This window comes from bacterium, from assembly GCA_016716565.1.
Classification (GTDB): Bacteria; Bacteroidota; Ignavibacteria; order Ignavibacteriales; family Ignavibacteriaceae; genus IGN2.
Genome location: JADJWC010000001.1, coordinates 115,343 through 173,013, shown reverse-complemented (window position 1 = coordinate 173,013; position 57,671 = coordinate 115,343). Strand labels below are relative to the sequence as shown.

Sequence of the window (57,671 nt, the reverse complement as noted above, 5' to 3'; positions counted from 1 at the left end):
TAGCTTTATAAATTTGCTGAACGACTGCTGTAGTAACTCTTAAATCACGCAAATTAGCACCAAACCCAAGAGCCAAACTGAATCTCTCTGTATTTTGAGAAGGAAGCACAAAGGGGCCGGAAGCAAACAAGAAACCGATATTGTAATTAAGTGCTAGAGGTGCACCGAATGCACTATCAGGATCCGTAAAAATATTCCACAATCTTTTCGGCCATTGTTTACCATCATCAAAGAAAACAATCTGATCAACTTCAGAAGATGGATTACCAACACCGGGACGAATCCTGTTAAGTTTAAAGCCTGTTAAACCAATCATATCAGATTCGTCGATATCTGTTTTGTCAAAATTGGTTTCACCATTCGTTGGCATGCCATCATTTTCACCAGTATCATTGGTTCCAAAGACTCCATCTGCGCCGGTATCATAATATTCTGCAACCCAATCAAGATCTTCATCACCCGTCCACCAAACGCCAGCTATATATGCCGGTCTGCTTGTAACTGGTCCATGATAGATTTCAAATTTAGCCACATCGTAATTAGCATTTATGTAACCCAGTATAGCATCCTGCCCAATAATTTCCATACCTGGACCACTGTCTCTTTTCTCATTCAGAATACCATCTTCATCGTTATCAACCGCATCCAGAGCATTACCGGGAGTTTCCAAATATGAATAACCCAGATAACCGGTTTGTCCCTTTACTCCATTCCCATTTTTATCCCAGGTATATACCAGGTTTAATCCAATCTCTTTATCGTAATATGCATTATCATCATCTGATTCAGGTATACCATCTAAACCTATTGCAGAACCGCCGACTCCCGAATCCATGTATAAACCAAAGATTACATTATTATCATAAGTAGTAGTTCCTTCATTGGTGATATCATAATGAAAGAAGATAACATATCCTGCCTGGGGATTTGACCATTGAAATCCCCTTTGTTCTACTCTTAATCCCAAACCCCGTCTTGTGTCATCACGTGAGTCAGGATAGAAACTCCACGCATCATAAAAATTATCATCATAAACCGTAAAACTTTCCTGATCGGCTTTTGCAATTTTACCAAAGTATCCATTCCACGAACCGCTCCATCCTGGATCATCCGGATCGAGAAGTTTATCATACCATTGAGCAGGCCAGGTTCTTGGATCTGTACTTATTGCGGGTGCTTCTGCAAGATTGATTGCATTACTTGGTTCAAAATAACCGAAACGTGGTTCGAACCGCATGGTCTTATTTGTAATTGGACTGGTTCCCTGACGCTCCCGATAACCCGTTTCCATTATATACGCGGGATTACCATTTGTCTGAATTACTTCTGATAGCACGAAAGGTGTTGTTCCATCACTATAATTTTCCCCCGAGCCTTTAGGTATTTCTACAGAATGAAAAATTGAAAGATCTACATTAATTGGATCATCCGGATAATCTCCAACCATTCCGTAGCTTCTGTATCTTGTGCGGATGAGGTTTGCGTCGTGATGGCCGATTCTTTCTGCATCAATATTACCGCGCCACTCAGGCGGAACGGGAGTTATTACCTGTGCTTTTATATCGAGATCGATTAATGCAAAAAGCGTTATGATTAAACACAACCCAAAACCAGCATTTAACGAATAAAAATGTTTCCGATTTTTTTTATTCTTAGTCATAATTATAAACTCCTCAATGAAATACCAAATTCAATTCTTCTTGGTTCATAAAACCTTGAAGGATCGTAAAGTTGAGCAGCAACAGTTTCGGGATAAAGTGTATAATCAGGACTTCCGGTATCACTGAATACAAACCCATTTACGTAATATTCATTCAGTAGATTGAAAACCCTGACATAGACACTTAGATTTACAATATCCAGATTGAAATACTTTTCACCTCTTAGATCAAGTAAAAAATAACTTTCCTTTCTTCCGGAATTTGGATCTTGGTCTGCACCGAAGCCTGTTCCAATAACCGGAGTATAGGGTTGTCCACTTCCAAACTTAAAAATAGCACTTACAGAAAAATCATCTGGTAACGAGTAAATAGCCGTGAGATTTAGTGTATGTCTTTGATCCCAGTTGAAAGGAACATATTTAGGACGAGGATCCTGACCAGCAGCAGCTCTATTTGTTGTTTCTCTCGGATCGCTTGAATTTCCTTCAGCGAATTGTAAGGTATAATTCAATGAAGAACTTATGTTACTAAAGTTCTGCTGAAAAAGAGAAACTGTTAATCCATATACACTTCCGAAATCAACATTAGTAAATCTCCAATATTCTGCTGAGTTATATGTTTCTATAACTTCCGTTCCCAACAGATCACTTATATCTTTATAGAAGAATGATAATTGAAGACCAAGAATGTTTGAAATTGCCTGCTTGAATCCGAATTCATATTGAACAGTAAATTCAGGATTTAGATCAGGGTTACCCATTATACCATAACTAATACTGTTTGCGGCTAGATCACTAAGTATCGAATAATCTGCATTGCCGTACAGCAAACTCAATGCTGGCATCTGGTAGAAATGTCCGTAAGAAAAATAAACTGATGAAGATGCTGACATAGGAAAATTAATTCCTAATCTTGGTGCGAAAACCGTTTTAATTTTTGTATCAACAAGTTGAGATTGTGGAGCCCCATCAATTGAGTTAGCGGGATTTCTTAAATCAGATGGAATTTGAGCATTGGGATCATAATACTCAGCACGAAGCCCAGCTCTTATTACGATATCCGACAGTTCAATTCTGTCTTGCAGATAAGCAGCTAATTGTGTCGGGTAGTAAGATTGCAGACCAGGCATATTCGGAAATTCATAAACAGGTTTAAGAATCTGGACACCATTTTCGGTTGTGGAAACGAAAAAACCCGGAGGACCAAATAATATATCCGAATACTGGAACTCAATTCCCGACTCAAAAAAATTAAATCTGTCTATCTGCCAAACAATTTCAGCTTTAGTTACTAATGAATTTGTATTTTGTTTATACCTGCCCAAATCAACACCCTGTACTATAGCACCATCTTCATAGTTTGCATCACTCTTTGGTTCGCCCGCTTCAAGATAGCTTGGGTCAAACAGATCTTCATATCTGTAGCTTTCATAGTCAAAGTAGTTTTGACGAGCGTTCAATTGGTAAAAAAGTTCAGGAGAAAGAGTATGAGTGAATGCAAGTCCGTGAGATAAAGAGGTTGAATAATTTTCCGGAATACCGTCCGGATTCAGTCTAAACCCATGATTATAAAATTTTCTTTCAGCATAATTGTAAGTCAGCTGATAGTTAAACTGCATAGAAGAAATTGAAGAGTTACTAAGTTTAAATTGACCGCCCCATTCATCATTTGTTGACATTGGGACCAATTCACCATCTCCTGTTGGATTAAAAATTCCTTGCTCAAAATCAGCACTATCTGTTGGATTAAATCTTCTCTCACCAAAAAAGTAACCATCGTTATAATATTTTAATCCACTCGCAAGAAATGTTGTCTGCGGCAGACCGGTCGGACCGCTCAAAGATAATTGATAGTATTGTATTGTAAGCGGATCATAAGAATCATTATGTGGATACCTTTCGGTGTCAGTTGTAAAATAATCGCCCAGATAACTTTCAGCAGAGAAACTAAATTTTTCTCCACCCGATTTTAAAACAGTATTAACAACACCGGACATTGCCTGTCCGTATTTTGCATCAAAAGTTCCGCTTATAACCTGGACTTCTTCTATAATTGAGCGATCTACTTCCTGGATCGGCGCATTTGTAAAAGGATTATTTACCGTTACACCGTCAAGCTGATACTGAACTTCACCCAGTCTTCCCCCTCTGAAGTGGCCATCAACAACACCTGCTTGCAGGTTAACAATTTCATCGAGAGTCTGAACTGGTAAACTTTTTATCTCCTCTTTATTTATTGAAGAAATAGTACTGGTCTGATTAAACTCGACTAAAGGTTTTTGTGCAACGATTACTACTGCTTCACCCTCAATAACTTCAGGTGTAAGTGTAGCATCAAGAGTGGTCGTTTTATCAGGTGATATGCGAACGTTTTCAAAAATTTGAGGTTTAAAACCCAGATAAGCTACTCTGACTTTGTAAGTTCCTGCCCGAACATTAATTATTACATAGTAACCATCAAAGTCAGTTGCGGCACCCATCGTTGTTTCTTCCAGAAGAATGTTCGCCCCAACTAATGGGTTTCCCTCATTATCCAAAACTCTTCCGCTTATTTTTCCGGAAGTCTGTGCATACAAATTCTCAGAGAAAATATACGCTAAAAGAAAAATTAATATGCTGGTTATTAGAACTGAAGCTGATGTAAAATGTAAAGTTAACTTCATAGTTCATCCCATCATTTATGAATTAAAAAATTGAGGAGAACTTCCTGCCTGTTCTGGAAATCCTCCTCTTGAATAAGTTACTTCATCAAGATCATCTTTCCGGATTTATTTTGAAAATTATTTCCGGAAGTCAAGTTATCTAAAGAGATTGTGTAAAAGTAAGCTCCCGTTGAAAGATCAGAAGCATTAAAACTATATTCATTTAATCCTGCATTGTTGAACAGACTTGCTGTCTGTACAAGTTCACCTAAAACATTGAACACCGAAATTGTTACAGTACCGGACACTGGAATTGAATATTTTATTAAAGTTGATGGATTAAATGGATTAGGATAGTTGCCATAGATCTCAATTGAGTTTGGAACAATGCCAACAACTTCATTTTCAACACCAACTGGCTTATTCGGATCCAGATAAGCCCATACAAGTGCAGGTCCGCCATCGTGCTCTCTGAACCACCAGGTGCGTGAACCATAATCATTCAGCGGGTCATCGAATGAGTCACCATCAAACAAATCTGCACCAAGAAATATTAATTTATCTCCAAGTCCTGAAGCATAACCTAAACCTGTGAGATCTATTTTCAGTTCTATCTGATAACCTTCATCAACATCTGTATTATTATTTACAGTGGTTGAGCCTTTTAATCCTACAGCAAATTCGGCTTTATTTGAATCTATTAATGTTTGCAAGAATTCATACGCTGCTGGCTGACCTGTCAAATCAAAATTGATTCGCATTTGTCTCACAACCATATTATGGTCATCGTTATTTGTTGCTCTATCGCCAATCATCAGTCTCAACCCATCAATTTTATCATATTCCTCTAAACCCTGCACTCTTCCATCATTAATATCAGCAGCTAAATAGAGATAGTTATCTTTGAAGAACATATGAATCTTTCCGTAAGATGGGTCAAGCACAGGCGGTCTTGGATTACCACCTATTTCAGGTTGAAAATGACCACTAACAAATGGACCAATGCCAGGATAACTGTATTTAATATTGTTATCGTCCCAAGCCATTTCAAATTTATAAGAACCCAACCATACTTCTTCATTTATTACTCCATCTATCACTGGATCTGAAAAAGTAGTATTGTTTGGCAGAACGACATCGGGGTCCACACCAGGAAGTGTCCCACTTGTAGTAGTGACATCAGGCCGAGCATGGATTCTTGCGCAGTTGTTCGCGTTTGTATTTCCCCATGGAGACTGGAAATGTGTTCTTGTTGTGTTGATCTTTGCCGGATCGCCTTCAAAAAGGTAATCGCAATCCCAAATGCTAAAGTTTAACATCACAATATCTCCAGCAGGTTGTGTAACATCATATCCAACTACAGCCAGATCCATTCGCATCTCAACGGTCCAGCCCTCATCTCTTCCGGCATCATTTGATGTTCCGTTTACAATTGTCTTAGCATTCCATGCAGCAACTTGTTCCGGGGTTCTTGTTGTATCATCAAAGTTGCCGTATCTACCAATAAATCTTGGTGGAGCGCCGGGAACGACGTACGTTGGTATATTTATATACCACCACGTATAAAAATATTCTACGGCCGGGGCATTATTGATCAATGGATCTAAAGTTAACTTGTCTTTTATACACATTAATATTCCGTCCCATCTCGCCCAGTCCTGATTCCCACCAACTGATGAATCGGGAATATCAAATCCCAGCCATAATTGGTTATCAGAGGTTACAAGAAATTTGATTGTAGCGTGAGTCGAGTCTGTTATTGCATCTTCCTGAAATTCAGAACGCCAACCACTGGTTGGAAGCAATCCCATCTCACCATAGTTAAGTGGAATTGATTCTGCAGTTGCCCACTCCGGTTCATTCAGAACACCATCCATGGTTATAGAACCAGCAGGTGCAGTCCTCGCCCACACCACGTCTTCTCTTACAGGATATTGAGCCAGCAATATTCCTTGTAACAGAAGAATTAAAAGGACACTTAAAAAAACAGTGTTATGAGTTTTCATTTTACTCTCCTTCTATTAATTAGAGATTATGTTAATTAGATTGATTATAGATAAACTTTAACTTCTACGGTCTTATTATTCTTAACATTTAAAATGTTTTCATCTATTCTTTTTCCATCTACCACCATATACTTCACATTTTTACCTGTACCAGATTCGTTAATAACATTGATATTGTACTTTGTATTTCTGAATGCCCTGGTAACAGTGTATGATTTCCAATCTGCAGGGACACATGGATCAATGATCAAACCATCTTTAGTTGCACGCACTCCCAATATCCAATCAACAATTACTTTTTGAAACCACGCTGCCGAACCTGTGTACCAGGTCCAACCACCCATTCCATAATTTGGTGAATCGGGTCCATCAATGTTCCCGGGTGTGACATAAGGTTCAGCATTGTATTCATCGGGATTCATACCATTATAAACGGGGCATAATCTTTTAAATGCTTCAAAAGAATTATTATTCTGCTTAAGTAAGGAATATGCCCAAATTGACCATGTAGCTGCATGAGTATAAACCCCTCCATTTTCTCTTCTTCCAGGTGCATATCTTGATAAGTAACCAATCATTTCATCAGGTTTTGTATAAGCTGGATAAAGTAAAAGAGTCCCATTTTTTTTCAGCAAATGTTTTGTAACGGATTCCATTGCTTTATTCTGTTTGTCTTCAGAAGCAATTCCACTGATTACTGACCAGGTTTGAGCATTAAGATAAATTTTACCTTCTTTATTTGTCTTACTTCCTATTTTTTCCCCGTTATCTTTTGTTGCGCGGAAGAACCATTGGCCATCCCAGGCGTATTTTTCAAATGTCTTTTGTAATGCGTTTGATTTAGCCAGATATCTGTTCGATAGTTTTTTCTTGCCAATATCATCACACAACGATGAGAAGTCTTTAAGAACGAGATAGAAAAACTCAGCCAACCAGATTGATTCACCCTTCATATCTAAACCGACTGCACTTAATCCGTCATTCCAATCACCAGCACCAATCAATGGTAATCCGCGCTTACTAAATCTTTTTAATACTCTCTCGATGGCAGCAACACAGTGATCAAATATTGATGCTTCTACCTTAGGATCGTCATAGTACGTTCTCTTAATTTCAAAATCCTGTAGTCACCCGTCTCATTTACGTAGTGAAGAACCACAAATGGCAGCCAGAGTAAATCATCAGTCATTTTGGTCGGAAGTCCTGTTTCAGTTAGTGGGTGCCACCAATGCAGTACTGTCCCATCTTTAAATTGATGCGCAGCATGTAACCTGATTTGCTTTTTTGTTTGCGAAGGATCAATTGGAAGAAATACTAAACTATCCTGTAGCTGATCTCTAAAACCGAAAGCACCACTTTGTTGGTAGTATGCAGTTCGGGCCCACAATCTACCACAAATTGCCTGATACTTTAGCCACTTATTGACCATCAAATTCAAAGCATCATCCGGAGTATTAACAACCAATTGACCAAACCTCTCAAGCCAGCTTTTTTTAGCTTCTTCAAGCGATGAACGAATCGCTGATGAGTATTGAAATTTTTTTAATGTTTTTTTAATTTCATTTTGATTTTTCTTTATCCCGATAAAGAAATTTAATTCATCTTTTTGATTGGCATTAATTTCAAGTTGTGTTTTGACAACTGCCGTCGAGTCATTCCATTTACCCAACTTTCTACCAAGCTCATAGGCGTTTAGTTTGCCTGGTTTTTCAACTGAGCCGTATTTACCAACAAATGATTCTTTATCGCCATCATAATCTGTAATTGGTTTTGAACAAGAAATAAATCCTTTGTAAGGATATTGAATATTCCAATGACCTCTTTTACTTAAAGGAATTTCCCATAACCGCTTTGATGCAATCATACAGTTTAGTTCAGGATGGAACTCTGTTTCTAAAAAAGTTTTATGAAATTCTCTGTGGTGATCTGATGAAGAACCGAGGCACCATTCAAAATAAGAATACACCGAAAGTTTAACTTTCGAGTTGTTCTTATTCTGAATCTTAAAATTCCAGATTTCAATTTGTTCATTCAATGGAACAAAAACCGTAAGCAAAATTCGAATGCCTTTAAACTCACTTTCAAATTGTGTATAGCCAAAACCATATTTAACCTGGTAGAAATCAAGCTCTGTTTTGACAGGCATCCAGGTCGGTGACCAAATTTCTCCAGATTCGTCACTCTTGAAGTAAAAATATTTTCCCCAATCATCCTTTACTAAATCCTGATGCCATCTGTTAAGTCGATTAAATTCTGAATGCGTTAGCCAGCTGAATCCCCCTCCTGATTGCGAGATTACTAAACCATAATCACCGTTTGATATTACATTTATCCAGGGTTTGGGAGTTAAATGATTCGTGATGATGTATTCATTGCCATCATCAGAAAAGTGTCCATATTTAGTTTTGAAGTTTGACATTGCTTTAATAGTTAACAAGATTCTCTTATTACTAATTCTGTAGGAATATTGATTACCGAAGATTGTATTCCATTAGTGCTTTGCATTTTCCTAAGTAAAAGCTCAGCAGCTTTTTTACCAACCTCTTCAATATTTACTTTAACCGTAGTGAGCGGTGGCGTGAGATACTGTGAGACAAAAATATCATCGAATCCAACAACACCCACTTCCCGGGGAATTTGAATATTACTTTGCTTCAGATAGTCATAACAACCAATTGCCATCATATCATTTGCTGCGAATATAACTTTTGGAGGTTTTGAACGATCGAGCAAATTTTTACAAGCAGCAAATCCACCCTCTCTGGAAAAATCGCCCTCTTCAATAATATATTTCATCTTGTATTTTTTACAAGCATCTATAAAACCACTTCTTCTCAATTGAGCATCATCATTATCCAGAGGTCCTGTTATATGTGCAAGAAAGTCATAATGTTTTTTATTAATCAGGTATGTCGTCATAGAATAAGAGCCCTGGTAGTTGTCTATGCCAACCCGATCAAACTTTTTAAACCTGTTATTAGAATTAATTACAACTACAGGTAAATGACTTTTTGATAGTATTGAAAACAATTTTTCATCGAGGTTGGAAACCAGAAGAATTAATCCTGAAATAAGACTATTCTTTATTAGGGTAATTATTTCATTCTCAAGACTTTTATACTTATGTGAACTTGCAACTAAAGTAAAAAGGTTTTGAGAGAATACAGTTTCATCAACTCCTTTAATAATTTCAGTAAAATATTCATCGGAGATTTCAGGAAGGATTAATCCAACCAAGTTAGATTTTTTCCGTGCGAAGTTACGTGCCAGCAGGTTGGGTCTGTATTCTAACCTTTTAGCGATTCTTGATATCTGCGAGCGTCTCTCTTTAGTAACCCTTGGATCATTATTTAGGGCTCTTGATACAGTAGCAATCGATACCTTTGCTTCCGCCGCAATTTCCTTAATAGTTGCTGCCATAGAATCATAACCTACTCTTAATTAAAAGGCACAGCCCGAAAAGTATCAAACTGTGCCTCTCAACGTCAATAAGCTAGTTACTTAAGCAAAGTCATTTTTCTGCTAAGAGTAGAACTATTACCATCCTGACCAACTGCACTTAATACAGATACGTAAATACCCGAGGGAAGATTCGAAGCATCAAAAGTATAATTATAATTTCCCGCAGCCAATTGACCTCCATACAACGATGCAACTCTTTCACCAACAATGTTATAAATATCCAGAGTTACATTGGACTGAACTGGTAAGCCAATACTAATTGTTGTCGATGGATTAAATGGATTCGGATAGTTCTGTGCAAGTTCAAAATTTACAGGATTGGACTCACCCAAATTAACAACTTCTGAAAAATGATAGTTACCATTATAGTCAATTTGCTTTAACCTGTAAGAATAGTTTGTATTTGGTAAAGTAGTTTTATCTACGTAAGTATAATTCTGTATTTCAGTCGTTGTTCCTTTACCGAAAACAAAATCGATCATTACAAAGTCACTACCATTTGTACTTCTCTCAATGTCAAAGCCTAAATTGTTTAATTCGGTAGCAGTTGTCCAATTTAGCTGGGTTGTATTTCCTATATATTGCGCAGTAAATGATGTTAGTTCAACTGGAACATTAGCACTAAAACTAATTTGATCAAAATAGCTTGTGCTGGTATATGGTCTTGGGGGACCTGTAGAGAAATCTGGAATAACTACTAACGTAGCTGCTTGACTACCAATATACGCTGAATAATCAAACCATATTTCTTCCCATTGATTAATAAGGGTATTTGGTATATTGTAATCTGAGGTACGTGCAGGTTCTATTTTTAAGCCAACATTTGATATATGATCCTTATAAACCAAAATTCTAACATAACAATTGGTGGCATCAAAAGTAAAATCAGGAAAATCAGCGCTAAAAACACCAGACCAAGGGTCTGCGGTGATATCAGTAATTTGAAGCATAGCACAGCTATCCGTTGTGTTTAAACCACCAACACTTGGATTTGCAACGACATCAAAAGTTGCTTTATCAGGTTGGAAAAGAATCCACTCCCAATTATTCCCGTTAGTTTCAAAATTAACAGTGGCCTGAGCAAACAACGAAACAGGAATGGATAAAAACAAGAAAAGAAGAAAGAATTTCATATGACCTCCGATGGTTAATGGATAATAAATTAATTATAGAACATTAAGAGAAAGATCAAAATCTTGATTCATCTTTAATAGTTAACCAACGATTCTATACTGAAAAAGAAAATACCCACATGTAAACGTTTACATTGCAACTTTATAATAGTAAATAATAATCAAATTGTCAAGAAGTTTTTAACGGAAACTGAAAAAAAATAAAAATCAATCTGTATGGCTATTTTATTGAATGAATTGTGATTTGAAAATATTAAAAAGATTCCATTGAATATGAGATTTAAGCGATAGTATGTATAGGAAGTAATAAGCCTACTACAAAAAGCTCATTTCAGAAACTAGCCTGTATTTCCCATTCCTCTGGATCAGCACATCATTGAAAGTCTGTCAGGCTGGTTTGCAAGTTGCGTGAAATTTACACCCAAACATTTCACTTGAAAAATGATCAACTTACGATCATCTTTATTCATATAATTAATTACTAATTCAAGGTTAGATTAAATTGAAAAATATTTTGATGTTCATTTTAATATTAGCAGTTTCAATTTTTGGATGTCAGCATAAATTTGAGGATGTAAAAGCGAATAAAATAAAAGTCAAAGGAGAATTAATGGACTCAACAAAATTTCAGAAAGCAACATTCGGTTCCGGTTGCTTCTGGTGTACTGAAGCACTATTCGAAAATTTAAACGGTGTTCAATCGGTAGTTTCAGGATATGCAGGCGGCCATGTTCTTAATCCAACTTATGAAGAAGTTTGCACTGGAACAACAGGTCATGCAGAAGTAACACAGATAACTTATGATCCTTCTTTAATCAGCTATGATGAATTACTGGAAGTTTTCTGGAAGACCCACGATCCGACAACCCTAAACCGTCAGGGAAACGATGTTGGTCCGCAGTACCGTTCAGTTATCTTTTATCATAATGAAGAGCAAAAACAACTTGCTGAAAAATATAAAGAAGAGTTAGATAAATCAGGGGCATGGGACAAACCACTCGTTACAGAAATAGCTCCGTTGTCAAATTACTTCCCAGCGGAAAATTATCATCAGGATTATTATAACAATAATCCAAATCAGGGTTACTGTGCGTTTGTAATCGCACCAAAACTTGAGAAATTTAGAAAGGTTTTTAAAGATAAATTAAAGAAATGAAGAATGATCAAAAATAAAACCCCTGTTCTGAACAGGGGCTTTTAGTTTTAAACTGAAGTCTTACTTTTCTTCGTCACGAACTAATGGTGTTGAAGACATTCGAACCAAGTCTACCAAGGCAGAAACTCTGTTATCGAGCTGGAAAAATTTTCCAACAACCGGAGCGGGCAGCTGTTCAAACATTTTATCCATATATTTTTTTCTCAAATCCAATAAGTCCTGATTCGACTTGATAGCTTTACTTATAAGATCTTTTGCTGTTGCATCATCCATTGCATAATAGTTCATCATATATTCCTCAGTAAGGCTCACTCTTTCCTCAAATATAGGGTTGCGGGCAGCCATATACTCTTCATATAAGGGCCAGAATGCCTTTGCCTCATCATCACTTAATTTCAGATTCTGTTTCACAATCTCCGTAAACGTTCCCTTAACATCTTTTTTTATTCCGTCAATATATGTTTGATCAAAACTCTCTATTTGTGCAAAACTGATGGAACAAGCAAAGAATACAAAAAGCAATAATGTTTTTTTCATAAAGAATCTCCCAGATAAAATTTTTGTGATAGTTTAGTTATAAAAAATGCCTGGTCAAAAATATTGAATGGAAGACTATTTACAAAAATCATCATGCAAGGACGCCCTTTAAAGGGACGGAATAAATTTGTTCCTCTTTTAATCCTTCTTTATTTAATATTGAATTTGCCGCAACTATTGCAGATGTTGTTGCAGCTTCCATCAGCATTGCCGGACTTTCAAGCTTCACCCAGTCACCAGCAAGAAATAAATTATCAACTTCGGTTTTTACGGCAGGGCGAGTTTTGTAAAGGTTTGTGTGAAATGCTGTGAAGTCATCTTTCACCTGCAAGTATTCGTATTTTACTTTGTAACCTTTTATCTCCGGGAAATATTCTTCAAACTCTTTGAGGAATTGATTTCTTATATCTTCTTTTGGAAAATCATCCGGCACAGCATAGGAATGAAGTTCGAAAATTCCACCACCGTTTTTCTTCTCCCATTCTTCGCTTGACTTTTCCATTCGATGATAGATTGTAACTGAGTCAAGAATTTTTAATGCGTCTGTGAAAATGAAGAACGGTACCCCCTGTCGTATATCTTTATCAATCCAGACTCTCAAAACAGAATATCTTTGTGACTGCTTAAGGTTTGTCATTTGATTGTAGAAGTTCGGATGTCCGTTTTTGAAATAATCAGAATATCGAATGATGCTCTTTGTTCCTTTAACGTCCGATGCGATGATCGCATAATCAAATCGCTCATCATTGATTATAAATTGATCTCCATCTTTTTTAAATGAAGTAATTCTCGAATCAAGCGATATTGTTGATTTGTATTTGCTCAAATAATTTTTTGCTGGTTTCCAGAGCGTGTCCTCAAAATCATCATTTAGAACATCGTACAATAAACCGAGATCGTTACTAAGAAAATATGAATGAAAACTTTTTATCAGCTCTGCCATTGAGATGTATTGCGGTTCAGCAAAAAACGCACGGGAGAAGGTGGTAAACATCAATCTCATTTCCGGCGGAAGTTTCACATCATCAGCAAAATCTTTGAACGAAACATTATCAAACTTTGAAAACGTTTTTTCGCGGCTATAATTCAGCAGCGAAGTCATCTTTCTGAAACCTGGATTCAGCATAGCATCTTTGTAGGAGTAAATTCCCGTTTTTGCCATACTTAGAATATTCAGCACAGGAACTGTGTCGAGATTCTTAAATCCGTAATTGCCGTGATCTTTTGTTAGAATTAAATAATCATCAATCGGGATGAGATATTTGTAAGAATCAATTTTCTTCAAAAGATTGCGAAGGTTGTAATACTGTCTGAAGAATGCGTGAAAGCCGTGTTCAACTTGTGTTGAATAACCATCGTCAAACTTTACCGGCCATGAACCAACTTTCCCGCCGAGATATTTTTCTTTTTCAAAAATCTTAACTTTGAATCCTCTTTCTGCGAGAAAGATTGCAGCAGAAACACCCGCCAGTCCTCCGCCAATAATTCCAACACTTTTCTCGTGAGAAAGTTTTTCCGGAAGAGAAGAATCAATTTTATTTAGCTGGATTTTGTATCCGCCGAGTTTTTTCTCGATTCGTTTTGCTATTATGGATTTTATGCTCATAGTTATTGAGATGGTTTTTGTGCTATAAATGTATATAACACAGGTTTCCGCCAGCTTCCGAGAGGAGTATGTTTTATGTTTTCAAATCCTGCTTTCTTCAGTAGGTATATAAATTCATTTGGAGAAAGAAATGTCTCAACACTTTTAATCAGATAACGGAAAATTTTTGTTGAACCCGTTGTTAATCCCGCAAAAGGAATTATCAAAAAGTATCCTAAAAATTTCCAGTAAAGTTTTGATGCGAAAGATTTGCTGATTGCATATTCGTGAAAACAGATTTTTCCTCCTGGCTTTAAAATACTATGAAGGTTTTTGATACACATTTCAAAGTCTGTCATATTGCGAATTCCGTAAGCCATAAAAATTGCATCGAGACTGTTATCCGCCAGATTGAGATTCATTACATCCTGCTGAGCGAAAGAAACTTTATCTTTGCCGAATTTTGGAATTAGTTTTTCTCTCGCGGCTTCAAGCATTCCCTCCGAGTTGTCAATACCGATGACCTTTCCGTTTGGAAGATTATTCAGACAGGCGATTGTTGACTTCCCCGTTCCACAGCAGAGATCGGCAAGATATTCGTTCCCATTCAGATTCATCCTGTCAACACTTGTTTGCAGATCTTTCTGGTAACCCTGGCTCAAGAAAGTTGCAATGTCGTATCGCTTCGCAATCCTGTTAAACTCGGATGGAACTTCTTTCTTATTCTGGATCAATGAATCGGGTGTGGATTGAATCATCATTCCCCTTGAAGTTTCTTTCTCCAGAATCTTCTGAAACTCAATGATACTTCGTCGCCCTTTACACTTACTTCGTGAAGGTTGTCCCCCGCACGTTTTAATATTTTCTGATTCGATGCGAGGAAATCAATATCCTCCGTTACAATCTTCTCCGATTTTCTTCCCATAAACCATTTTGCAAACGCGGGAAATTTCGGGAAAATATTTTTCCACAATGTTATCTGCATCATATTTACGTGATCGTCATCGACCTGGTAGACATGTTCGAGGATTAATAAAATTCTTTGCTTGAAACGAATTTCGAGACGGGAAATATTTGGATAATAAAACCTGATTCTCGTCCCGATGTTTTCTTCATTTCCGAAATAAGTTTTCTCAGCAACCGTTCCGACGTTGGCACGTTTGTAAAATCCTTCAACGCCGTCATCAAGAATTTTAAGGTTGAAGTCTGCAGGATGTTCCTGTATTTGTCCCATAAAAGATTTTATCGAGTTGCGATGAACATAAGCGATATGATAAGGGTCAATCAAACTTTCAGCAGTTGTTTCAAGATCAGCTTTGATTGTGTAAGCTTTATATGTGAACGGCCACTCGTTCATTTCGGGAATGTTTGTTGGTTTAACTTCACTTGCTTTTTCTGCCTCGCCAATAAAAATCCACACCCACTTGTTAAAATCCTGAACGGGATAAGTTTTTATTTTAGCTGTCGGTGGAATTTTATCTCCGGGAAGCTGCGAAGGAATTTTTACACAAGATCCTGTTTTATCGTACTCCCATCCATGGTAACCGCAGACAACTCTTTCTTTATCCAGATAACCCAAAGAAAGGTTTACGTTTCTGTGACAGCATCTGTCTTCAAGTGCAGTGATTGTGTTATCGGGATTTCGAAAAAGAATTATTTCCTGTCCGAGAATTTTATATTGTTTGACTTCATTCTTCAGTTCATCGGAAGGACAAACCAGATACCATTTATTTGTTAACATTTATAATACCGTTTTTTCTTAGTAAATATTTATAAAGACTCGTGTTCATCCACAGCAAAGATATTCCATAGAAAAAATCTTCAACCGGAATAGTGATAATTCTGAAATCAAGCTGATACTCAACTCCGTATGTAACAACCGGACGCCACGTTAAATAGCCGTTAAAGATCAATGTAAAAATAACGATAAGCAGAAGGTAAAAATAGAATCGTTTATCGAAAAGCAGATTTGTTTTCAGAAACTGATCAACAAGGTTCGCAAGAAATATGAAAGATAGAGTTAATCCTGTGTACTGTTTTCCTATTGAGAAGAAATAAATTCCAGCAGGCAGAGCAAGATAAAGAAGCAGTCTAAGCCATTGCAGATCAATTTGTTTTTCTTTAGCTCTTCTGATTATCATTTCCCACGTGAACAGGCAGGCGAACGGAACGGTAATGAAGAATAAAATTTCTTCAATGGGAAGATTTATAATTTTTATTCCCGATACATATTCAGAGTTAAAATGCCAGTGAGTGCCGGCAACAAGTGCATCCCAAATAAGAAAGGGAATTGCAGGGATGACAATTGCAATTAACATTGTCTTCAGATGATTCCAGACATAACAGCACTTTAGCGAGCCGAAAAATGCCGGACCGCTGATAACGATAGCGTTAAATATTAGATACTCGATGCTCAACTAAGTGGACTTTAAAACCTTTACTTCAAAATAAGATTTTATCAGCAGGTAAAATTTATACAGGTTAGAAATTCTTACACGCTTTCTTCTTAACTGCTCAACATCCAGCCGCTTAATTTTTTTGAAGAGCATCAGGTAATAAAGATAAGCCGAATAAACTCCGAGCTTTACTGCAATCGGGAGATGGATTATTCCGTGGAATGCTTCTTTAAATTCAGCTTCAACTTCCTTTTCAAGCATGGCTTTGTTGTGGTCATCAATGTAATCAATGTGATGAACGCCGGGCAGATAAATTCTTCCCCTGTCATTAATATCACTCTGGATATCTCTCAGGAAGTTCACTTTCTGAAATGCAGCGCCAAGCATTCGCGCTGAATGTTCAAGCTCTTTGTATTTCTTTTCATCGCCGTCAACAAAAACTTTAAGACACATCAAGCCAACAACTTCCGCTGAGCCGTAAATGTATTCATCATAATTTTCCCTGTTGTATGAAGAGCGAGAAAGATCCATCTCCATGCTTTTCAGGAAAGCAGAAATCAGCTTGCGGTCAACTCTATAGTCGTTAACAACCTTCTGGAATGAATGTAAAACAGGGTTTGTGGAAACACCGGTGTTTATTGCTTCCCATGTATCGTTTGTAAATTTTTCAAGCAGATATTCTTTGTCGTATGAATGAAAAGTATCAACAATTTCATCGGCAACACGGACGAATCCGTAGATAGCAAAAATGGGATCTCGATATTCCGGTTTAAAAACCTTTATCCCGAGACTGAAAGAAGTGCTGTAAGCAGTAGTTAATTTTTTACTCAGCTTGTAGCTGGTATTAGTGTAATGTTGAAAAGTCATTTTCTATCCTCTCCGTTACTAATTTTGAACTAATGATAACCATTGGTAAACCAGTCCCGGGCGTTGTCGATGCGCCAACATAATATAAGTTTGAAAGTTTTTCGTCTTTATTTTTTGGTCTGAACGCACCAACCTGATTTATGTCGTGTGCAAGACCGAGTCCCGATCCTTTATAAAGATTGAGCATTTTTGCCCAGTCATCGGGAGCTAATATTTTTTTAGTTATGATGTTGCTCTGAATATCAAAGCCAACTCTGTTTGAAAGATCGTCGATAATATTTTGTGCAAGCTCTTCTTTGTCTTCCCACGATTTTTTGTAGCGAAGATCAGGAACCGGACAAAGAATGAATAGGTTTTCGCATCCTTCCGGTGCACAGCTCGCTTCTGATTTTGAAAGCGCATTTACATAGTAATACGGTTTCTGCGGACTAATCGAAGAAGTGAAAATCGTATCAGCATATCCTCTGAAATTGCTTCCGAGAAAATAATTGTGATGAGTAAGCTTGTCTATCTTTCCTTTCACACCGAGATATATTGTGAAAGGCGCAAGTGTCCAATGCATCTGGTCAAGTTTTTCTTCACTGAATTTTTCGCGATTCAATATTTTTCCTCTGAAAGAAGCCGCATCAGAATTTGAAATGAAAATATCAGCGCTCCATTTCTTCCCATTCTGATCAATCAATTCATACAGCTTGCCGTTATTGTCGCCAACACTTACTATCTCTGTATTATAAACTATCTTCACTCCTTTTTCATTTAATATCTTTACCAGCTCTTCAACAAGACGATACATTCCGCCTTTAACTTTCCAGTATCCGTTGTGTTTCATCTCTGTGTAGTTGAGCAGAGAATAAATTGCCGGCGTCTGAAATGGAGTTGAACCAAGAAAGAAAGCAACAAGCGAGAATATCACCTTAACTTCTTCGGATGTAAAATGTTTTTCGACTTCTACCCACATATTTCTCTGAAGATATGGAAGATGCTTCAAAGGAACACGTGTCAGTTTCAAAACGTAATCAAGCTTGTTTTCAAAATTGGATTTTACAACTTTATCAACCGTATCGTGAAAGAATTGTCCTGCACGTTCAAGATATTTCTTTGCATTCTCTTCAAGGTTTGGTTCAATATCTTTAAACTCTTCACCAAGTTTCGGTAAATCTTTGTAAATGAGTCGTGGTTTTTCTTGTCCTTCAAAAAATACCTGGTATAGCGGTTCGAGCTCTTCAAGCTCAATAGGAACTTTCATATCAACACTTTTAAATAATTCATCAAGCTCATAAGTCATACTCATAAAAGACGGACCCATATCAAAGCGAAAACCATCCTGCTCGATTATGTTTAATCTTCCACCAGGAATTGAATGCTTCTCAAGAATGGTTACGTCGTAACCCTTATGAGAAAGTCTTAAAGCGGTTGACAAACCACCGAGACCGGATCCTATGATAACTACGCTTTTCATTTTATAAATTTTACGACTGATGAGGTTGATATAAGATAATGTTTTCCAAAATTAGATTCTGTTAAATTTATATTAAATGAGGATACTACCTGCGAATTAGTTTCAAAAATGTCTGCGTATAAATTACGTGTCTTGGTTAACATTTGAACATCAGAACTTTTATTACAGGCAGTTATCCTCATTACTTTTTTTATTATTTATTTAAGAAGATTCATTTTTTTGATTTCTCTAAAGCTACCAGCGGTCAACTCGTAGAGATAAACACCGGAAGCCAGGTTCTGCGCTTCAAAGCTAAATCTGTAAGCACCCGCAGTTAAATTTTCATTGACCAAAGTAGCAACTTCGCTTCCAAGTATATTGAATACTTTCAACGTTACAAATTCACTATTCGGAATTGTAAAATTGATGGTTGTGCTCGGGTTAAACGGATTTGGATAATTCTGTGCAAGAGTATAGTTATCCGGAGTTACTCCAGAAATATTTTCTACGCTTGCAACTCCTTCAGGAAATTGACCAACAGTTCCATCAGCAAGCGCAAAGAAAATTCCGAAAGCTTCACCATTCTGGTTAGCTGAAGGATCTAGAAATCCGGAAGCAAATACAACAGCACTTCCGCCACCGAGAGTTCTGAGATCTGCCCAATATGATTGTACTAAAGTTATTCCATCAGCTAAGGTCAAATCTAATGTGTAATTTCCTGGTGGAACAGAAATATAACCAGTGATATCACCATAAGCAGCGTTATCTACTAACGTAGCAACACCTCTTGCAATAACATCAACAGTTGGAGCGTCGGTTGAACCATGAATTACAAAAAAGTCAACGTTTCCACTATTAGCACTTTCACGAGCATCAGTGTTTGCAAAAAGTGTAAATGAAATATTTCTTCCATCAGGGTTAGCCGCGTAAGAGTTAGGGTCCAAAACACCATTAGCAATTAGAACGTAAGTTTCACCGTTAACAAGATTAGCAGTAAAGTTTGCCAAGGTATCATCAACAGAAGTACTGTTAGGTGGAGCAATTCCGATATTTAAATCAACATTTGCAGGTGCATCAATGAAAGGTGTAGCAGTTCTGAAAGCAAAGTCATTCAATAATAAACTGCCATTTAAATATATATCAACATTTTCAGCAGCGACATCAGCAGCATTGTGTATTACCTGCAATCGTGAAAGCTGAACAGAAGGAAATTCAACAACAGTTCCATTTGGTAATGCAACAAATATTCCGAATGCTTCTCCATCCTGATTTTGCATTGGATTCAGGAAACCAGAAGCAAAAACAACTGCAGCACCACCACCCAGGCCGCTTAAGTCAGCTTCGAATGAAGCGACAATTGCCGAATTGTCGTCGCCCGGTGTAACATCTAAAATATAAGATGCAGCAGGAACGGTAATATAATTTGTAATATCTCCATAGCCGGCATTGTCGACGAGAGCAGCAACTCTTCTAGCTAAAACATCAACTGTCGGTGCATCTGTGGATCCATGCAATACAAAAAAGTCGACATCAGAACTTGTTCCATTTTCTCTTGCCATTGCCTTAATGAATAATGTAAAAGCGGTGCTGCGTCCATCCGGATTTGAAGCAAAAGAATTCGGATCTAAAACACCATTTGCAATAGCAACATAGGTTTCATTTGCAGCCAAAGTTACATTGAAGTTTTTAATAGTGTCTGCAGCAGACGTGCTATTTGGACCAGCAACACCTATGTTTATTGGTGTCCCGGCTGGTGCATCGACAAAGGGGGTCGCTTCTCTGAAGCCAAAGTTGTCCAGAAGTATAGAGCCATTTAAATATATGTCAACCGCAACAGCTCCGGGGTCCGCAGCGTTGTGTATAACCTGCAGTCTTGCAGTTTGAGCAAATGTGAAATTTATCCCGATTAATAAAATTGTCGTTAATAGAATTTTGATAGTTTTCATTTTATATCTCCTTGATTTATGGTATTAAATTAGTTTAAGAAGCCTTTGTCTTTAGCGTAGTCCATTAATGTTTCCTGAAGCATGTGCCGCGCACGATGCAATCTTGATCTTACTGTTCCAACCGGACAACCAACAAGTTCAGCTGTTTCTTCATAGCTGTTTCCATCCAGATCACAAAGAAGAAACACTTCCCTCATTTTGGTCGGTAACTGGTCAATTGCCGCAGTAAGTTCATCATCTAAAAGATCATTGTAAAATTCTTTATCCAAATTATTTTCTTCGGCACGATCTGATTTCACGTTCTCGTAAAAGTTTTGTATCTGCTCGTAATCTAATTTGTAAGGCTCGCGCTTGGATTTTCTGTAGTCATTAATAAATGAGTTTTTCAGAATCATGAACATCCAAGCTTTGCTGTTGGTCCCTATCTGGAATTTATCAAAGTGTCTGTAAGCCTTGTAGTAAGTTTCCTGAACCAGGTCCTGTGCATCATCTGAGTTCCCTGCTATTTTGAGTGCATAGTTATATAATGCGTTTTCGTGTGGCATTGCTTCGCGAATAAACTCTTCATCTTTAAAGTTGCTGACAAATATGCTGTCTTCATTATTTTTTAAGTTGTTCATTTTATCCTCTTTTTAGCGTGTTTATAAATTGTCTAAATTTTTTAGACAAATATAATATATTGTCTAATATTTGTCAAGTCTTTTATGTACATAAATTATAAATAGCTAATTTGGAACTAAAAATCGGCAAATTTGTTGAAATGAGTGAATTTAGAAATATTTTATTAATAAATCTGTTAATTTGGACAAAAATTAGACATTTCGTAATTTTGAATATGACAAATAACTATAAATACCCTATAAAGGTGGTCAGTCAAATGACCGGGCTTAGTGTGCATGTTATCAGAGCCTGGGAAAAGAGATATAACGTCGTCGAACCGGACAGAACGGACACCAATCGCCGTCTCTATTCTGAAGAGGACATAGAAAAACTAAAATTGCTCAATGATGCTTTACATCTGGGGCACCACATCGGCGGGATCGCAAATTTGTCTTTGCCGGAGTTGAAGAATCTTCTCTCTAAAGAGGGACTAAGCGTAATAGAAAACCGAAATGGTTTTTCATCTGCAGCAACAGATACAAATATTGATGAAATATTTAATGAGTGTTTAGAGGCAATCAAAAATTACAATGCGAAAAAGCTGGAATCAATTTTATTGAATGCTTCTGCCAGATTAACTCAACCAATATTAATAGAACAGCTTGTAATTCCTCTTGTCTATAAAGTTGGCGATCTCTGGCACGAAGGTGAAATAAGAGTTGCTAACGAACATCTTGCTTCTTCAGTTGTTCGCTCATTCCTTTTTAATTTGCTCGAATCTTATTCTATTGGCAGCTCGGCACCCGTGATTATTTCAGCAACACCTTTAGGCCAGGAACATGAGCTAGGAGCATTAATTGCCGGAGTTGTTGCCGCTTCATCGGGATGGAAAGTTATTTATCTTGGATCTGGTTTACCCGCGGAAGAGATTGCTGCGGTCGTATCTCATCTGGAAGCGAGAGTTGTTGCATTAAGCATTGTTTATCCAAACGACGATCCACATTTAAAAGTTGAACTAAAAAAGCTTTACCAGATTTTACCGCAGGGAGTTAATATGGTTGTTGGCGGCAGAGCTGCTGAAGGTTATCTGGATGTGTTAGATAATATGGGTGCTATTGTAGTGAAGAATACAAAACAGTTGAGAATGGAATTAGAAGCTATCCGCGAAAACAAATACAACTAATTTTCTTATCGGAAAATTTCCTTTCCGAATTTGAAAAACCAGGCAGAGTAATTAAGTCGTTTTGCTTAAGAGTGGAAAACTGATGAGTAAGGATTTACTAATCGTAGTATATACCGATAAAGTCATATTCAGGATGTGAGGCAGTAGTGCTAACACCCCGCGTGTTGAATTTCATCTCCTGACCAGGAGCCAAATCAAAAACGGTTGCACTTGTTTCTTCCCCGGCAATCATATACTTAATAAAAACATTTTTTATCGGCTTGCCGAGATTGTTGCGTATCTTCCCCTCAACTACAGCAAAATAAGATTCGCCCGAACCTTCGGATGCTTGCACATATTTTCCCGGCTGCTGGGAGATCTGAAGCTTACCTGTGACTTTAATGTCCTCCGTCTTTTCCATCGAGAGAAGATAATAAATGCCGCCACCAACACCAGCGATTAGAATTATTATTGCGAGGAATCTTACCATTGTTTATTGATTTTATAAAAATTGTTTATTCTGATTTTCACAAATATTATTCCTTTAATTTTCAATGATATATATCAAAAAGTAGCAATTTCGAGGAATTTATTGGAACGAACAGGTAAAAATGAAAGAGGAAAAAACGGAATCAATTAATAATGGATAACCCTGATGACAAACTTGTCACCCAGAAACCCGCAATTCAGCGATTATTTAACAGATAGCAAGTAACCGGTCAAATTTGTCTACCTGTAAGCAGATTTTCTAATTTCTTCAACACTGTTAAAAGTTCTTGGCGGATTAAGATACTTTTCGATGAATTTATAGATCTTCAATCGGATTGATACTGCCAGTTTTGTATCCTGTCTGTCGAATGAATGTCCGCCGGGCAATTCTTCAAACACTTCATACTGAAAATCTTTGTTTAAAGATTTGAGTGTATCGATCAGCATTTTAACTTCAACTACTCGTACATCTTCATCGTTTGTGTTTGTGTGAATAAGCAGCGGAGTTTGAAGTTTATATGCATTGTGAACCGGAGATCTTCTTTTATATTCTTCAGGATTTTCTTCAACTTTCTGTCCGATGTGGTAATCTGCAGAATATAATTTCCTGTAATCTTCATCCATATAATTTAAACGAGTTATCAAATCGCTTACGGGAACTCCGGCAAAAGCAACTTTATATTTTTCAGGATAATCGAAGATGCTCATCAGCGTGATTAATCCGCCGTGACTCCATCCAACAATGCCGACTCTCTCCGGATCAACAAATTCATAATTATCAAGCATAAACTTTCTGCTCGAATCAACATCTTCAACTTCTCTTCCGCCGTAATCAATTTTTTCAAAATGTGATTTGCCATAGCCGGTGCTTCCGCGGTACTCTGCCGCAACAACTATGTATTGCTGATACATCAGCTCTTTAATTATATGAGTGTGGTAAGTTGTAAAATCAGCGTGCACACCACCATGCGGAAGGACTATCAATGGATATTTTTTATTGTAATCAATATCCTTCGGAATGAAAACATACGACCAGAACTTAACTGGATTACCAAACGCAGGATCAGTTGTATCAGTTTCTTTCCATTTCGGCGGACCGGTCATAAATACTTTATCAATGAATGCAACATCACCCACTCTTTCGAACCACAAAACATCGTCAATATTTTTTTGAAGAACATCGAGCCTGTGCTCAAGAGTTTCGTTATACTTTATAAGCGAATCTATTTTTGATATGATTACCGAATCAATTTGTGAATTCGTGGCTACAGAAAGAAAAACGGTTAGCACTATGGTTAAGATGAAAACAATATTCAGTTTTTTCATTTTATCACCTTTTTTATGAGTGATTGAAAATCTTTATACATAAAAATAGTGAAAAATAAACACCACCCCCTCCCGATAAAGCGGAATACCTTTCCTCTTTTGAAGAGGAGGGGAAAAAGAAAATTGACATTCTGCAAAAAGTTTACTTTGTTTGTAACAAGTTTTATTAACTACAGGGTAGAACAATGCAACTCCTTAAAATATCTCTCCTGGTTTTTATACAACAAACTAAGTTTAGTTTTAAAACATCATTCGTGGTTATCACTGCTTTGTTATCATTTTATCAGACCACATATTCTCAAGTTGGAGAGTGGAAAGTATTTAATACCCAAAACTCCACTGTGCCGCAAAATACTTTTTATTGTATTGGAATTGATAAGGAAGAAAGGCTTTGGCTTGCTCATCACGCCGTTTGTGTTTGGGACCTAAAAAATTCTGCTTGCTATACCTCTAATGATTATCCTGACTTGGGAAGTGATATTGTTGCTATTCATGGTGATTCAGCAGGATATGTCTGGTTATCTCTTGAATCTCCTTGGTTAATAAAAACTAATAGTATTGATTGGGAAACACAATTCTTAGATGGAGCAATGTGGGCAGTCTCAGTGGATAAAAACAATAATTTATGGTGTGGCGGGGGTCTGAGAGAAGGTCAAGGTCTTAACAAATTCGATGGAAACAATTGGACTGTATATGACACATCTAACTCGCCTTTGCCATATAATTATGTAAGACAAATAACCTGTGATTCAAATGGGAAAATCTGGGGGATCTCATCTGGAATTAACGGAAGAGCAATTTTTTGCTTTGATGGTACTAATTGGGAAATATATCCAGCGTACTTACCACCCGAGGGAATATCTACCATGGTAGCGGACAAAAAAGGAAATATTTGGTATGTGACAGGCGTCCCTCAAACAGGATTTGGGGGAATAGTACAAATTAATGACAGCATGTTTGTTTTCCATCCAAATCCAGATTCCATTATTGGTTCTGCTCAAAAGTTGTTAGTAGACTCAAACGATAACCTTTGGGTGTGTTGGTATAATTGTGTGTATGAATATTCAGAAGGTTTATGGTCTGCTTACAGGGATACCATTGACTATAGATTTTCTGATATGATCATAGATAGTAAAGATAATATTTGGTTTAGTACCTGGGGTGACGGAGTAGTTGCTTTTAACAAAAACGGGCTCGTTCTATCAACGGATAAACAAGATAATTCAGTAGTTATTAATGATTTTAGACTAGAACAAAACTACCCGAACCCATTCAACCCAAGTACAAAAATAAAATATAGCATTCCCCCCGTCACTTTTCGACAAGCTCAGAGAGACATATTGGTTACACTAAAAGTTTATGACATTCTCGGCAAAGAAATTGCAAAACTCGTTAACGAAGAAAAACCAGCCGGCGAGTATCAAGTTGAATTTGATGGAAACGGCCTGCCAAGCGGGATCTATTTTTATCAGCTCAAAGCCGGCAGTTATATTGAAACCAGAAAAATGGTTTTGATAAAATAATTATACTTATCCCCTCCTCATTTATGAGGAGGGGTGTCACTTTAGTGACGGGGTGGTGAAAATCTCCCTCCTCCCTTAATCCCCTCCTCTGGCAGGAGGGGAAAAACCTTCAAAAATATTTTTAGTTATTACCTACTTATTTCTACATCACTCATCGTTATCCATTTGACCGGATCAATTACCGGTTCGACTCCATCCGGAATTTTTACCGAGCCGGCACCTTCACGCATTTCTACTTTTACTATTTCATCTCCTAATTGAACCTCAACGGGAACGGAGAACGGAAGATCGTTTTCGATTTTCCATTCGAGATAAAGAAAACCGTTATCAATTTTTGTTTTAAGAACCGGAAGCGATGCCTGTCTAAAGTATACTTCCCAGAACCAATCGAGTTCACGACCGGAAACTTTTTCTGCGATTTCAAGGAAATCATCAGTAGTTGCAAACCTGCACTGAGCGCCGTTTTTTATTTCTTCCATTTTCGGATTTGGATATGCCCATCTTCTTAAAATCTTTTTGAATGTTTCATCACCGACATAGTACCGAAGTGTGTGAAGTACATAAGACCCTTTCGAGTACATATCATTCGTATATGCCTCGTTGCTTGTCATTTCTTTTCTTGGGGCAACCGGTTGTTCATTTTTCCAGAGCTTCCAGTTCATCATAAATGCGGAGGGACTTCTGTCCGGGAGTTTATCTTCAATGTAAAGCGTCTGCATATAACCACAAATTGCTTCGTGAATCCAAAAATCGCTCCAGTCTTTTGCAGTTACCATATTCCCCCACCACTCGTGTCCAAGCTCGTGATGATGCAGCCAGTCAAACCCAAATTGATCATCTCTGTAACCATAACCGTTTGCAATAATAGTTTGATGTTCCATTCCAAGGTAAGGAGTCGCTGCGACACCGTATTTATCTGCACGGAAAGGATAAGGACCAAGAAGCTCTTCATACCATCTTAAGTGAACTAAAAATTCAGGGCAGTGCTCTCTTGCCTTTTCCATATTTTCCGGTAAGACCCAGATAGTTACCGGGATTTCTTCTCCTGTTACACTCGCGTAATTGTATTGAATAGTATCGTACGGTGCAGCGTGAATTGAAATGCCGTAATTATTTATCGGTGTTGAAACAAACCAGCTAAAAGTTTTTGTTCCTTCTTTGTTGTCGAGAATATATCTCAGCTTTCCGTTTGATGCGCAAATCAAATTTCCCGGAACAGTCCAGTTAAGCAAGACAGAATCCGGTTCATCGGAAGGATGATCTTTGCAGGGCCACCACGCATCGGCTCCACCGCCCTGACAGGTTACACCAATCCAGTGTTCTCCGCTTTTTGTTTTTGACCAGACGAATCCATCATCCCATGGAGGATTTTCTGCAACTCTCGGTTTACCGTTGTAGTAAACTTTTACTGTGAATGAATTTCCTTCTGCTATTTCAACCGGCAATTGAATTTTTATTTTTCCGCTTTCGTGTTTGAACGAAAGTTCTTTGTACTCGTTTGGAGAATCGAATACAATTTTTGTAATTCTGTATCTGTCATCGAGATCAAGAACAAACTCTTTCATATTTGTGACAGCTTCTGCAGTTACACCAACCCAACCTTTTATTATTTGTTTATCGGGATTAATATCAAGATTGATATTATAGAATTTAATATCATATGCAGCCCATTCGGGAGTGAGCGGACCGCCCGAATCCTGTGAACCAAATTGTGAGAAAAACTGAGCAGAACAGAAAAGAGAGATAATGAGAGAAACAATTATGTGTTTCATTGTTGATAATTATATTTTTTTTGTTGCATTCAAAAATAAATAATTGATTTGAAAGATGATTGCATTGGTTTTCCTTCATATAAATCGTAAAATGACAGCCAATTTTAAAATTTAAAGGAGCAATAATGGCGTTAGTTGCTAATAAAGTCATAACGTTTAACTATACTCTAAAAGACAAAGAAGGAAATCTGCTTGACTCAACTGATAATGGCGGACCGTTTTCTTTCATAACGGGTAATATGCAGGTTCTGCCCGGACTTGAAGAAGCTCTCGGCAGTATGATTATCGGAAGCAAAAAAAATGTTAAGCTTGCTGCTGCAGATGCTTACGGCGAGTATGATGAGAACGCAATTCAGAAAGTGAACCGCAGCTTATTTCCCGAAGAAGCTGAACTTGAAATCGGGATGACTTACTTTGCACATTCACCTGAAGGTCAGCATATACAGTTTGTGATTACGAAAATTGATGATGAAGATATAACAGTAAACTTTAACCACCCCCTTGCAGGAAAAGATCTCGAGTTTGATGTTCATCTTCTTGATGTGCGAGATGCAACTCCCGAAGAAATTTCACATGGACACGTTCATGGTCCCGGCGGGCATCATCATCACTGATCAGAGTATGTCATTGCGAGTGAAGCGAAGCAATCTCAAAGTGCATTTTAAGATTGCTTCGTCGTCCTTAACTGACTCGTCGCAATGACAAACGAATAATTTGTTTAGACTTTACTTGCAGCAAAAAGCTCATCCAGATTTCCAAGAGCAGATGTAAATCCTTCCTGGAATCCCAACTCCATATACTTCTCTAGGTCAGCAAGCGAGTCGTATGAAATTTCTATTTAAACAATCGTTTTGTTTGATGATTCACTGAACTGACAGTGCCAGTATGCAATTGGAAAATCAGTTGTGATTTTTCCGTTTGGATCGCAGAAACCTTCTGAAACGATAAAACTTTTATTAGGTGAGATAGATTTGAAATCCGCACGGCACCAGTGTTCTTCACCTTCAGGTCCGAGCATTGCATAAAGCCAGTGACCACCGACTTTAAATTCCATTTTCTTTGTTTTTGTTTTCCATGGTTTTGGAGCCCACCACTGGTCGAGCAATTCACTTTGTGTCCACGCTGCCCAAACTTTTGCGAGCGGCGCTGCAAACTCCCTTGTAACACTTACCTTGTTGTTCTGTTTATCAACAACGAAATCCATTATAGCTTCCTTTCGTTTTTATTTTGTGTTTAGGTTATCTAACAATTTATCAAGCTGATCAAATTTATCTTTCCACAATTTTCTGAATTGCTCAATCCACTTATCTACTTCCCACATTTTTACAGGATTGAATTCATAGTAAATCTCCCTGCCGACTTTTTCCTTATCGATCAAATCACACTCGATAAGAATTTTAATATGCTTTGATACTGCCTGCCGACTCGATGGAAATTTTTCTGCGATTGAATTTGGTGTCATCCTTTTAGCAGCTATGAGCGAAAGGATTTCTCTTCTCGTTGGGTCAGCAATTGCCTGGAATATGTCTCTGTTCATTTTATTGATTACCTTTTATGCAACTATTTGGTTGCAAATATATGTGCAACCAACCCGTTTCGCAAATTAATTTAGTTTAGTTCGATTATTGAAAGAAATGAGGGTTTTCAGGATGTCATTGCGTGAGCCAAGCTTGTTTTCTCGATACTTTTTCTGATTTCATCAGAAAAAACTCGAAAACCAAGCACAAGAAAAGGTTCTCGAGTAATGAAATGTATCGAGAGAACCTTTTAAACAATCTCAATCTTCACAAGGATGTCACGGTCGAACCATGACATTACTTTTGCTATCTCGTCACAGCACTGCCGTGATGGCCAAGGTCTTACTTCAAACAGCCGCCGGGCATTGTCCACCACGGATGAATTTCATATGCAAGTCTGCCAGCTTGAATTGCAGGATCATCTTTCAGGAGTTCTCTTACTTCCTCTTCGGTTGCAACATCGAAAATAAAAATTCCTCTCCAGTTGCCGTCGTCGCCGAAAGGACCGGCTATCTGAAGTTTACCTGACTCTGCCATCTTGTTGATGTTTGCCATATGTCCTTCCTGGATTTTAACGAGGCTGAGTGAATCGATATCATCTCTGTGAGGACCTTTTACAAGCATTACGAAGTAGTACTGCTTTAGTTTGGGTGTTTCTGAGTTATTTTCTTCCTGCTGTGCAAATGCACAGACAGATGTTAAAAGAAGAAATGTTAGTAAAAGTATTTTTAGCATTTGGTTACTCCGGGTATAATGTTTTTCAAAAATATCCTTTTAATAAAAAAATGAAGATTACTTGGTTGCATGGTCGTACCGCAATGGCTTGTTTTTTCTTACTATCATAAAAACTTTCTTTATAATTTAAAAAAGTTTGGATGATTCTTCCACCTAAGAGTTGTAACCGCTTTCTTCAGAAGCAACAAACTCAACCCGCCCCCAGACCTCATTTTGAAAGATTCCGTTAAGGATTTTACAGCAATTTGACATCTTCCTGACATACACAAACCCTCACCGTCGTATTATCATATTAGAAATGCAAGAAAATCAAGGAGGAATGAAATGAAAAATCAAATTGTTTTAATATCACTTTTAATATTGCTGGGTAATCTGTCTGCCCAGAACTTAAAACTCGAGGATGCAGAAACAAAGCTGGAAGAAAAATTTGTGTACAATGTAGGCTGGACGTTTCTTCACATCGGAACTATCACCCTCTGCACGGAGCGTTTAATTTCTTATCCTGAATTAATTAAAATCACAATGGATGTTAAGACTGCCTCATTAATTCCTTTCATAAATATAGACGAACATAATGTAGCAATTATGAGAGAATCTAATGGTATGACTTATTACTATTATGGAAAGGAAAATAATGATGGGAAAATTGTTGAAGTAGTCAACAGGTTTTATGAAACTGAAAATTTTACTTTACACCAAGTAAAAGACTGCAGCACTGGTGAACTTATTTGCAAAGATACCATCAGATATAACGGACCATATCTTGTCGGAACTTCTTTAGTAAACTACACCAGGATTATTGCAGCAGCAGGACTAGTTAAAACTGTACCAACGTTACTGGGAGCAAAATTTTATCCCACAACCTTAAACTTTTGCGGTCCGGTTGAATTTATAGAAACTGGAATCTGTGATGAGCCAGTAAGAAGTTTTAAATATACTGGTTCTGCAGAATGGGAGGGCAATGCTACTGCAGGACTTTCCGGTGATTTTACGGGCTGGTTTTCCGATGATAGCGAGAAAGTAGTGATCTATGCCGAAATGGAAATTTTACTTGGCTCGATTGACATAGAACTTAGTGAATGTAATAAATCGGGCTGGACACCGCCAACCAGCAAAAGTTTATTTGTTCAGACAAAAAAGTAAGTGAGCAACAATGTCTAATTCGGCAAGAAATAATGTATTAAAAGTATCGATTGCCTTTCTGGTTGTTCCGATGTTCTACTTTGTTTTTAATCAATACAGTGATTTATTTGATCGGGATTTGATCTTATCGAAGCTTAATACAATTGGATTATCAGCACTCCTAATATTAATACCATACTTCTGCATTATTCTTAGCGATAGCTTTGGGTGGAAACACAGCTTTGGCAAGATTAAAAACCAAATTTCTTCTACTAAATTATTCTTGCTAAGACTTGCTACTGAAACTTTACAAACCTCCCTGCCCGGAGGAGCATTTTACGCTGAAATTGTTAGACCATTTCTGTTGAAAAAATATTTCAAGTTGGATTACTGTGAAAGCATATCCGCCAATATTATAGTGAAGGTTAATATTTTGGTTGCACAAACGCTATTCTTCATTCTCGGAGTTGGGATATTCGCCATTTCTTTAAGAGATAGATTATTCATTGTATCGCTGCCAGTTTATTTACTGTATCCGGCTTTAGTGATTGCCGCTTTCCTTCCGATTCTTGGCACTTACATGCTTTACAGAAAAAATTTATTAATAATACTTCTTGATTTTTTCAATAAGGTCAACTTTCAACCCTTGAAAAATTTTATTTGTAAGATAAATCCGTCTGTAATCAGAATTAGTGAAACTATCTCTCTCTTTTCAAAATCAAACAAAAAAGATCTTTACGTGACTATAATTTTCTTCTTTGCTACCTGGATTCTAATGGCAGTTGAATCACTTGTAATCTTAAAAATTTTAGGAGTCAGTGCCGATATTTTTCAGGTAATCTTAATTGAATCATTAATATCATTTGTCAGAATGATTTTCTTTTTTATTCCAGGGGCAGTTGGTCCGCAAGACATTGTTGTAATAATTTTATTTAATCTGGTTGGTATCTCTGATCCGCAATCAAACGCTATATTATTCGTATTGTTGAAGCGCGTCAAGGAATTTTTCTGGATTGCAGCAGGATATTTTCTTTTGCTCTTGATAGGTGTGCGTCCTTACAAGTTGATACAGACCAAAAAAATTGAGTTAGCTCCCATTAAAGAAACCTTATAAATCCTTTAGCCAGGTAATAGTTTTTTCAAGTGCAGTTTTTAAAGCCGTGATTTTATAATTCAGTTCTCTTATAGCTTTTTCAGAAGAGATCTTTTGACTTTCAAGAACATAGTTGAGCCACTCTTTTGTGATAATCGGATTTTTCCCCAGAAGTTTTGCCATTCGCTCTGCAAACGAAACCAAGGACAGCGCCGTTGATAGCCTTAATTTTATTTTAAGGTGTGATTTGCCTGAAATTTTATTCGCCACTTTATATACATTTAACAGGGTTTCATTCTCGCCGCCAAGGATATATTTCTGGTTAAAAATATCTTTTGTTGCTGCAGATACAATTCCCCTTGCAACATCTTCAACAAAAGACCAGCATGCAAATTGATTTCCCGAATCAATCAGGAATGGAAGTTTATTTTTCAGATACAGCTGAAGTGCTTTTGTTGCACCATTTGCATCATTAAGCGGACCGATGCCAAACATTCTTTGCGGATAAATTATTATATACGGAAGTCCTTCTTCACTAGATTTTATAACAAGATCCTCAGCCTTCCCTTTTGTCTCCGCATACTTGCTAAAATATTTATCGGGATTACGCAGAGATTCCTCATTAATGATATTATCCGGAACTATTGAGTGAGCCGACAGACTGGAAACAAATACAAACTTCTTGACTTTATTCTGCTTAGAAGCCAAAAGCAGGTTCGCCGTTCCCTTAAGATTTGTATCAATAAATTCATCTGCATTATCTGTAAAAGCACGTACCAGTGCTGCAAGATGAATTACAACGTCGCATCCTGAAAGGGAGTTGTTCATTGCATTTAGATTATTAAGATTTCCCTCAAATATTTTTAATGAAGGATGGTTTGCTGTATTTAGTTTCATAGAATTTCTTACAAGAGCATTTACCTGGTGTCCTTCTTCAAGTAAAAAACGCAGCACGTAACTACCAATAAATCCTGTTCCCCCCGTCAGCATAATTTTCATCATTAATTCCTGCGATAGTCTTCCACAATCAGATCTGTCATTCGTTCGGCATTTGCAAGGATTGTCAGATAAGGATTAACTGCAAGCGAAGATGGAATTACTGCCCCATCCGTTATAAATAGGCCGGGATAATTAAACATTTCGCCTTTTGAGTTTACCACACCCTGCTCGATATTGTCAGCCATTCTGCATGAGCTTGTCATGTGAGCCGTTGTGATATGAATGTCGTGGTATTCATTTCCTTCTCCATCAATAAAGTCCAGATTGACAATCTTGGCACCATTTCTTCTGAATATTGAATGGAGTAATTCAACAGTGTTTTTATAGTAATCTCTGAACCGGTCATCGATCTTTAAATATGGTTTGAACCCGCCGTTGCCGTTTCTTATCAGCTCTGCTGAGGATGTTGAAAGTCCCAGAGCATAAAGTACAAAAGCTCTTCTTCTGTAATTTTTCATAAAATCAACGTGTGCGGATCCCCACCAGGAAGGATTTCTTTCATCATCTTCAACCCTGAAGTGAGCTGTTGAAACTGCATCGACAGGTAGTGGCTTAGAGGTTGATATTGTTATTCCTCTTGATTCCAGAAATTCATAGCTAACAACACCCGGATGAGATTGACCAACAAACATATCTCCCATAATAAAATCAGGAGGAAGAAGTCCCAAAGTTTTTACACTACCGTTTACATTAATATTTCTCCCGATATGTTCGCTGGCATTCTCAAAATATTTTTTAGATTTCATTAAAAGTATAGCGGTACCAACTGTGCCGGCCGCAAGAATTAATATTTTGGTGAAAATAGTAATACTCTCTTTATCAGTATCTGAATAAGCATTTACCTGATAACGGTACGGAATATCTTCTATTCTGTATGGATGCTGGTACAGATGTCCATTTGTATTTAAGGGTATGATTTGTTCTGCCTGAATATTTGTCAGTGATCTGAGTCCGTGACTTTCGGCTTTTCGGAAATATGTAGTAATCAAATTCTGTTTTGAACCAAACGAACACCCGGCAACACAATAACTGGCACCCCTGCAATTTTTAACCGAATAATTAACCCGATCAACTGAATAGCCGAGAGTATGCATCAGTTTGCAGAACACCACACCATTTTTAGGAACCTCTTCCTTGGCTATCTGATGAACATTCATATTTCTTTCCGAGATTTCATAGTAAGGATCGAGAATTTTTCTTGTTATTCCGGATGGCCATAGTTTATTTCCCTTTTCATCTTTAAGATCGAAAGCAATCGAGGGAGCTCTGAATGAAACCATTTCATAAAAACCGGAACCCCCGCCCAATCCTTCAGCGAAAGTAAATTGTACTCCATCACCTTTTATACTTTTAATGTATTTAAGGAGGTATTTGGGATCCATTGTTTGCTTAAAATCTTTTTCGGGCACGATGTTATTGCCCTTTTCAATCATTAAAACATCATATCCTCTTTCGGAAAAGTGTAGAGCCGATGGAGCGGCACCAAATCCACTCCCGATAATCAACACTTCTGTCTTTAAAGTTTTCATTTTAGTCTCCTTTTATATTTCTTTTTACCATGGATGACCATCAAAGGAAAGTTCGTTGCGGAAAAAACTTTGTCCGAATGGATATGTGATTTCTCTTTTTTCATATCCATTATTTCTTCCGGGGAAATCAATTAATTTGCAGCCTTTTTCTTCATTATAAACGGCTCCATAAAATGCGACCTGAGCCATTAGAATAGCTCCTTTATATAAACGGGCCGTAAGTTCTCTTCCGGATAAAGCAGATTGTATTACTGTGGTTCTCTCCTCCAGAGAGAGAGAATAAAAATTCCCAACACCAAAAATTTTTTTAGCACGCTTGTTTAAATCGAAAATGAAATAACCACAATAAGTATGAAATGGGTAAAAATTATCTTCATACATCTTTACAAGAAATTTATCATCCTCATCAGCTTCTGGTATTATCGTGGTTACAAAAGCACGCAGCGACTTCTCTTTTAAAATCTGATTTTTACAGTATTTATGAGGAAAAAGTCGCAATACCATTTGTAATGCATGAGGTATTGATAACAAATCGATTTTAAATTTTTGAGTCTGGCGGTTATATCTTTTTAACCTGTTCAACAAATCTGAAATACTCTCATTGCTCATCCCGCCTTCATTACGGGAGTTTTTACTAAATATTTTATTTATAGAAAGCAAGAATAGTTTTTTCATTTTTCTTCCTCATGTGATATTCTTTTCACTTTAATAGTACATATAAAGATGCGTTGAGCTGTCAGAATTATGTCAGTGTATTGTAAAAGTTTTTGTGGATAGAGGGAGAATAGAGAAAATTACTTTACGGTGAAGTTGCAGTTATAGCAGCCTCAGATTCCGGGCTCGTCTTTTGGACTTCGCCGCAAGGACAAGCACATATAAATTTATTTGTTTAGAAAATTCCGTATAACTGTAAAAAGTTTGGATGGTTCTTCCACCTGCGGGTTGTGTCCGCTTTTTTCAAACATAACAAACTCAGCTTGCGGGCAGTACATTTTATATTCAACCATCATTCGCGGAACAGCAACACGGTCGTAACGTCCGCCGTAAATCAGTATCGGCATCTTCAGATCTTTTAACTGTTTCCTGTAATCAAATGTCCCGATATCGCTTGTGAGTTCAAAGTCGCCATCCCTGCCGACCATCTGGTAATACAATTTTGCATTCAAAGGATTCGGATAAGGCTTTCTTCCGCTTGGTTTAAAGTTTTCGGGATTGTATGCATACAAAAATCCGTAAGGTACGCGTCCGTATATTTCCTGGTGAATTGGATCGCTAGAAACGGCACCTTGCTCTCTTATTCTCATCAGCTCTTCCCATACTTCAGGATAGTTTGTTTTTATCTCGTGGTTTGAATTGTCGCAGTTCTCCTGCCACATTAAATAACTGTGGAATGAATTTGCGATTATAAGATGAGAAACATTCTGCGGATATTTAATTGCGTAACCCTGTGCAACAACTCCGCCGTAAGAGTGTCCAAGAATATTTATTTTATCGAAACCCATTGCAACTCGCAATCCCTCAAGGTCTTCAATATCTCTTTCCAGAGTATACTCCGTAACAAATTTTGCAGTATCGGATTTCCCTCTTCCGAAAGCATCGTAATAAACCAAAGTGTTTGTTGTTGAAAGTGAATCGAAATGTCTTAATCCGTAATGTGTATTGCCCGGACCGCCCGCGATAAAAAATAATGGATCACCTTCACCAAAACTGAGTGCCCAGAGTTTTGCTCCGTTTACTTCATAATATTTTCCATCTGTGAAGCTGTCGGGGAATTGTGCGAATATGTTTAAGCTTACTATTAATGTGAAGAGAATTACAATACTGGTTTTCATAGATCACCTTGAAACTTTTAAGTAGAGAAAAGAATTTTATTTGGTAAGATAATGATTTTTGAAAATCCAATCGGGATGACACAAAAAACTAACCAAACTTCCGTCACGTTTAGTTAAGAACAGCAGCATTGGTATTTCATCCTTCATCTGTTGATGGTTAATCAGAATAATTTCCCTCTCATCAAAAATATCCGTTTTAAAACTAGTTACATTATTAAAATTGCATTAGCTTAAAAACAATTATGGGGTTTTCTATGAAACAGATATTACACCTGACAACATTGGTTTATTTGATTTCCAGCAGTGCTGCATTTTTTGCGCAATCTGGTATGCCAGGAGTTACATATGAAATTAATGTATTAAACTACGAGGACGATCTTTTCCATGTAACAGTCTTTACCGAAGGTCTGGGCAAAGAAAACAATATTTACAATCTTCCGGCAACTGTTCCGGGAACATATTCTAACCTGAACTTCGGAAGATTCGTTACCTCTTTCAACGCTTATGATAAAGATGGAACTGAGCTTCCGACCGAAAAGATTTCCATAAATTGCTGGAAGATATCCTATCCCGACAAACTCCACCGGATCGATTATGATGTTGAAGATACTTTCGATGCAGAAGTTGAAAGGGAGTATGTTATACCTATGGCAGGCACCGGGATTTCTGATAAGTTTATTGTACTTAATACATTTGCGACGCTGGGATACTTTGAGGGACTTCAGACTATTCCGGTAAAGTTAAAATTATTTTATCCGAAGGACTGGAAAATCGGGACCTCGCTTCCCTTGATTGACAACTACTACACAGCAGAAAGCTATGACTACCTGGTTGACTCTCCATTTCTTTTAGGTGAACTAACAACAGCCGGTACAACTGTAAACGGTATAAAGGTCGGAGTATATGTTTACTCGCCGGACACTTTGTACAGTGCTGAAAAAATACTGAAAGCTGCAGAAGAGATTCTTCAATCCTCATCAGAATTTATTGGTTATGCTCCTGTTTCAAATTATAATTTTTTAATGTGCTTTTTGGATATGAAATCTTTTATGGAGGTCGGGTTTGCCGGCGCCGGAGCTCTTGAGCACTCATACAGTTCTCTATTTGTTTTTCCTGCTGCAAAAGGAATGTTTCAGGAAGTGCAGGATGACATAGCACATGAATTTCTTCATATTTTAAGTCCGTTAAACCTTCACAGCGATGTACTGCAGCCGTTCAATTTTGAGGTGCCTACTGCTTCACAACATACCTGGTTGTATGAGGGAGTAACAGAATGGGCTTCGGATATAATGCAGCTTCGCGGCGGAATTATATCGGTTGATGAGTATCTCAAAAGACTATCTAAAAAGCTGACAACAAACGAAAAATTCAAACAAGATATCAGCTTAACCGAGCTCAGCAAACAGGTTTACGATGAAGTTATCACAATGCAGTTTATTAATTTCTACAACAAGGGGGCTGCCACTGCAGCAATGCTGGATATTAGACTTCTTGAACTTTCCGGCGGAAAGAAAGGATTAAGAGAATTCTATTTGGAATTATTGAATCTCTACGGCAAAGATAATCCATTCCCGGAATATGAGTTCTTCAATATTTTTATTGATATGACTTATCCTGAAATCGGGCAATTTATAGATGATTACATCAAAGGAATTCAGCCATTACCTTTTGATGAATACATGACAAAGCTCGGATTTAATTATATAGAAGAGAGACCATCGCAGGACACAAGTCCGTCTCTGGGCGTACAGATGGGAATGAATGATAAGCAGCAATTTATAGTTGTCGGATTGAGTGATGTCTGTTTGGAAGCTGGTTTGAAGGAAGGTGATGTTCCAGTTAAAGTTATGGAAACGGTTGTAAGTATGGAAACAGCTAAACAAATATTTACCAGCATTAATCAAATGAAAACCGGCAACATAGTGGACATCACCGTTCAGCGAGGAGAAGAGGAAGTTGTAATAAGAGTTCCCCTTCAACAAAAAATGGATCGACACATTTTTGAAGAGATGGAAAATCCAACCGAAGATCAATTAAAATTGAGAGAAACATGGTTAAAAAATCTTTGAATGTTATTATCTCTTAAGTTTTTCTTACTTCTGCATAAGAATTTTCCTCATTCCTTTTATCGGCAAGTATCCGAAATGAGACGAGGAATCAACTAACTCGTCTCTCGATTTTTTTAAGCCACCGCTGGTTTACAACAAATACAATTCCGGTAAGAGAATAAAGTACGCCAGATAGTATGCTTGCAACCGTAACATTCACAGTCATAAAAACAAGTACAAAACAGATTGAAATGACCGGTATGAAACAAAGGTGCGTAAATAATCTTTTGTAATAATGAGTAAGGTTTGTTTCGTAAGTATTCAATCCAAGATTTTCTCTCATGCTGAATACATGCTTGTAAAAACGTGAAAAGATAAATAAAATTCCCAGCACACCGATTCCGTAATAAACCATCAGCCACGGGACCTGTATCCCTTCAATCATTGTATTGAAAACATTTTCTGTTCCGAAGAAAACATAACTGAAAAATCGTATCAGAAACAACGAAAGAAACTTTAGTGGAAAAATAAAAATCAGAACTATAAAAAGTAGAGATGTGTTCCATACAAGAATTGTTCTGTCATCAAGTCCATATCTTCTGAAGAATAATCGGTGCTGCTGCCAGATCAGGAACAATGGAATAATCGTAATTGCGAATGCGATAAGTTCATCCGTCAGTTCTAATATTCTTGAAAAGGTTTTTGGAACTTCGAGAGAAATCATCAGCAGTGTAATGGAGAAAGCGAACACTGCATCGCTGAAATTCTCGAGCCGTGACGGGCTTTCGCTTCTGATTTTAAATTTGTTGCTCATCGCCAAAATTTTTTACCGGCAAGATAATATTTTTTGAAAACTTATAAGGATTCTTAGGAAATATCCGTCGGAAGATGAAAGAGTGTCAGATTCAACCAACAGGATTTTTGCTGATAAATCCGAATCCAACTTAAATCTAATCCCCTTACTTTTTAGCAAGCGTAATGTTGTTACTGTGCAAATATTGATATTCAGACTATTTTATCTGATTATAATTTTATTTACATTTCGAAAAAACAGCAAAAGGATTATGACAAATGGAAATAAAAATATCAACTCTTTTCGTTTATTTATTAATATTAATCGGAAGTACACAGGCCCAGTGGAATGATAGTCTGAAAATTTACTGGCTCGAACCAGTTGAAATCACTTCTCAAAAACTCAGTCTTGGCAACTATCAAACACCGGTTGAAAAAGATAATCTCTCTTCCCTTCTGAACAGAAATGGATTCAACCTTATTCGAAAAGGAGTTTTCTTTGCACAGGATACTTATGCTGATGGATTTAAGAAAGGCGATGTGTCCGTTGTTGTTGATGGCGAACGCTATCATTGCGCTTGTCCTAACAGGATGGATTCCCCTCTTTCGCGTGTCAATCCGCTGGAACTCGAATCACTCGAACTCAATAAAACAGCAGGAGATATTCAAAGCGGACTTGGCGGAAAAGTTTCATTTCACAGGGCAGTTCCTCTTGAACCGATTTCACTAAAGGCAGGATTATCTGGATCATCTGCATCATCACAAAGTTTTGACGGCTCTCTTTCGGCCGAAGGTTTTAACCAAAGACTATCTGTAAGATATTCGACGGGTCTTCCCTATGAAGATGCCGATGGAAGAACCTTTAAAGACCTTTATAGTTACAAGGATAATTTCGGATACAAACTCGCAGAAGCAACATTCAACGGTGCATCTTCTCTCTGGAAATATGGAGCAACTTTCACTTATACCGAAAATGTTTCTTTCCCCTATCTTAAAATGGATGAGAGAGACAACAAAGTTATCAGCACACATTTAAGTTATAATGAGAATAAAGTTTATTTTAACTATACCCGACACGTGATGGATAATGATCTACGGCAATCGACAATGTTTATGGAAAGTTTCGGGAAAAATTTAACGATCGGTGCAGTCGGAAATTTTTATGATGTTTATTTCCGCAACTGGAATCTTGATAATACAATGGTTATGCCAACGATGACCTTAACAAATAATATGATGCCCGATGTGAATACTTTTTATGGGGCGCTTAACAAATCATTGAACTTTGACAAGTTTACTTTCTCGGGTAAGGCGGGAGTTTCTTATCAGAGTATTGGCGAAGAAGATAGGCTGGATTTTTATAAATCTTTATATCCTGATGCCGAGAGCAACAGATGGTTCCCTGTTTTCGGATTGAGCGCAAACTATTCAACTTCTCTAAGTGATGATTGGGGGACGGGTGCAATCATTGAAACCGCATCCGAAGCTCCGGAGACTGAATATTTGTTCATCGCTGTTCAACGACCGATGACGAATCCGAACTGGTCGGGGAATCCAACACTTAATCAACCGATGAGGGGGACAGTAAGAGGTTCTGTGAATTACCAGCGAATAAGACTTGAAGTGTTTGCAACACAAGTTTGGAATTATGTGAATCTGACTAACACATCTGTCGGGATGAAACCGTACACGACTTATGAAAATGTGAATGCATATATGCTGGGATTAAATTTTGGACTCGAATGGAAGTTTATCAGGACGAATGCGTCGTACACTTATGCACAGAACACGACCAACGATTCACCGCTTTCTGAAATTCAGCCGCTGAGTGTTTCAACAAGTCTGACTTCGCCGTCGTTTTACAACACTTTCATTTACCTGAAGCACACTTACAACGATGCTCAGCTAAGAGTTGATGAAGCGTTGAATGAATCAACTACTCCTGCGTGGAACAGAATTGATATCGGTGCGGCTTATAATGCAAATACGTTTCTCATATCGCTGGAAGTTGAGAATATCACCAATGCACTTTACTACCAGCATCTTTCTTATTTAAGAGATCCATTTGCATCAGGCAGCAGAGTTTTTGAGCCGGGAATGACAGTAAGATTAAATTTCAGATTGAATCAGGTTTTGTAAATAAAACACCACCCCGTCCGGCAATTGCCGGACACCCCCCCCTCTTATAAAGAGGAGGGGAATATTTTATAGCGGTTCAAACAAAGTGCAGACAGCTCCAGCAGGATCTTCAATCACACAGAACTTTCCGTAGCCAGTCATCATCTTTGGTTCGGATAAAACTTTCCCTCCAGATTCTTTACATGTCTTTGCACTATCATCTACATTTTTAACAGTAATGTAAATCATCCACTGTGATGGAAGATGTGCATTCCCTCCACGTTTGTGACAGATGCCCGCATTTGTTTTTCCACTTTCAGGCGAGTTCATATTATAATCGTTGTAATCACCCATCGATACAGGCGCAGGTTTCCATCCAACTACTTTGCTGTAGAAATCCTTTACTTTTTCTGCATCGGGGACAGTTAAATCGAACCAGGTAATTGAACCAACTTCGGGTTTTTTGTTGTTCATATGCTTCCTTTATTATTTCTTATGGAAAAATAAATCAAGTATTAAGAAACCACAAAATATGGATTTTCATTTCCCGCAGACTTGTTTCATATAAGGAAAATATAAATCTTTAGCTGTCATCTAATAAAACAATTTCATTATTTTAATCAAGGAGGTATTATGAAAAAACTGTTCGCAATTCTTTTTGCACTTATCTTTACAGCATCACTACTAAATGCACAGGATACAGCCGAGCTTAAGAAAAAAATGCAGATGATGAGCGACAAATTTGCAAAGGCAATGGTCTCAGGTGATATTGGTGATATGTGGGATTATTACACAGAGGACATTATTTCAATGCCAAGTTATGAACCAATGTTGAGAGGTATAGAGGCCTGCAAAGAATCTTACAAGAAAATGAAAAAGTCCGGAATGAAAATGACAAAGTTTGCATTGACTGTTACCGATGCAATGCAGTCTGGTAATTTAGCTGTTGAGATTGGCACATATACTTTGACTATGGAAGGCGGCGGAATGCCAATGCCTTGGGATGATCACGGTAAGTATATGAATATCTGGGAAGTGCAGGACGACGGTTCAATGAAATTGAAAGTTGAGACCTGGAACACAGATGTAAACCCGTGGGAAGAAATGCAGAAGATGCAGCCACCTCCACCTCCGGCAAAAGATGAGCACGAAGGTCATAATCATTAATGATTGTTTGTCATTGCGATCCCGACTTTGGTCGGGAGAAGCAATCTCAAAACTAATCCTGGAGATTGCTTCGTCGTCCTTCGCGGACTCCTCGCAATGACAACAATGGGAATTAAAAAGGCGAACCGTTATGGCTCGCCTTTTTAGTATTAGTCGGAAAATATTTTTGTATGGTTCTACTTTACTTCAAGCCCGATTGCTTTAAAGAATGCATCCTGGCTTGGCTGTCTCCCGAGAAACTCAACTACCATTTCAAGCTCGTCGCGTGAACTTCCGTTTGCAAGAATTATATCGCGGTACTTGAGTCCTGTTGCTTTGTCCATAATTCCATTCTTATCAAAAATTGAAAACATATCGTCAGCATAAACAAGCGCCCAGAGATAGCTATAATAACCTGCAGCATAACCCATCAAATGACCGAATGCTGCGAACATCTGCGTTCCTTCAAGATAAGGGTACAATGTAATTTTATTCTGAAGCTCTTTCATAACTTCAACAACAGGCTGGCTGCTTGTCGGATCGTATTTATCGTGAAGAGTGAAATCAAGAATTCCGTAATAAACCTGTTGTGTAAAGGCTAAACCTGAACCGACGTTCTTCGCTGCGAGCATTTTGTCAAATAATTCTTTTGGAAGTACTTCACCTGTTTTGTAATGCTTTGCAAAAAGCTTTAGCGATTCATAATTCCATGTCCAATTCTCAAAAATCTGCGATGGTGCTTCAACAAAATCTCTCGCAACGGAAGTGCCCGACTGTGAAGATAATTTTGTCTTCGTCAGCACGCTGTGCAGAACGTGTCCAAACTCGTGAAAGAAAGTTTCAACATCTCCGTGCGGAAGGAGCGAAGGCATATCAGCAGTTGGTGCAGGGAAGTTGCAGACCAATGTAGCTGTTGGAAGCTGTGGACCATTTTCTGTTTCCTTGCTTCCTATCATCGGGAAGCAGGCAGCATAGGAATATTTATTTGGTCGCGGATATAAATCAATATAGAATCTTGCAACGATTTTACCATCCTGCTTTACGTTAAATAGTCTGACGTCTTTGTGCCATACTGATGGGTCTTTCACTTCTTCGTACTCAACACCAAAAAGATGCTGTGTAATCTGGAACAAACCATCAATTACATTATTGGTTTCAAAATATTCTTTTACAAGATTCTGGTCTAGTTCATATTTTTCTTTGAGAAGGATGTTATTGTAATACCCTGATTCCCAAGGCTGAATTACATCGATTGTTTCATCGCCGAGTTTTGCTCTTTTCACCGAAAGCAGTTCATCATAATCCATCCGCGCTTTTTCTTTCAGCCTATCGACGAGATTGTTCTCAAAATCCCATACATTCTGCGGAGTTTTTGCCATCCTGTCGCCGGTTCTGTATTCAGCGTATGTTTTGAATCCCAACAGCTCTGCCATTTGCTGGCGAAGGATTAAAACTTTTATCAGTACTTCTGGATTTTTCGCTGCCGCTCTGTTATTGTATAAAGTATAAAGTTTCTTCCGCGCAGATTCGGAGTTGGAAAATTTCATAAATGGGATGTATGACGGATACGTTAGATCAATTTTATATTTCCCGTCTTCCTGTCGTCGTGTGTTTTTGTAATCTTCCTGCAGACCATCAATTTCAGTTTCATCAACTATCAGGTAATCATTTACTTCTGCAATATTTTTCTGGAAGAGAATTGTTAGATCGGAAAGCTTATCGTTAATTGCTTTCAGCTCATCTCTTTTTTCTTTCGGGAGAGCGAAGCCGTTGCGCTCAAAATCTTCAACTGTCTTTTGGGTGAACCTTGCTTTGTATCCGGTTAGACTTTTTGCTTCGGCGGTTTCTGAATAATCTTTCACTGCTTTGTAAAGATTTTCATCAAGCGAAATTTCATTGAAGAACTTGGCAAACTCGGCGTTGCATTCCTGTGCCATACTTCTTGCAGCGTCATCGGGATGCGTGCTGTTCATCAGATAAACACATCCGTAAACATTCCCGGCTTTATTGTAAATGTTATCAAGCTCCAACATTGTATTGTCGAACGTTCTTTGCTCTTTCGGGATTGTGTAAAGCTTTGCAAGCGATTCTCTTGCTTCTTTTATGGAAACATCAGTTGCTTCCTTGATGTGTTCAGCAGTCAAATCTGCAAATGGAATAATTTCATTAAACTTACCGAGCAGCGGATTAGCTGATGATGAATTCTTGTCTGCTGCGATTGAAGGTAGTGTTAGTACGAAGCAAAAAAGCAAAACGATGGTGAATTTGAGTTTCATTTCTTCTCCGGTTTATTCTTAAAAATGATGACAAATTTAACGATATCCCCTTGAAAGCTTGTATAAAAAAGTGATGATTGGTTATTAGGTTATTTTAGTTCTGTCATTCCGGCGATCCGCCGGAGGCGGAGAGTCCGGAATCTGACACCCGAAGATCAGATTCTGGACTTGTCCTTCGGACTTCGCCAGAATGACAATCGATGTCATTGCGAGGAGCCCAATGGACGACGAAGCAATCTTTGGTATTAATGGGGAGATTGCTTTCCGCCAAAGGCGGACAGGCTTCCGACTTAAGTCGGGATCGCAATGACATTCGGGAAAAGTTCCATCAGCTTCTTCTCCCTGAACTTAAAAATCTCTTTTACTTTCTTCTCCACGAGAAGTGAATTAATCGATCTGCTGAATGGATCGAATGGAAGTGCATAGCTGACGATGTCTGTCATCTCAACTCCGTTAGCTGTTTCTTTGAAGTGATGCTGATGATGCCAGAATTTATACGGACCAAATCTCTGCTCGTCCACAAAATAAAACGGTTCTTTAACGTGAGTGATTTCTGTTACCCACGTGTTTGGTATTCCAAGCACCGGGTGGACTTTATAAGTGATTATCATTCCCGCATACATTTTATCCGGCAGCTTGCTGGTTACTTTAAAGTTTAGCCACTCCGGAGTTATTACGGAAAGATTATTAGGATTTGAAAAAAACTCCCACGCCTCCTCGATCCCGATTGGCAAATTCTGAACTGTTTTTAGTTGATAGATTTTCATAATGGTTTAAACAAATGAGGAAGAGAAATAATTCCACAAACCCGGGAATGACGGAACTTAATGCCTATCTCGATTTAATGTATCGCACTTTGTATAAACCAAGAGCGGATAAAATTCTTAAGATGCTTGGGAGAAAATGAAGAGCGCATTTACAGCTATTCAACTAACTTGTAGCCCCAAACAAATTTATGCAGGGTTTGCTTTAATATTAATTAAACAAAATTTCTTTTGAAGCTGATAAAATAAGTCGTACACTAATTCCCCAATATATACTTCGATCAGAAACAATCAGATCTTTCGATAAAAAAGGAACCGCTATTAAACTAATGTTCGGAGAAATAATATACTCCATACTTATTGCTCCGGATATACTTCTGGTGTTATTTAATTGCGAGTCATCTTCTCCCGGATTTGTATACCATTTGGAAACAGATAAAAATCCATAGCTTAGTTCAAAGAATAACAATATTTTGATAATATTCGTTTTTAATATCCTTGGATACAAACCAAGCCCTACCAAAGCTCCAGACGAGGAAATAGTTTTGTCATAGTCAAAATCAAAATTAGCAGCGTAATACCCAAGCAATACTTTTGTGTTAATTGAATTGTCTTTGTTTTTGAAGACATAGTCTCCAAATAAAATATTTGAGGATGAATTTGCCTTAGAATAGTACAAGTTATTGTAGTAGTCTCCGATTTTTATTTCTCCCGACGAATGTTGGAATCCAATATCTATTGATCCCAACAACGACAAAACCAGATCAAATCCCGAAGAATTTGAGTTGTCGTTTTTAGCATAGTTATAACTAGCAGATAAACCGAATGAATCGCCCTCAATATACTCGCTCTGACATAAGACAGAAGTAGATAAAAGTAAACAATTAAAGAATAGAATTTCTTTTAATCTCATTAAAAAATGTTCAATTATTATTTACAATCCTATAAAATTTTCAAACCTAGGTAAGCAAATAAGCTTAGGACAAACTTATGCACAGCAGATTTTAATTTCAATTTAACCCCTTAAATTCTTCAAATTTCTTATCCAACTTTGGAAATGCCACTCTAACCGACTAAAGCCCTGTTTCCAGTTTTGGAAATGCCACCCTAAAGCTTTAGACCCCTATTTCCAACTTTAGAAATACGACCCTAATCGACCAAAGTCCCATTTCCAGTTTTGTCAATGCCACCCTAAAGCTTTAGACCTCTATTTCCAACTTTGGAAATACAGCCCTAACCGACTAAAGTCCTATTTCCGGTTTTGTCAATACCACCCTAAACGTTCAGACGCCTATTGCAAAAATTTGCAATCAAAAAGGCGCTGTTTTTGGGCAAAATTGAGCTTTTTACTACGTCAAACTGAGTTTTTCGGGAGATTCCTGCTAAAAAGCTTTCATTTTTAACAAAATTTTATTATCTACAAAAACAATTTGAGAACCATAACTTACAAAAAAGGAAAAACGGCGAATAATGAACAATATCGCAGCTTTTGGCGAGATACTATTTGATATTTACCCAAATTCGAAGAATCTGGGCGGCGCACCGCTGAATTTCATATACCATATTAATAAGCTCACCGGCAGCGGCAGGATTATAAGCCGGGTCGGGAACGATCAGCTCGGTCATGAGGCTCCTGAGTTCCTGGAATCGCAGGGTCTTTCTGCCGGAACAATTCAGACCGACACAAGGCATCTTACCGGCGCTGCGATGGTTTCGCTTGATGAAAACGGAGTGCCCGCATTCACAATCGAGGAGAACCGTGCGTTTGATTTTATTTCTGCTGATGATGAGGTAATTAATCTTGTTGAGAATGAAACGGAGTGTTTGTATTTCGGAACGCTTGCGCAGCGGAACAAGATCAGCAGAACAGCTCTTCAATCTCTTTTTAGCAAAGGGATAAAATATTTTTATGATGTGAACATCCGCCAGAATTTTTACACCGAAGAAATTCTTTTTCAATCGCTGAAGAACGCAAACGCAGTAAAGCTTAATCGTGATGAACTGAAGCTGCTTCATAAAATATTTCTGGAAGATGAATTTGATCTTTACTCGTCATCAAAACTGCTGATGAAAAAATTCGACATAGAGATGTTTGCAGTTACTAAAGGTGCTGAAGGTTCTGTTTTGTTCAGAGGAGAAGAAACGGATGAGCATAAAACCGAAGTGCAGAATGTGATCGATACCGTCGGTGCGGGTGATGCATTCGCTTCGATATTATGTCTCGGCTATTTGAATAAATGGAAACTTAGAAAAATTAATAAACTCGCTAACGAATTTGCTGCGGAGATTTGCATGATAAACGGCGCACTCCCGAAAGACGATAAAATTTATGAGAGATATAAAGGGGAAATCCGGCAATGAACAATCAACAAAACAAAAAAGGTCTCTACATCCAGCTTTACAGCATTCACGGATTAATTCGTGGGCACAATCTCGAACTCGGTCGTGATGCTGATACAGGCGGACAAACAAAATACGTACTTGAACTCGCAAAAACTTTAAGCGAAGATGAACGCGTTGAAAAAGTAGAGCTTGTAACAAGAGAAATAAAAGATAAATCCGTCTCGCCGGATTATTCCGTTCCCGAAGAAAAGATAAACGATAAATTCAGCATAATCAGGATAAGATGCGGCGGCGGAAAATACATTCGGAAAGAATTGCTCTGGGATCATCTCGACGAATTTGTAGATAAAAGCATTAAGTATATTAAATACCGCGGAAGATTACCGGATATAATTCACAGTCATTATGCCGATGCCGGATATGTCTGCACAGAACTCACACAATTTTTCGGAATACCTTTCGTACACACAGGTCACTCGCTTGGAAGAGATAAGCTGAGAAAACTTTTAAGCGACGGAATGGATCAGGAGGACATTGAGAAGAGGTACAAAATTTCTCAAAGGATAGATGTTGAAGAAAACATTATCCATCTTGCCAACCGGATAATTACAAGCACACAACAGGAAATACAAAATCAATATGGCGATTATAAAAACACTTCCGAAGAAAAATTCAGAGTAATTCCGCCGGGAGTTGATATAGAAAGATTCTATCCATACAATGAACGCATTCCTCTTGATGAGGAAAATTCAGAGCTGATTAAGACAATCAGCACAAAGCTGCTGAACTTTTTTGTTCATATTGATAAACCGCTGATACTAACTGTCTGCAGACCTGATAAGAGAAAAAATATTTCAGGACTTATCACTGCTTATGGTGAAGACAAAGAACTTCAGAAAAAAGCTAACCTCGCGATCTTTGCCGGGATACGAACCGACATTCAGGAAATGCCAGATAATGAAAGAGAAGTATTGACAGACATTCTTCTGCTGATGGATAAATATAATCTTTACGGCAAGATGGCAATTCCAAAGAGACACGATACACATACGGAAGTCCCCGAACTGTACAGGATTGCAGCAGATACAAAGGGTGTTTTTGTAAATGCTGCACTTACCGAACCTTTCGGACTTACATTAATTGAGGCTGCTTCCTGCGGAGTTCCTGTTGTTGCAACTGATGACGGCGGTCCGAGGGACATCATTAAAAATTGTCAGAATGGTTTGCTTGTGGATGTTTCGGAGACTAAAAATATTTCCGATGCGATAAACAAAATTATTGATGATCAGAATTTGTGGAATAAATTTTCGGAGAACGGAATGAGAAACGTAAGAAAACAGTATACCTGGAAAGCGCACGTTGAAAAGTATATTGAAGAAATCGGACATATTGCCGGCACAAGAAAAGACGAAGAAAAGGTCTTTGCGCCCGTCGGCAGAAAGCTTCTTGATGCTGAAAAATTAATTGTGTCAGATATCGATCACACTCTTCTTGGCGACGAAAATACATTAGAAGAGTTTATTAAAATATTGGAGAAGACAGATTCAAAAGTTGGTTTTGCAGTAGCAACGGGCAGAACAGTTGATTCGGCTTTTTCAGTATTGAAAGAAAACAACGTTCCGTATCCGGACATAATTATTTCATCAGTTGGTGCGGAAATTTATTACAACTATCACGGCAAGCTCATTTATTCAACCGGATGGGATGCACACATAAAGCATCAGTGGAACCGTGAAAAAATAAGAGGAGTGCTATCTTCGTTCGGGTTCCTTCAATATCAGGAAGAAGCAACACAGAGAAAACATAAGATCAGCTATTACACTTCCGATGTGCCGGACAATATTGAGAAAGTTAAATCCACATTGATCAAGAATAAAATTAAAGCTAATGTAATTTTCAGCCACGGGCAGTATCTCGACATTCTTCCTTACCGTGCATCGAAAGGAAAAGCAATCCGTTACCTCGCTTACAGATGGAACATACCTTATGAAAAAATTCTTGTCGCGGGAGATTCGGGGAACGACAGCGAAATGCTGAAAGGCGATCTACTTGGAGTTGTTGTTGCTAATTACAGTCCCGAGCTTGAAGAATTAAAAGGACAAAGCAGAATTTATTTTGCCAAAAGAAATTATGCGGGCGGAATTATTGATGGGATCGAACACTATCATTTTCTAAAGTTAAAAGGATCGGAACAATGAGTAAAAAAATAGAAGCGCTGCTAAAAGAAAAGAAAAAAGTTTTCTGCAGATATTTAACAAACGTTGCATCCGTTGAAAGAAAGCTGCTGGTCAAAGGCGACCTTCTTGAAATACTGCTCAAGATGGAAAAGAAGAACGGAAAAAGTCTTGATGAAATAAGAGATGTTGTAAGTAAAATTACAGAATCAGTTTCCGTCGGGAGCGCTCTCTTTTTTGAGATGAGAGAAAAAATAGGAACGTCCAGCTATCATCAGTTCAATATTGAAGACTGCAGCTATGAAAGAATAGGAACCGTCGAATATCTTAAAGCAAAAGAGAGATATAAAGATCCGCATCATGTGAACGATCTTCTTACTCTGAACTTCCAGGCATTTTACGAACAGTTCCCAAACATACGTGAATCAAAAAGTATCGGCAGAGGCGTTGAGTTTCTGAACAGGTATCTCTCGAGCAAGCTGTTTACAAACACAGAAAAGATGAGCGAGGCACTTTTCAATTTTCTTTTTGTGCATAAGCATAATGGCGAACAGCTCGTGTTGAATGACAGGATCAAAGACACAGAAGAACTCAATTCATCAATCAACAAAGGCATCAGGTTTCTTTCTGAATATGAACCGGAAGAACCTTACAGCAGCATCAGGCACAAACTGCAGGAACTTGGCTTTGAACCCGGACTCGGAAATACTGCCGGCAGAATAAAGGAAAGTCTCGAACAGCTTGATGCGCTTCTGCATTCACCCGATCATGAAGTGCTGAAAAGTTTTCTCTCGCGGATCCCGATGATATTCAATGTTGCGATAATTACTCCGCACGGTTACTTTGCACAGGAGAATGTTTTAGGCAAACCCGATACAGGAGGACAGATTGTTTACATACTTGACCAGGTAAAAGCACTCGAAAAAAATATTTATGAGTCGCTGCAGAGTGCGGGAATTGAAACCACTCCCAAAATAATTATTCTCACAAGGTTAATTCCGAACTCAAACGGAACTTCCTGCAACCAGAGAATGGAAAAAGTCCACGGCACAAAAAACGTCTGGATACTTCGCATTCCTTTTAGAGAGCATAATAAAAAGATTACCGACAACTGGATTTCAAGATTTGAGATATGGCCATACCTTGAAGAGTTTGCGGAAGATTCATACAAAGAATTAATGGTTGAATTCGGAACGCGACCGGACCTTGTTATCGGGAATTACTCGGATGGAAATCTTGTCGCTTCCATTCTTGCGAAAAGATTTGGTGTGACTCAGTGCAATGTTGCACACGCACTTGAGAAAAGTAAATATCTTTACAGCGGACTCTACTGGAAAGAACTCGAAAACCAGTATAATTTTTCAACTCAATTTACTGCAGACCTGCTCGCGATGAACGCCGCTGATTTTATTATCACTTCAACTTACCAGGAAATTGCGGGACGCGAAGACAGCATCGGGCAGTATGAATCTTATGTGAACTTTACTATGCCGGGTTTGTACCGCGTGGCTGGCGGAATAAATATTTTTCATCCGAAATTTAACATACTGCCTCCCGGAGTTAATGCAGAAGCTTTTTTTCCGTTTCATCTGCAGGAAAACAGGATCAAGGAAATGACAGAAGAAGTTGAGCAAAAACTTTTCAAGACTTCTTCTGATAGAATTGTTGGCGAGCTGAAGAATCCCGACCTGCCGCCGATATTTTCAATGGCCAGGCTGGATAAAATTAAAAACCTTACTTCGCTTGTAAAATGGTTTGGTGAAAGCGAAGAGCTTCAGTCGCTTGCAAATCTTATTATCGTTGCAGGAAAAATTAATGCAGAGCACTCAACCGACTCGGAAGAAAAAGAGCAGGTTCACCAGATGCACGAATACATTAATAAATATAACCTGAAAGATAAAATGCGATGGATACAGGGCGATGCCGACAGGCTTCGTGTGCCGGAGTTTTACAGGGTTATTGCAGACAAGCGTGGTGTTTTTGTCCAGCCAGCTTTGTTTGAAGGTTTTGGTCTGACTGTAATTGAAGCGATGCGTTCCGGACTGCCGACTTTTGCAACTCAATACGGCGGACCGCTTGAAATTATTGAGAACAAGGTCTCGGGTTTTCATATTGACCCGATAAACGGAAATGAAACAACTGAAAAGCTGGTTAACTTTTTTAAGCGATGCAAGGAAGAAGAAAATTACTGGAAGAAAATCTCCGAAGCGGGAATTACTCGCGTGGACAGATCTTTTAACTGGGAACTTTACTCGCAGAATCTTCTTTCGCTTGCAAAGATCTACGGTTTCTGGAGATACACAACGAATCTTGAAATGTCCGAGCTTAATGCTTATCTCGATTTAATGTATCACACCTTGTACAAACCGAGAGCGGAGAGAATTCTTGAGATGCACGCTAACAAGTAAGTAAAATCTGTCACTGTGCGACCATGGTAGTTGCTAATCCTAACGTAACGGTTATCTCGATACGTTCCTCGTTTTACTCGGAACACTCGACAACCTTAATTGCTTAAAGGGGGTTGAGTCGTTTCGTCATTTCGCAACACTTGTCAACCTTAACTTTCTATACGGTGGTTGAGTAGTCCCGATTTGTCGGGACGTATCGAAACCACCTGCCTCTTGAAAATCTTTTTTGCCAGTTTAGGCAATAACTCCGGCTTGCCTTCAATGAGCGCTAATTTCTTTTTTCTGCTCCAACCCTGAATCTGTTTTTCACGATAAAAAGCCTCATCAATCCTGATATATTCTTCATAATACACCAAATCAACAGGAAGTCTGGTCTTAGTATAGTTTGCACCAATACCATTGTTGTGTTGCCAGATTCTTTTTTCCAAATCCTTTGTGCTGCCTGTATAAAAAGTTCCATCTGCACACTCAAGTATGTAAGTATAGCCCTTGCTCAAAACAAATTTATTGTTGATATGTTGCTAATCTTAATTTTACTATCATCAGGTTGTCTCGATACTTTTCTCACTTTGTTCGAAAAACTCGACAACCTTATCTGCCTGAAAGGCGGTTGAGTCGTTTCGGTTTTTCGTAACGCTCGTTAACCTTAACTTTCTAAATGGTGGTTGACTAGTCCCGATTTGTCGGGACGTATCGAAACCACCTACTTATTCAAACCGATTGCCATTTTATAAGCTGTTGCTGCATCGGTGATCGGAGTTAAAGTATTTAATAAAATATTGTAAGTGCCTTTTTCAGAAAGTTCATCAGCAACTTTTTTTATTAAAGCCAGAGTAGCTTTCATCAGACTTGAACCAAGACTTACCCGGGCAACACCTAAATCCTGAAGTTCACTTATGGATGGAGTTACTCCCGCCCCAATCGTAGGGTTTGCAAGAATATTAATTGGCGCATTGATTTCTTTTACCAATGTTGAAATGGTTTCTTTGTCCGAGACAGGCTGAACAAATATACAGTCGGCACCAGCTTCACGGTATTTATTTCCGCGCTTAATTGATTCAGATAATTTTTCTTGTTGTGAACCTGATGAAACATAAAATGAATCCGTTCTCGCATTAATTACCATATGAAATCCCAGCGAATCTGATAACTCACGAATCGCAGAAATTCTCTCGCAGAATTCCTTCTCGTCAATAAGTGCCGGACTTAAATCAAGACTATCCTCAATGTTTACTCCAACAATTCCTGTTGCAATTATCTTCTTAACGGATTCAATTATTTCATTTAAATTATTTCCATAACCAGCTTCTATATCCACAGACACCGGAACTTTTACTGCTTTTACTATTCCGGTTATAACATTAATCATTTCGGATAAAGTTATTATCTGGCAATCAGGATAACCTAAAGATGCAGCTACTCCCATACTTGTAGTTGCGATTGCTTTGTAACCGCTTGCTTCTATCAATTTGGAACTTCCGATATCCCACGAGTTTAACAGAACAAGAATTTCTTTGTCGTGATGATATTTCAGGAACAGCTCAGCTTTTTCTTTTTGAATGTTCGAAACCATAATAGGAATCTCTTATAATGTTTAACATAAATACATCTGACTTCTCATTGACCATTATACTAAGTTTAAATTATTAATTATACTGCAAAAAAATATCTTCAACATTTCAATTAGCATCAAAACCAATCATTCTACGTTTAAGCGGTAACATTTTTCCCGAAGGTGTGCATTGAGCGAGGCAGGCAAATAAAGTTAGGACAAACTTATGGGCGGTTTATTATATTACAAACTTTATTAAGGGAAGCGGTTTTTTCTGTATGAATTCTTGATCACTATTTTCCCCTCCCTAAATGTAAATAGATCACAGCCTGTAACTTCAACTTTAGTTTCGTCCGATTTAGTGCCAGTAAAAATCCACTCGGTGAATCCTCTATTCCCAGAAATGAAATGTCTGGCATTACTCCAGCGAGCATCAGGGAACGATTTAAATACTTCTTCAAAAGCTTCTCTGACTTGCTTTTGCCCTGTAAATTTCTTTCCGTCAAAATCTGGTCCCGCTGAAGCTTCGAATACACAATCATCTGTCATATGAAACATTATTGCATTAACATCGTGTGCATTAAATGCATCAGCAAAAGACTGCAGGAATTCCTCTGTCACTTCCTTATTCATTAGCAATAGCCGTCCCCTGGTTTGAAACCATATACCATCGTCCGTCACGCAAGATAAAAACTTTTGTTAGCAGGGATTCACGGATGGAGCTTACTCCCTGTTCTTCAGTTGTGATAGTCAGGCGTATAGTCATAATTGCAGTGTTTCCGTAAATACGTATCTGCATAATTTCAGGAACAGCTTTTCCTGTTTGTGTTGTGTTGAATTGCTGAAGCACCTGCTCTTTATTTTTCATTTTTCCATCGGCGGAAATTCTTATATAATCATCTGCAAGATATGCGGCGTATGTATCAAAATTTCTTTCCGCAAGAAGATCATTAAGTTCAAATTCAAGGTCAATTAACTGTTTTATTAAAACTGAATCCTGATCGTTTCGTAAAGATATTGTTTGTGCAGGAACAGAAACTAAATACACAGTCAAGAGAAATATTGATCCAATAAGAAATTTCATTTACGTACTCCTTTTGAATTGCTAATAATTTCTTGTAGAAGATGGGCACAAATTTTCTTATTCCGTTCTGTTCGAGACGAAATATGTTTGATGTTATTTTGTCTTCACAGCGTTGTTAACTAATTTTTCCAGAACCTTCAAATCAATATCATCTAGCTTATTAATGTAAAGACAGCCAACACCGGTTTTGTGCTTACCAAGTTTTTTCAGTTCTGCGGCGTGCTTCTTAATATCAAGTACAAGATGCAATGAAATGTTCGCTTTCCTCGGAGAGAAACCTATCTTAAACCATTCAACTTCTCTTCCCGTTGCGGGACTTTTGTAGATTTTATTTCCAAATCCAATCATCGAGCTGCCCCACATTTTGGGTTTTTCCTTTGAAGCTTTCTGCATCATCTTGAGTATCGTGAAGCTGTCTTTGCGCTTTGCTTCATCTTTAACGGAATTGATAAAGTCCTCAACGCTTGCGCTGGTTTCTTTTGTTTTTATTTGTGCGAGTTTGCCCATTTGTAACTCTCTTTGTTTGTGATGATTTATTTTCTTAACAAAATAATAATAAATATTTGAAGGTTTTGTCAACCCGGTAAAATAATTTTTTTCTCGGGCATTAAAAAAACAAGCAGTGGAATAATTGCACAAACCGCAATCCAGAATAACGGAAATGATTGAGCGGATTCACCCGGAGCCACCAGTACTTTTACCGTTCCCTGCACCACAAAATGAAGAATTGCGGGAGCCCAAATTGTATTTCCTCCGAGTTCAAACAAACGGGCAAAGGGAAATGACGTAACAACCGCCAGAAGAATGGAAGCGAAAGCTATTGCAAAAGACAGTGAATAAAACATAATCAAATGAACAAGAATAAATGGAACCGCAGCAAGAATAGCAGCTTTCCAGAAACTGTATTTCGTTCTGATGTGACCGAAAAGATAACCACGGAATAAAGTTTCTTCAGCTATCCCGGCTTGAAAAAATAATCCCGGAACAAGCAGATGCCATTTCGGATAAAAACTGAAGGAGGAATCTGTTACTGAGGAGAAAACCAAAATGGTTAGCAGCATTAAAACACTGATGAGTATTGCGATTAAAATACCAGAAGATTTCGGACTGGTCAGTCCAACTTCTTTAACGGATTCCTTAAACGATTTGTTGAAAAGAAAAATCTTTGCAGTAATTATTGCAGCGACTACTAGCAGACCAATTAGTACACCGTACTGTCCGCGATCACTTCCTAATACACTTGCAGTCCAGTGGAACAGAGCAAAAACCAAAACCAATCCAAGGAACAATCTCAGCCACTGCATAGAATTGTTGTTCGTTTTCATTTCCCGGGAATCATTTCAGTCTGATCAATTTGCCTTTTCGCTTAATAATGTTTTTATAATCCCATTGTATATCTCTGGATTTTTTTAACCAGCGTGCTAGATCTTTTTTGTTAATCTGATCCGCAGAAGTATAACGAACATCAGCAGCTCTGAAACTTCCTTCTTTGTGTAAAGCATCTTCATCGAATGATTGCCCGCTCCAGAAAAGCAATCGCACAGAATCTTTCAACTTGCTGTATCCGACAACTGGATTGCCGTCTAAAAACCAAACCGGATGTGCGTGCCAGATTTTGTTTTCTGCTTCGGGCAGACCGCGATCAATTTCTTCAGCGAGGATAGTGCAGATCTTTTTGTCTTCGGGAGATTGTTTAGCATTATATGCTTTAATTTCTTTGTTCATAGCCGTCCTTAGTTGCTTTGTACTTACTGTGTTTAGGCAAGGCTGTCATTCTGGCGATCCCGACAAAGTCGGGAGAGTCCAGAATCTTTGAATCGTTTGAATTTCAGATTCCGGACAACCTGCCTGCCGGACAGGCAGGGCCGGAATGACTAACCCAGGTAACTGTTGCGTAACTTCACCCCCTTATTTAATATTCCCAAACTTCAAACTTTCAGCACACCGCGGAAACCCCTGGCTGCATAATAGGATTCAGCTCCGTTGTGGTATGTGAAAACTTTGTTGTAGCGCCGATCGCAAAAGATAGCTCCACCAAGCTTTCTGATTTCAGTTGGAGTTTTCAACCAGCTCGATGTTTTCGCATCGAAGGTTCCAAGTTTCTGCAATTCGCGGTATTGTTCTTCGGTTAAAAGTTCAATGCACATTTGATTTGCCATATTAACTGCACTGTCTTTTGGTTTATTTTCTTTTCTTGATGCAAGAGCTTCAGCGTCGTAGCAAAGACTTCTTCGTCCGTTAGGACTTTCCGCTGAACAATCATAAAAAATATATTCGTCTGTTCTCTTATCGAAGCCAACGACATCTGGCTCACCACCGGTTCTTTCCATTTCATTCAGCGACCAAAGTTTATCGTTACTTTTTTTCAATTTCGCTTCTACTTTAGTCCATTCAATTCCTTTATGGCGAGTCATATTTTTCTCAAAACGTGCTTTTAAT

The 57,671-nt window shown here is 38.0% G+C and carries 48 protein-coding genes and 2 pseudogenes (2 of these 50 running past the window's edge); 12 read left to right on the top strand and 38 right to left on the bottom strand.

What is annotated here, in order from left to right; all coding sequences use genetic code 11:
• The 6 genes and pseudogenes from IPM14_00815 to IPM14_00790 form a co-directional block, all read right to left on the bottom strand.
• Positions 1–1,660 carry the 5' portion of a hypothetical protein gene (locus tag IPM14_00815; GenBank protein ID MBK9096663.1) on the bottom strand. 1,622 nt of this gene lie to the left of the window's left edge, so 1,660 of the gene's 3,282 nt are visible here — the first part of the coding sequence; the start codon lies at positions 1,658–1,660; the stop codon falls past the left edge of the window.
• Positions 1,661–1,662: 2 nt separating this feature from the next.
• On the bottom strand, positions 1,663–4,323 hold the full coding sequence (locus IPM14_00810; GenBank protein MBK9096662.1) for a TonB-dependent receptor: 2,661 nt from the start codon (positions 4,321–4,323) through the stop codon (positions 1,663–1,665).
• Positions 4,324–4,400: 77 nt separating this feature from the next.
• Positions 4,401–6,308 (bottom strand): T9SS type A sorting domain-containing protein, encoded by a 1,908-nt coding sequence (locus IPM14_00805; GenBank protein MBK9096661.1) that lies wholly within the window; start codon positions 6,306–6,308, stop codon positions 4,401–4,403.
• Between the two features lie 44 nt (positions 6,309–6,352).
• Positions 6,353–8,727 (bottom strand): annotated as a pseudogene (locus tag IPM14_00800) (glycosyl transferase family 36).
• An 11-nt stretch (positions 8,728–8,738) separates the two neighbouring features.
• Positions 8,739–9,728, bottom strand: coding sequence for a LacI family DNA-binding transcriptional regulator (locus tag IPM14_00795; GenBank protein MBK9096660.1), 990 nt, complete (start codon positions 9,726–9,728; stop codon positions 8,739–8,741).
• Positions 9,729–9,805: 77 nt separating this feature from the next.
• Positions 9,806–10,903, bottom strand: a complete 1,098-nt coding sequence (locus tag IPM14_00790) for a T9SS type A sorting domain-containing protein (protein MBK9096659.1) — start codon at positions 10,901–10,903, stop codon at positions 9,806–9,808.
• A 517-nt stretch (positions 10,904–11,420) separates the two neighbouring features.
• On the opposite strand from IPM14_00790, the gene msrA reads away from it, so the two are divergent.
• Positions 11,421–12,059: a peptide-methionine (S)-S-oxide reductase MsrA gene (msrA, locus tag IPM14_00785; GenBank protein MBK9096658.1), complete on the top strand. Its 639-nt coding sequence runs from the start codon at positions 11,421–11,423 to the stop codon at positions 12,057–12,059.
• A 60-nt stretch (positions 12,060–12,119) separates the two neighbouring features.
• Here msrA and IPM14_00780 read toward each other — a convergent pair whose 3' ends face one another.
• The 9 genes from IPM14_00780 to IPM14_00740 all read right to left on the bottom strand — a co-directional run bounded on the left by IPM14_00780 (position 12,120) and on the right by IPM14_00740 (position 21,448).
• On the bottom strand, positions 12,120–12,596 hold the full coding sequence (locus IPM14_00780; GenBank protein MBK9096657.1) for a hypothetical protein: 477 nt from the start codon (positions 12,594–12,596) through the stop codon (positions 12,120–12,122).
• 91 nt (positions 12,597–12,687) lie between these two features.
• Positions 12,688–14,202, bottom strand: a complete 1,515-nt coding sequence (locus IPM14_00775; GenBank protein ID MBK9096656.1) for an oleate hydratase — start codon at positions 14,200–14,202, stop codon at positions 12,688–12,690.
• Between the two features lie 2 nt (positions 14,203–14,204).
• Positions 14,205–14,942 (bottom strand): class I SAM-dependent methyltransferase, encoded by a 738-nt coding sequence (locus tag IPM14_00770; GenBank protein ID MBK9096655.1) that lies wholly within the window; start codon positions 14,940–14,942, stop codon positions 14,205–14,207.
• On the bottom strand, positions 14,939–15,922 hold the full coding sequence (locus IPM14_00765; GenBank protein ID MBK9096654.1) for an aromatic ring-hydroxylating dioxygenase subunit alpha: 984 nt from the start codon (positions 15,920–15,922) through the stop codon (positions 14,939–14,941). Before IPM14_00765 ends, IPM14_00770 begins: the two co-directional genes overlap by 4 nt.
• Entirely contained in the window at positions 15,909–16,598 is a 690-nt protein-coding gene (locus IPM14_00760; protein MBK9096653.1) for a lycopene cyclase domain-containing protein, read from the bottom strand. Before IPM14_00760 ends, IPM14_00765 begins: the two co-directional genes overlap by 14 nt.
• Positions 16,599–17,444, bottom strand: coding sequence for a phytoene/squalene synthase family protein (locus IPM14_00755; protein ID MBK9096652.1), 846 nt, complete (start codon positions 17,442–17,444; stop codon positions 16,599–16,601).
• The gene (gene crtI, locus IPM14_00750; protein MBK9096651.1) at positions 17,422–18,903 is read right to left on the bottom strand and encodes a phytoene desaturase; all 1,482 of its coding nucleotides are present in this window, start codon (positions 18,901–18,903) and stop codon (positions 17,422–17,424) included. The genes IPM14_00755 and crtI overlap by 23 nt, the downstream gene beginning before the upstream one ends.
• 197 nt (positions 18,904–19,100) lie before the next feature.
• Complete coding sequence (locus IPM14_00745; protein MBK9096650.1) at positions 19,101–20,828, bottom strand: DUF4397 domain-containing protein; 1,728 nt, start codon at positions 20,826–20,828, stop codon at positions 19,101–19,103.
• Between the two features lie 29 nt (positions 20,829–20,857).
• Positions 20,858–21,448: a sigma-70 family RNA polymerase sigma factor gene (locus tag IPM14_00740; GenBank protein ID MBK9096649.1), complete on the bottom strand. Its 591-nt coding sequence runs from the start codon at positions 21,446–21,448 to the stop codon at positions 20,858–20,860.
• Between the two features lie 257 nt (positions 21,449–21,705).
• Here IPM14_00740 and IPM14_00735 point away from each other — a divergent pair, with 257 nt between their 5' ends.
• Positions 21,706–22,611, top strand: coding sequence for a MerR family transcriptional regulator (locus tag IPM14_00735; protein MBK9096648.1), 906 nt, complete (start codon positions 21,706–21,708; stop codon positions 22,609–22,611).
• A gap of 97 nt (positions 22,612–22,708) precedes the next feature.
• On the opposite strand, the gene IPM14_00730 is transcribed toward IPM14_00735, so the two are convergent.
• Entirely contained in the window at positions 22,709–23,080 is a 372-nt protein-coding gene (locus IPM14_00730) for a hypothetical protein (GenBank protein ID MBK9096647.1), read from the bottom strand.
• Between the two features lie 239 nt (positions 23,081–23,319).
• On the bottom strand, positions 23,320–24,405 hold the full coding sequence (locus IPM14_00725; GenBank protein MBK9096646.1) for a S9 family peptidase: 1,086 nt from the start codon (positions 24,403–24,405) through the stop codon (positions 23,320–23,322).
• 185 nt (positions 24,406–24,590) lie between these two features.
• On the opposite strand from IPM14_00725, the gene IPM14_00720 reads away from it, so the two are divergent.
• Positions 24,591–25,928 carry a T9SS type A sorting domain-containing protein gene (locus tag IPM14_00720; protein ID MBK9096645.1) on the top strand — a complete coding sequence of 446 codons (1,338 nt, stop codon included), beginning with the start codon at positions 24,591–24,593 and terminating at the stop codon, positions 25,926–25,928.
• A gap of 128 nt (positions 25,929–26,056) precedes the next feature.
• On the opposite strand, the gene IPM14_00715 is transcribed toward IPM14_00720, so the two are convergent.
• Positions 26,057–27,700, bottom strand: a complete 1,644-nt coding sequence (locus IPM14_00715; GenBank protein ID MBK9096644.1) for a M1 family metallopeptidase — start codon at positions 27,698–27,700, stop codon at positions 26,057–26,059.
• A 125-nt stretch (positions 27,701–27,825) separates the two neighbouring features.
• Here IPM14_00715 and IPM14_00710 point away from each other — a divergent pair, with 125 nt between their 5' ends.
• Positions 27,826–28,314 (top strand): peptidylprolyl isomerase, encoded by a 489-nt coding sequence (locus IPM14_00710; GenBank protein ID MBK9096643.1) that lies wholly within the window; start codon positions 27,826–27,828, stop codon positions 28,312–28,314.
• Between the two features lie 104 nt (positions 28,315–28,418).
• On the opposite strand, the pseudogene IPM14_00705 reads toward IPM14_00710, so the two are convergent.
• The 3 genes and pseudogenes from IPM14_00705 to IPM14_00695 form a co-directional block, all read right to left on the bottom strand.
• Positions 28,419–28,904, bottom strand: a pseudogene (locus IPM14_00705) (SRPBCC domain-containing protein).
• Between the two features lie 18 nt (positions 28,905–28,922).
• Positions 28,923–29,237 carry a winged helix-turn-helix transcriptional regulator gene (locus IPM14_00700; protein MBK9096642.1) on the bottom strand — a complete coding sequence of 105 codons (315 nt, stop codon included), beginning with the start codon at positions 29,235–29,237 and terminating at the stop codon, positions 28,923–28,925.
• Between the two features lie 322 nt (positions 29,238–29,559).
• Complete coding sequence (locus tag IPM14_00695) at positions 29,560–29,952, bottom strand: hypothetical protein (protein MBK9096641.1); 393 nt, start codon at positions 29,950–29,952, stop codon at positions 29,560–29,562.
• Between the two features lie 324 nt (positions 29,953–30,276).
• On the opposite strand from IPM14_00695, the gene IPM14_00690 reads away from it, so the two are divergent.
• Together IPM14_00690 and IPM14_00685 are read left to right on the top strand one after the other, a co-directional pair.
• Positions 30,277–31,095 (top strand): DUF3108 domain-containing protein, encoded by an 819-nt coding sequence (locus IPM14_00690; protein ID MBK9096640.1) that lies wholly within the window; start codon positions 30,277–30,279, stop codon positions 31,093–31,095.
• 10 nt (positions 31,096–31,105) lie between these two features.
• Positions 31,106–32,188, top strand: a complete 1,083-nt coding sequence (locus IPM14_00685; protein MBK9096639.1) for a flippase-like domain-containing protein — start codon at positions 31,106–31,108, stop codon at positions 32,186–32,188.
• Here IPM14_00685 and IPM14_00680 read toward each other — a convergent pair.
• The 4 genes from IPM14_00680 to IPM14_00665 all read right to left on the bottom strand — a co-directional run bounded on the left by IPM14_00680 (position 32,183) and on the right by IPM14_00665 (position 36,527).
• Positions 32,183–33,169: an NAD-dependent epimerase/dehydratase family protein gene (locus tag IPM14_00680; GenBank protein ID MBK9096638.1), complete on the bottom strand. Its 987-nt coding sequence runs from the start codon at positions 33,167–33,169 to the stop codon at positions 32,183–32,185. The genes IPM14_00685 and IPM14_00680 overlap by 6 nt on opposite strands.
• Positions 33,169–34,695: a GMC family oxidoreductase gene (locus IPM14_00675; protein ID MBK9096637.1), complete on the bottom strand. Its 1,527-nt coding sequence runs from the start codon at positions 34,693–34,695 to the stop codon at positions 33,169–33,171. The genes IPM14_00680 and IPM14_00675 overlap by 1 nt, the downstream gene beginning before the upstream one ends.
• Positions 34,696–34,719: 24 nt before the next feature.
• Positions 34,720–35,370 carry a hypothetical protein gene (locus tag IPM14_00670; GenBank protein ID MBK9096636.1) on the bottom strand — a complete coding sequence of 217 codons (651 nt, stop codon included), beginning with the start codon at positions 35,368–35,370 and terminating at the stop codon, positions 34,720–34,722.
• Between the two features lie 206 nt (positions 35,371–35,576).
• Complete coding sequence (locus tag IPM14_00665; protein ID MBK9096635.1) at positions 35,577–36,527, bottom strand: alpha/beta fold hydrolase; 951 nt, start codon at positions 36,525–36,527, stop codon at positions 35,577–35,579.
• 254 nt (positions 36,528–36,781) lie between these two features.
• Between IPM14_00665 and IPM14_00660 the strand changes: the two genes are divergently transcribed.
• Positions 36,782–38,596, top strand: a complete 1,815-nt coding sequence (locus IPM14_00660; protein MBK9096634.1) for a peptidase — start codon at positions 36,782–36,784, stop codon at positions 38,594–38,596.
• An 88-nt stretch (positions 38,597–38,684) separates the two neighbouring features.
• On the opposite strand, the gene IPM14_00655 is transcribed toward IPM14_00660, so the two are convergent.
• Complete coding sequence (locus tag IPM14_00655; GenBank protein MBK9096633.1) at positions 38,685–39,389, bottom strand: DUF1211 domain-containing protein; 705 nt, start codon at positions 39,387–39,389, stop codon at positions 38,685–38,687.
• 257 nt (positions 39,390–39,646) lie between these two features.
• Between IPM14_00655 and IPM14_00650 the strand changes: the two genes are divergently transcribed.
• A complete protein-coding gene (locus IPM14_00650; protein ID MBK9096632.1) occupies positions 39,647–41,506 on the top strand; it encodes a hypothetical protein in 1,860 nt (619 codons plus the stop codon).
• Positions 41,507–41,572: 66 nt separating this feature from the next.
• On the opposite strand, the gene IPM14_00645 is transcribed toward IPM14_00650, so the two are convergent.
• Complete coding sequence (locus tag IPM14_00645; protein ID MBK9096631.1) at positions 41,573–41,959, bottom strand: VOC family protein; 387 nt, start codon at positions 41,957–41,959, stop codon at positions 41,573–41,575.
• Positions 41,960–42,118: 159 nt separating this feature from the next.
• Here IPM14_00645 and IPM14_00640 point away from each other — a divergent pair, with 159 nt between their 5' ends.
• A complete protein-coding gene (locus IPM14_00640) occupies positions 42,119–42,652 on the top strand; it encodes a DUF4440 domain-containing protein (protein MBK9096630.1) in 534 nt (177 codons plus the stop codon).
• Positions 42,653–42,828: 176 nt separating this feature from the next.
• On the opposite strand, the gene IPM14_00635 is transcribed toward IPM14_00640, so the two are convergent.
• From IPM14_00635 to IPM14_00625, 3 genes are all read right to left on the bottom strand, one after another.
• Positions 42,829–44,907, bottom strand: coding sequence for a Zn-dependent oligopeptidase (locus IPM14_00635; protein MBK9096629.1), 2,079 nt, complete (start codon positions 44,905–44,907; stop codon positions 42,829–42,831).
• Between the two features lie 290 nt (positions 44,908–45,197).
• Positions 45,198–45,674: an SRPBCC family protein gene (locus tag IPM14_00630; protein ID MBK9096628.1), complete on the bottom strand. Its 477-nt coding sequence runs from the start codon at positions 45,672–45,674 to the stop codon at positions 45,198–45,200.
• A gap of 208 nt (positions 45,675–45,882) precedes the next feature.
• Positions 45,883–46,584: a hypothetical protein gene (locus tag IPM14_00625; GenBank protein ID MBK9096627.1), complete on the bottom strand. Its 702-nt coding sequence runs from the start codon at positions 46,582–46,584 to the stop codon at positions 45,883–45,885.
• Between the two features lie 557 nt (positions 46,585–47,141).
• Between IPM14_00625 and IPM14_00620 the strand changes: the two genes are divergently transcribed.
• Genes IPM14_00620 through IPM14_00610 form a run of 3 tightly spaced genes read left to right on the top strand, consistent with a single transcriptional unit; the run spans position 47,142 to position 52,596 of the window.
• On the top strand, positions 47,142–48,032 hold the full coding sequence (locus IPM14_00620) for a carbohydrate kinase (GenBank protein MBK9096626.1): 891 nt from the start codon (positions 47,142–47,144) through the stop codon (positions 48,030–48,032).
• Positions 48,029–50,212, top strand: a complete 2,184-nt coding sequence (locus IPM14_00615) for an HAD-IIB family hydrolase (GenBank protein MBK9096625.1) — start codon at positions 48,029–48,031, stop codon at positions 50,210–50,212. The genes IPM14_00620 and IPM14_00615 overlap by 4 nt, the downstream gene beginning before the upstream one ends.
• Positions 50,209–52,596, top strand: coding sequence for a sucrose synthase (locus IPM14_00610; GenBank protein ID MBK9096624.1), 2,388 nt, complete (start codon positions 50,209–50,211; stop codon positions 52,594–52,596). The genes IPM14_00615 and IPM14_00610 overlap by 4 nt, the downstream gene beginning before the upstream one ends.
• A gap of 149 nt (positions 52,597–52,745) precedes the next feature.
• Here the strand turns inward: IPM14_00610 and IPM14_00605 are convergent, their stop codons facing one another.
• The 8 genes from IPM14_00605 to IPM14_00570 all read right to left on the bottom strand — a co-directional run.
• On the bottom strand, positions 52,746–53,093 hold the full coding sequence (locus IPM14_00605) for a GIY-YIG nuclease family protein (GenBank protein MBK9096623.1): 348 nt from the start codon (positions 53,091–53,093) through the stop codon (positions 52,746–52,748).
• A 206-nt stretch (positions 53,094–53,299) separates the two neighbouring features.
• Positions 53,300–54,169: an isocitrate lyase/phosphoenolpyruvate mutase family protein gene (locus IPM14_00600; GenBank protein ID MBK9096622.1), complete on the bottom strand. Its 870-nt coding sequence runs from the start codon at positions 54,167–54,169 to the stop codon at positions 53,300–53,302.
• Positions 54,170–54,403: 234 nt separating this feature from the next.
• Positions 54,404–54,781 (bottom strand): nuclear transport factor 2 family protein, encoded by a 378-nt coding sequence (locus IPM14_00595; GenBank protein ID MBK9096621.1) that lies wholly within the window; start codon positions 54,779–54,781, stop codon positions 54,404–54,406.
• Entirely contained in the window at positions 54,774–55,232 is a 459-nt protein-coding gene (locus IPM14_00590) for a nuclear transport factor 2 family protein (GenBank protein ID MBK9096620.1), read from the bottom strand. The genes IPM14_00595 and IPM14_00590 overlap by 8 nt, the downstream gene beginning before the upstream one ends.
• 93 nt (positions 55,233–55,325) lie before the next feature.
• Positions 55,326–55,739, bottom strand: coding sequence for a DUF1801 domain-containing protein (locus IPM14_00585; protein MBK9096619.1), 414 nt, complete (start codon positions 55,737–55,739; stop codon positions 55,326–55,328).
• Positions 55,740–55,807: 68 nt separating this feature from the next.
• Positions 55,808–56,557: a CPBP family intramembrane metalloprotease gene (locus IPM14_00580; GenBank protein ID MBK9096618.1), complete on the bottom strand. Its 750-nt coding sequence runs from the start codon at positions 56,555–56,557 to the stop codon at positions 55,808–55,810.
• Between the two features lie 10 nt (positions 56,558–56,567).
• The gene (locus tag IPM14_00575; protein ID MBK9096617.1) at positions 56,568–56,957 is read right to left on the bottom strand and encodes a DUF1801 domain-containing protein; all 390 of its coding nucleotides are present in this window, start codon (positions 56,955–56,957) and stop codon (positions 56,568–56,570) included.
• 203 nt (positions 56,958–57,160) lie between these two features.
• A protein-coding gene (locus IPM14_00570) for a DUF4256 domain-containing protein (protein MBK9096616.1) crosses the window boundary here: on the bottom strand, positions 57,161–57,671 show its 3' portion. The gene runs 65 nt beyond the window's last position; the window shows 511 of its 576 coding nt (coding positions 66–576); its start codon lies off the right edge, out of view — the gene reads right to left on this strand; it ends in the stop codon at positions 57,161–57,163.

Bases quoted from the DNA above. Each gene is read 5' to 3' on its own strand.
- IPM14_00810 (MBK9096662.1), bottom strand. From the start codon at position 4,323: ATGAAGTTAACTTTACATTTTACATCAGCTTCAGTTCTAATAACCAGC.
- IPM14_00730 (MBK9096647.1), bottom strand. From the start codon at position 23,080: ATGGTAAGATTCCTCGCAATAATAATTCTAATCGCTGGTGTTGGTGGC.
- IPM14_00595 (MBK9096621.1), bottom strand. From the start codon at position 54,781: ATGAATAAGGAAGTGACAGAGGAATTCCTGCAGTCTTTTGCTGATGCA.
- IPM14_00680 (MBK9096638.1), bottom strand. From the start codon at position 33,169: ATGATGAAAATTATGCTGACGGGGGGAACAGGATTTATTGGTAGTTAC.
- IPM14_00790 (MBK9096659.1), bottom strand. From the start codon at position 10,903: ATGAAATTCTTTCTTCTTTTCTTGTTTTTATCCATTCCTGTTTCGTTG.
- IPM14_00590 (MBK9096620.1), bottom strand. From the start codon at position 55,232: ATGAAATTTCTTATTGGATCAATATTTCTCTTGACTGTGTATTTAGTT.
- IPM14_00600 (MBK9096622.1), bottom strand. From the start codon at position 54,169: ATGGTTTCGAACATTCAAAAAGAAAAAGCTGAGCTGTTCCTGAAATAT.
- IPM14_00700 (MBK9096642.1), bottom strand. From the start codon at position 29,237: ATGAACAGAGACATATTCCAGGCAATTGCTGACCCAACGAGAAGAGAA.
- IPM14_00650 (MBK9096632.1), top strand. From the start codon at position 39,647: ATGGAAATAAAAATATCAACTCTTTTCGTTTATTTATTAATATTAATC.
- IPM14_00670 (MBK9096636.1), bottom strand. From the start codon at position 35,370: ATGAAAAAACTATTCTTGCTTTCTATAAATAAAATATTTAGTAAAAAC.
- IPM14_00725 (MBK9096646.1), bottom strand. From the start codon at position 24,405: ATGAAAAAACTGAATATTGTTTTCATCTTAACCATAGTGCTAACCGTT.
- IPM14_00780 (MBK9096657.1), bottom strand. From the start codon at position 12,596: ATGAAAAAAACATTATTGCTTTTTGTATTCTTTGCTTGTTCCATCAGT.
- IPM14_00795 (MBK9096660.1), bottom strand. From the start codon at position 9,728: ATGGCAGCAACTATTAAGGAAATTGCGGCGGAAGCAAAGGTATCGATT.
- IPM14_00755 (MBK9096652.1), bottom strand. From the start codon at position 17,444: ATGACTTTTCAACATTACACTAATACCAGCTACAAGCTGAGTAAAAAA.
- IPM14_00775 (MBK9096656.1), bottom strand. From the start codon at position 14,202: ATGAGCATAAAATCCATAATAGCAAAACGAATCGAGAAAAAACTCGGC.
- IPM14_00615 (MBK9096625.1), top strand. From the start codon at position 48,029: ATGAACAATCAACAAAACAAAAAAGGTCTCTACATCCAGCTTTACAGC.
- IPM14_00665 (MBK9096635.1), bottom strand. From the start codon at position 36,527: ATGAAAACCAGTATTGTAATTCTCTTCACATTAATAGTAAGCTTAAAC.
- IPM14_00685 (MBK9096639.1), top strand. From the start codon at position 31,106: ATGTCTAATTCGGCAAGAAATAATGTATTAAAAGTATCGATTGCCTTT.
- IPM14_00735 (MBK9096648.1), top strand. From the start codon at position 21,706: ATGACCGGGCTTAGTGTGCATGTTATCAGAGCCTGGGAAAAGAGATAT.
- IPM14_00740 (MBK9096649.1), bottom strand. From the start codon at position 21,448: ATGAACAACTTAAAAAATAATGAAGACAGCATATTTGTCAGCAACTTT.
- msrA (MBK9096658.1), top strand. From the start codon at position 11,421: ATGTTCATTTTAATATTAGCAGTTTCAATTTTTGGATGTCAGCATAAA.
- IPM14_00630 (MBK9096628.1), bottom strand. From the start codon at position 45,674: ATGAAAATCTATCAACTAAAAACAGTTCAGAATTTGCCAATCGGGATC.
- IPM14_00610 (MBK9096624.1), top strand. From the start codon at position 50,209: ATGAGTAAAAAAATAGAAGCGCTGCTAAAAGAAAAGAAAAAAGTTTTC.
- IPM14_00715 (MBK9096644.1), bottom strand. From the start codon at position 27,700: ATGAAACACATAATTGTTTCTCTCATTATCTCTCTTTTCTGTTCTGCT.
- crtI (MBK9096651.1), bottom strand. From the start codon at position 18,903: ATGAAAAGCGTAGTTATCATAGGATCCGGTCTCGGTGGTTTGTCAACC.
- IPM14_00575 (MBK9096617.1), bottom strand. From the start codon at position 56,957: ATGAACAAAGAAATTAAAGCATATAATGCTAAACAATCTCCCGAAGAC.
- IPM14_00720 (MBK9096645.1), top strand. From the start codon at position 24,591: ATGCAACTCCTTAAAATATCTCTCCTGGTTTTTATACAACAAACTAAG.
- IPM14_00645 (MBK9096631.1), bottom strand. From the start codon at position 41,959: ATGAACAACAAAAAACCCGAAGTTGGTTCAATTACCTGGTTCGATTTA.
- IPM14_00660 (MBK9096634.1), top strand. From the start codon at position 36,782: ATGAAACAGATATTACACCTGACAACATTGGTTTATTTGATTTCCAGC.
- IPM14_00805 (MBK9096661.1), bottom strand. From the start codon at position 6,308: ATGAAAACTCATAACACTGTTTTTTTAAGTGTCCTTTTAATTCTTCTG.
- IPM14_00620 (MBK9096626.1), top strand. From the start codon at position 47,142: ATGAACAATATCGCAGCTTTTGGCGAGATACTATTTGATATTTACCCA.
- IPM14_00690 (MBK9096640.1), top strand. From the start codon at position 30,277: ATGAAAAATCAAATTGTTTTAATATCACTTTTAATATTGCTGGGTAAT.
- IPM14_00585 (MBK9096619.1), bottom strand. From the start codon at position 55,739: ATGGGCAAACTCGCACAAATAAAAACAAAAGAAACCAGCGCAAGCGTT.
- IPM14_00640 (MBK9096630.1), top strand. From the start codon at position 42,119: ATGAAAAAACTGTTCGCAATTCTTTTTGCACTTATCTTTACAGCATCA.
- IPM14_00710 (MBK9096643.1), top strand. From the start codon at position 27,826: ATGGCGTTAGTTGCTAATAAAGTCATAACGTTTAACTATACTCTAAAA.
- IPM14_00770 (MBK9096655.1), bottom strand. From the start codon at position 14,942: ATGATGATTCAATCCACACCCGATTCATTGATCCAGAATAAGAAAGAA.
- IPM14_00635 (MBK9096629.1), bottom strand. From the start codon at position 44,907: ATGAAACTCAAATTCACCATCGTTTTGCTTTTTTGCTTCGTACTAACA.
- IPM14_00745 (MBK9096650.1), bottom strand. From the start codon at position 20,828: ATGAAAACTATCAAAATTCTATTAACGACAATTTTATTAATCGGGATA.
- IPM14_00625 (MBK9096627.1), bottom strand. From the start codon at position 46,584: ATGAGATTAAAAGAAATTCTATTCTTTAATTGTTTACTTTTATCTACT.
- IPM14_00580 (MBK9096618.1), bottom strand. From the start codon at position 56,557: ATGAAAACGAACAACAATTCTATGCAGTGGCTGAGATTGTTCCTTGGA.
- IPM14_00695 (MBK9096641.1), bottom strand. From the start codon at position 29,952: ATGCTAAAAATACTTTTACTAACATTTCTTCTTTTAACATCTGTCTGT.
- IPM14_00655 (MBK9096633.1), bottom strand. From the start codon at position 39,389: ATGAGCAACAAATTTAAAATCAGAAGCGAAAGCCCGTCACGGCTCGAG.
- IPM14_00675 (MBK9096637.1), bottom strand. From the start codon at position 34,695: ATGAAAACTTTAAAGACAGAAGTGTTGATTATCGGGAGTGGATTTGGT.
- IPM14_00765 (MBK9096654.1), bottom strand. From the start codon at position 15,922: ATGTTAACAAATAAATGGTATCTGGTTTGTCCTTCCGATGAACTGAAG.